Source organism: uncultured Aliiroseovarius sp. (assembly GCF_947497285.1).
Taxonomy (GTDB): Bacteria; Pseudomonadota; Alphaproteobacteria; order Rhodobacterales; family Rhodobacteraceae; genus Aliiroseovarius.
Genome location: NZ_CANMFT010000001.1, coordinates 515,991 through 572,947, shown reverse-complemented (window position 1 = coordinate 572,947; position 56,957 = coordinate 515,991). Strand labels below are relative to the sequence as shown.

Genomic DNA, 56,957 nt, shown 5'->3' with positions numbered 1-56,957 from the left:
AATCCCCAGAAACGCGCACAAGCGTTCGATGGCGGCAGGTGTGAAAAGCCGTTCATAAAATTCGATATGCAGCGCCTCGCGCGGGATCGCGCGGGTCAGCCGGTTCAGCGTCCGGCGATAATTCGAACGGTCAAGGATATTGTCGGCGGTGCCGTTCAACACACCGTCAACCTTCGCATCCAGCGCCGTCTGGCCCCCGGCCCCCGCGACCATGCGGATATTCGACCAGATCCGGTCCACCGGATCGCGCATCAGGTAAACAAAGCGCACTTTGTCTGTCAGTGCGGCCATCGTCGCCAGCGTCTTTTCTTTGAGCAATCCGTAAGCGGGGGTGAAATCGCCGATCACACGGGCCTTTTCCCCACCTTCCTGCACATAGTTCAGATAGGCGGCGTCATCGCGGGTCTTGCCGTCAAAAGTCGCAAGCCAGCGTTCCAGATCAGCGACAAGGCGGTGTTGCCACGCGGTCGGCTTCTCGGCACGGGCGCGATCAAGCCGCGCTTGGGCTTCTTTGCGGTGCCACGCGCCATTGCCCTGCTCCAAAGCGTCGAAATAGTGCAATTCCTTCACCGCCGGGAAATGACACTCCCGGTGACCATAGAGGTAGTCGAACAGCCAGCTTGTGCCAGCTTTCGTTGCCCCAAGGCAGAATATGAAGGTTTGCCCGCTCATCTGCTTCAGCCCTTGGCCTCGTCAGATTTTTCATCACCGGGCAGGATGTAGTTGGCCCCTTCCCACGGCGACATGAAGTCGAACTGGCGATATTCCTGGGTCAGCGACACGGGTTCGTAAACCACGCGCTTTTCAACTTCGTCATAGCGCACTTCGGTGTAACCCGTGGTGGGGAAATCCTTGCGCAGCGGGTGACCCTTAAACCCATAATCGGTCAGGATGCGACGCAGGTCGGGGTGGCCCGAAAACAGGATGCCGAACATGTCGAACACTTCGCGTTCAAACCAGCCGGCCGAGGGGTGAACGTCAGTGATCGACGGCACCATATCATCTTCGCGCACAGCAACCTTCACGCGGATGCGCTGGTTCGTGTACATCGACAGGAAGTGGTAAACCAAGTCGAAACGTTGTTCGCGCGATGGGTAATCCACCGCAGTGATATCCACCAGCGTCGAGAACATGCACGCCCTGTCAGCTTTCAGAAACTCGATGAAGGCCGGAATGGCCGACAGCGGCACATTGACGGTCAACTCGCCAAAGGCGATGTCCCAGCTCAGCACACAGTCGGGGCGTTTTGCTTCCAGCAGACCGCCTAGTTCGTTCAGGGCGTCGCTCATTGCTTACCTCACAATCGTGCCGGTGCGGCGAATTTTGCGTTGCAGTTGCAGGATACCGTAGACCAGTGCTTCGGCGGTCGGCGGGCAGCCGGGGACATAGATGTCCACGGGAACGATCCGGTCACAACCGCGCACGACGGAATAGGAATAGTGGTAATAGCCACCGCCATTCGCGCACGATCCCATCGAGATCACGTAACGCGGATCGGGCATCTGGTCGTAGACCTTGCGCAGTGCCGGAGCCATCTTGTTGGTCAACGTGCCAGCCACGATCATCACGTCCGACTGGCGTGGCGAAGCGCGCGGCGCAATGCCATAACGCTCTAGATCATAGCGCGGCATCGAGGCGTGCATCATTTCAACAGCACAGCAGGCCAGACCAAAGGTCATCCAGTGCAGCGACCCGGTGCGCGCCCAGTTGATGATGTCGTCGGTGGTGGTCAGCAAAAAGCCCTTGTCGGCCAATTGCTCGTTCATCAGGCGCGTGCCGTGTTCGCGGTCGCCTTGTGCCGTGTTGGCTCCAGTCATCACTCCCATTCGAGCGCCCCTTTTTTCCACTCATAGGCAAAGCCGATTGTCAGAACAGCCAGGAACACCATCATCGACCAGAACCCGACCATGCCAACATCCTTGAAGGCCACGGCCCAGGGGAACAGGAATGCGATCTCGAGGTCAAAAATGATGAACAGGATCGCCACCAGATAAAACCGGACATCGAACTTCATCCGCGCGTCGTCAAAGGCGTTGAACCCGCATTCGTAAGCGCTGAGTTTTTCGGGATCAGGATTGCGCACTGCCAGCACAACGGCTGCAAGGATCAGAACAAGTCCGATAACAATGGCTAATCCAAGGAAAATGATAATGGGGAGATATTCTCTGAGAAGGTCTTCCACGTGTGGCTCCTTTGAACGGTTTACCCGCCTGTCGCTAGCTATCAGCGGTTTACCTTTGCGGGTTCGCAGGGTCAACCGAGTGCATATCGCATTCGAGTTTGTGAATGCGAGCGCAAAACCAAGGGCTGACCTCTCAGTATACCGTTGTTTGCAAGGGTTTTAGCCACAGGTTAAGCATTTTGCGTGTGCAGAAATTCGTCACCTGTTAACCAAAAAACCATCATGTTTTGCCGTCGCGCAGCAAATGGCCGGCAAAACCGGCTTGGGAAAAGAGACTCACCTGCTTGAAATCCCGCAGGGCTAACCCCAGGCAAGTCGCAGCCCGCACAGGACCAGAAGAACGGTCACCGGCCCCCAGATCCGCCGCTCGGGTCGCGACGGGGTGGCAAGGTTTGCGACACATGTCATGACAGTCACCCCCAGCGCCGCCCAGAAGGTCCAAACAGGAAGCGTGCCAACAATTCCTGCCCGCGCTGCCATCGCCCAGCCCATCAAGCCAAGTATTGCTCCCTGCCCCACCGCCGCGAACCGCATCGGCACTGGCAACTGTCCCGGCCACCTGCCGCCATTCGCCAAGTGGCCCCATGGTGCACCTGCCGCCATGCACGCCTGAAACAGCATAACGATGGCGATCAACGCGACATAGATGTATCCGGCCCAGATCATTAGCTCTCAGTCAGGTCAAGCATCACGCCCAGCTTGGCTTGCGCTTGTCAAAGAACGCGGCAATGCCTTCTTGCGCTTCGGCGCTTTCCCAACGTGCAACCAGACCCGCGATGGTTTCGTCAATGATCGCCTCGGTGATGGGGGGGCCAAGTCTGCGTGTCAGCGCTTTGGCTTCGGCAACTGCACCGGGGGCAACGGACAGGTAGGGTTTCACCTCTGCCTCGACCGCCGCGTCCAGCTCCTCGGGCGCGACGGCTTTCGCCAGAAGGCCCAGCGTGACCGCTTCCTCGGCATTAAAAATACGCGCCGACATGAACACGCGGCGCGCCATCGCCTCGCCCAGACGGGCCAGCACATAGGGACCGATGGTGGCCGGGATTAGGCCCAGCCGCGTTTCGGTCAGACCGAATTTTGCGCCGGTCACACCGATGGAGACATCGGACACCGACGCCATGCCAACCCCACCACCAAACGCCTGCCCCTGCACCTTGGCAATCAGAGGTTTTGGCATTTCATTAAGCGCGTTCAGCATCATAGCGAGCTTCTTGGCCTCGATCCCCCGTGTTTCCGGGTCGGCTGCCATCTGGTCTTGCATCCAGCGCAGATCCCCGCCCGCGCAAAAACTTTTGCCCGCGCCGGTCAGGATCACCACGCGCACCGCGTCATCAGCGCCCAGCGCGTGGGCGGCGTCAGTCAGTTCCTCGATCATCTTGGCGCTGAGCGCATTGTGCTTGTCCGCACGGTCCAGAAGCAATGTCGCCACGCCACGCTCGTCAGCGCTTATGGAAATCGTTTCGTAAGCCATGATCAGTCCCCTGCCCGCATTTGCCGCGCCATCTGGGCAGCCTTTTCAAGAATGTCCCGGTCCAACCCGGTCGAATAGCCCAGCGCCGTGACGCGGTCATGCACCGCCTCGGTCGCCACGTTACCTTGAGCTCCCGGGGCATAGGGGCAACCGCCAAGGCCACCCACCGCAGCGTCAAACACGCGCAGACCCTTTTTCAACGACGCCTCGATATTGTCGCAAGCCCGGCCCGCCGTGTCGTGGTAATGGCCCGCGAACATATCTGGACCCGCCACGCTCAGCACCGCATCCAGCATCGCGTCGATGCTTGCGGGTGTCGCCTGCCCGATCGTGTCGCCCAGCGAGATTTCATAACACCCCATGGCGATCAGCTGATCGGCCACCCACGCCACCTTGTCGGGCGGGGTCGGCCCGTCGAACGGGCAGTCGGTCACGCACGAGATATAGCCCCGCATCATGATCCCCGCCGCGCGCGCCGCATCCGCCACGGGCTGAAAGCGTTCAAGGCTTTCGGCGATAGTGCAGTTGATATTGGCCTTGGAGAACCCCTCAGACGCCGAGCCGAATATCGCGATCTCGTCCGCCTTGGCCGCCAGCGCGCCTTCGAACCCGCGCAGGTTCGGGGTCAGCGCCGCATAGGACACATCCTTGGCCCGCGTGATCCCTGCCAGCACTTCGGCACTGTCCGCCATTTGCGGCACCCATTTGGGGCTGACGAAGCTCGCGACCTCGATCCGTTTGAAACCCGCACCGGACAGAAGATCAACCAGCGCGATCTTGTCCTCGGTCGGGATCTGGCGTTTCTCGTTTTGCAGCCCGTCGCGCGGGCCGACCTCGAATATTTCGACATAATCCATCGGGGTTACTCCTCTGGAACCGGATAGAAATCCTGGTGATAGAACCGCTGCTCGCCTTCGCGCTCGATCACCCGCTGATAGGACGGCATCGCCTCGACCCGCGCCTTGTAGGCCAGAATGTTCGGGAATTCGTCCAGTTTCACATAGTAAGGCACGGCGAACAGGTTGAAGGCCAACATGATGTCCGCGCCCGAGAACCCCTTGTCCAGCAGCCAGTCGCGACCTTCCAGCCGCGCTTCAAGCCCCACCAACGTGTGCCGCAACCGCGCCACGTTCAGCTTGATCACGATGGGGCTGGGTTTGGCAGGCGGGCGCAGGAATACCATTTGCAGGTTCAACTGCTCGACCAAGCTGGCCATGGTCTCGGAGTAGTGAATCCATTGCAGGTAATCCGTCCGTTCTGCCCCGCCGGGATCGACACCCAGTTCGGGGGCAAACTCCTCGATCAAATACTGAACGATGGCGCCGCTTTCGCTGATCCGTTTATTACCAATCTCCAAGGCAGGCACCCGCGACGCGGTCGAGACTTTGGGCAATTCGCCCTCATACATCTGTTTCGAGCCGATCTGATACTCCACCACCTCAAGCGTGCGGCCCAGCTTATCCTCCAGTCCGATCTCTTCGATCAGCCACAGCACCCGGATCGAGCGGGCATATTGCACGTGATGCAGGCGGAAGGTCATCAACTTTCCTCTTCTTCCTCAAGACGCACAAGCGGCGCGCCCGCTTCGACCTGATCGCCATCGGCAACCAGCACCTCGGCCACGACACCATCGCGCGCGGCGGTCAGGCTGTGTTCCATTTTCATGGCTTCCAGAATGGCCAACCGGTCGCCTTGCTTGACCACCTGCCCTGCTTTGGCAAAGACGGCTTTCACAAGACCCGGCATCGGTGCTTCGACCACACCGGCCCCTGCACCCGCGCCCGCGTCTTGGTCCAACGGATCAACGATGTGGAATTCCAGCCCGGATTGCGCAAAGACGGTCACGACATTGCCCGCCATTGCGACGCGCGGCCCGCGGTCGCCGCCCATCTTCCATTGGCCATTGAGGCACGTGGCCTCGATGCTGTCTTCCCCAACGGTGATCACATGACGGTCAGCACCATAAGAGGTCACAACAACCTCATATGTATCTTCGGCATGGGTCAGTGTCACAAAGTGGTTCAATCCACCCCAGAGCGTAAAGCCCGACCCTTCGCGCTTTAGCAAATCCAGTGCACACAGCGCGGCTGCCCCCACATCAGCCATGCTTGGGCCGGGGTCGGCGGTCAGCGCCTCTAGATCGCGTTCGATCAGTCCGGTATCCACATCGCCTGCCGCAAAGCCCTCGTGTCGGGTCAACGCCCCGAGAAAGGCGAGGTTCGTGACGGAACCCGCCACCTCGGTATGGGTCAGCGCCGACGACAATTGCCGCAGAGCCGCCGCACGTGATCCTGCATGCACGGTGATCTTGGCGATCATCGGGTCATAGAACGGGCTGATCGTGTCGCCCGCCCGCACGCCAGTATCGGCCCGCGCGCCTTCGGGGAATTTCAGATGGGTCAGCGTGCCGGTGGCGGGCAGGAAACCCTTCGGCACGTCCTCGGCATAGAGCCGCGCTTCGAAAGAATGGCCGTTGATGCTCAGTTCGTCCTGCTGCTTGGGCAGCCCCTCGCCTGAGGCCACGCGCAATTGCCATTCGACCAGATCGACGCCGGTGATGGCTTCGGTCACGGGATGTTCCACTTGCAGGCGTGTGTTCATTTCCATGAACCAGAACCCGTCGGTGCGCAGACCGTTTGCGCCGTCGACAATGAATTCCACCGTGCCTGCGCCCTTGTAGCCGATGGCTTCGGCTGCGCGCACGCCCGCCTGCCCCATCGCCTCGCGGACCTCTTCGGTCATGCCCGGCGCTGGCGCTTCTTCGATCACCTTCTGGTGGCGACGTTGCAGCGAGCAGTCGCGTTCGAACAGGTGCACCGCGTGGGTGCCGTCGCCGAAGACCTGAACCTCGATGTGGCGCGGAGACAGGATGTATTTTTCGACCAGCACGTCAGCGTTGCCAAAAGCGGTCTGGGCTTCGCCCTGCGCAGATTTCAGCGCGTCGGCAAAATCCTTGGGATCATCAACCCGGCGCATCCCCTTGCCACCACCGCCTGCCACGGCCTTGATCAACACGGGATAGCCCATCTTGTCAGCCTCTGACGCCAGCAGCGCGGGGTCTTGGTCTGCACCGTGATAGCCGGGCACGACGGGCACACCAGCCTCAACCATCAGTTTCTTGGCGGCATCTTTCAGCCCCATCTTGCGGATCGCGTCTGACGACGGACCGATGAAGACCAACCCGGCTTTTTCAACCGCATCTACAAATTCAGGGTTTTCCGACAGAAACCCATAACCCGGATGGATCGCCTGCGCGCCGGTATCAAGTGCTGCCTGAATGATGACATCACCCTTCAGGTAAGACTGCGCGGGTTGCGACGGGCCGATATGCACGGCTTCGTCCGCCATTTTCACATGGCGCGCGGCCGCGTCGGCGTCGGAATAAACCGCCACCGTGGTCACACCCAGCTTGCGGGCGGTGTCGATCACGCGGCAGGCAATTTCGCCCCGGTTGGCAATCAGGATTTTCGTGAACATCAAGGTTCCTCCTTCGGGTGGGGCCGCATTGCGCCCCGAAATTTCAACGCACCCCCGGTCTGGCGGAGGTGTAAAATCAAGTCAGCCGCCCAAGCGATCACACCAATTGATCCGCGCGCCAGCATTATAGGCAACCGCCAATCCTTCACGGACCAGCGTCTTACCAACATCTTGTCCGTCCGCTGACAACCGCACCAACTCGCGCCCATACTTGTCGTGCCCGTCATGGCGCAACGTAAGGTCTGCACCTTCAACGATCACACGCAAACGGCGCGTGGCCTTGTCGCCCAGTGCCTTCTCAGCAGCGCATCCGGCGTCCTTCGTCTCGGGCGTGTCAAACCCCACCAGCCGGGCAGTGCGCGTGCGGTCGGAGCATTTCAGCTCTACCGTATCCCCGTCATAGACAAAGCCGACCACACAGCCCGCAATCCCACTTTTGCGCGGCACGGGCGCAATCTGCTCGGCCAGCGAATAGAGGATCAACAGCGTCAGTCCGCAGTATATGACGAGGTTCGTGTCCAAGGCTTACATCCGGAACACGCCGAATTTCGTCGGCTCGATCGGGGCATTCAGCGCCGCCAGCAGCGACAGATACAGCACCTCGCGCGATTTACGCGGGTCGATCACGCCGTCATCCCACATCCGCGCCGAGGCATAGAGGGGATGGGACTGTTCCTCGAACATATCGATGGTGGGTTGTTTGAAGGCGGCTTCTTCTTCCGCCGACCATTCACCGCCCTGACGCTCAATGGCGTCGCGCTTTACGGTGGCCAACACGCCCGCCGCCTGCTCGCCCCCCATCACGGAAATCCGCGAGTTCGGCCAGGACCACATGAAACGCGGCTGGTATGCGCGTCCAGCCATGCCGTAGTTGCCAGCCCCGTAAGAGCCGCCCACAACCATCGTCACCTTCGGCACGTTCGTCGTTGCCACAGCCGTCACCATCTTGGCGCCGTGGCGCGCGATACCTTCATTCTCATATTTACGACCCACCATGAACCCGGTGATATTTTGCAGGAAAACCAAGGGTATATTGCGCTGGCTGCACAGTTCCACGAAATGCGCCCCCTTCTGGGCGGCTTCCGAGAAGATCACACCATTGTTGGCGATGATCCCGATGGGGCAGCCCTTCAGATGCGCAAATCCTGTGACCAGAGTGTCGCCAAAGCGCGGCTTGAATTCATCGAAGCGCGAGCCATCGACGATGCGCATGATCACTTCGCGAATGTCGTAAGGCGTCTTGAGGTCGGCAGGCACAACGCCCAGCAACTCCTCCGGATCATAGGCCGGTTCTTCCGATACCTGCCATTTCACCGTCATCGGCTTGATGCGGTTCAGGCTTTCCACCGCGCGCCGCGCCAAGGCCAGCGCGTGGGCGTCATCCTCGGCCAGATAATCTGCTACACCGGACAAGCGCGTGTGCACGTCGCCGCCGCCCAGATCTTCGGCCGTAACGACCTCGCCCGTCGCGGCCTTCACCAAGGGCGGACCGGCAAGGAAGATTGTCCCCTGCTCTTTCACGATGATCGTCACGTCCGACATGGCAGGCACATAAGCGCCCCCGGCGGTGCACGACCCCATCACAACCGCGATCTGCGGGATGCCCTTGGCCGACATCCGCGCCTGGTTATAGAAAATGCGGCCAAAGTGATCGCGATCGGGGAACACCTCGTCCTGATTGGGCAGGTTGGCGCCACCACTATCGACCAGATAGACGCACGGCAGATTGCATTCCTCGGCAATCTCTTGCGCGCGCAGGTGCTTCTTCACCGTCATCGGATAATAGGTGCCGCCTTTGACGGTGGCGTCGTTGCAGACCACCATCACCTCTTGCCCGTGCACCTGACCAATGCCCGCGATGACACCGGCACAAGGCGCAGCCCCGTCATACATGCCATGCGCCGCCGTCGCCCCGACCTCTAGGAACGGCGATCCGGGATCGAGCAGGTTCGACACCCGGTCACGCGGCAACATCTTGCCACGGCTCAGGTGACGATCACGCGATTTCTGCCCGCCACCCATCACGGCGGCCTCGGCGGCGTCCGCCACAACTTGCAGCGCCTCAAGATGGCCTTCGCGGTTGGCTTTATACGCCTCGGAACCGGGCGTGGCTTGGGAATTCAGTTTCATCTCAGCATCCTTCGTGGTTGCAGATTGTGTCGCCGTAGCCGGTTAAGTCAGCCTCCAGCACAAGCGCCTGGCGGGCGGTCAGTTGGAGCATGCAGGCAATGGACGCAGGGCCACCGCCCGTGCCACCACCCCATTTCGACCGCTCATAATCGCACGACGCGTCGCGGAAGGTGATCCACGCGCGTTGCATGTCCAGAAGCGCGGGGGCTTGTTTGGGGGCTGCTGACCCAAGCGTTGCCATTTCTTCATCTTCAGCCTTCAACCGGGTCATCAAAAGCCCATAGGCGCGGTTCAGGCGGCGATCCCAGTCCTCGTATTCCAACCCAAGACAGGACGACATGCCGACCGTGCTTGACCCGCCTTCGGTCGCTTCCATGCAATAATTTGCCGCCGATCCAACGCAGCGCATCGGGTCGCCATCGTCCCCCATGGCGGACAGGCAGTCCGTTGTGGGGTGAAAACTATAGGTCATGTCTTGGGCTGTGGCCGGAGAGGCCAAAGCCACGAGCGCAGCAAAGATAAACCCCCGGATGCCCATCACATCTTGCCCATCAATTCGCGCCCGATCAGCATCCGGCGGATTTCCGAGGTGCCGGCGCCGATCTCCATCAACTTGGCGTCACGGAACATGCGGCTGACGGGGGTTTCGTTCATATAGCCCGAGCCACCCATCGCCTGCACCGCTTGGTGGGCCTGCTTCATCGCCTCCTCAGACGCATAAAGCACACAGGCCGCGGCGTCCTGACGGGTCACCTGACCACGGTCACACGCCTTGGCGACCTCATACACATAAGCGCGGGCCGAGTTCATCGCGGTATACATATCCGCGATCTTGGCCTGCATCAGCTGGAAGTCCCCGATGGGGCGACCAAACTGCTTGCGCTCTTTCATGTAAGGCATGATTTCATCCATGCAGGCGGCCATGATGCCGGTGCCGATGCCCGACAGAACGACGCGTTCATAGTCGAGCCCGGACATCAGAACGTTCACGCCTTTTCCTTCTTCGCCCAGCACATTTTCGAACGGCACTTCGACATCTTCAAAGATCAACTCGGCGGTGTTCGACCCGCGCATCCCCAGCTTGTCGAAATGGGGGCTTGTGCTGAAGCCCTTCATATCCTTCTCGATGATGAAGGTGGTGATGCCCTTGGGACCAGCGTCCGGGTCGGTTTTCGCATAGACGACCAAAGTGTCTGCGTCCGGCCCGTTGGTGATCCAGAACTTGGTGCCGTTCAGCACGTAGTAGCCGTTGCGCTTCTCGGCGCGCAGTTTCATCGAAACGACGTCCGACCCCGCACCCGCCTCGGACATGGCCAAGGCGCCCACATGCTCGCCGGAAATCAGCTTGGGCAGGTATTTCTGTTTCTGTTCTTCGGTCGCATTGCGGCGGATCTGGTTCACACACAGGTTCGAATGCGCCCCGTAGGACAGCGAGACCGAGGCCGAGGCCCGCGCGATCTCTTCCACGATCACAACATGCGCCAGATAGGTCATGCCGGCACCGCCGTATTCTTCGGGCGTGGTCACACCCAAAAGGCCCAGCTCGCCAAACTCTTTCCACAGCTCGTTGGGAAACTCGTTCTTCTGGTCCACTTCACCGGCGATCGGTTTGATCCGGTCTTGTGCAAAGCGGTGCACCATCTCGCGCATTGCATTGACGTCTTCGCCCAGGTCGAAATTCATGGAGTGATTGAACATGTGCTGCCCCTCTTGGTGGTCAGGTTTATTGAACGCTTGTTCAGTTATGCGCGCAAGCGACGATTCGGGTCAATACGCAAGCAATTGCACGCAGCGTCACAAAGGGTCGCAGTCGCCGATGTCAGGCCCCGGATTGGAAGCGCGTCGACACCTCATCACGGATAATCCGGCCAATCATGGCACAGTCTTCAAGGCTGAACGTCAGCGGCAGGCGCAGATCCAACACGGCTTTCAGAACGCGGTCGGTCTGCGGCAATTTTGGCGACTGGGCATAGCGCCAACTGTCATAACGGCTGGTGAAGCCGGTCGGCTCGGCCCCGCCGAACCATTTCAGTTCGACCCCACGGTTTGCGCATTTTTGCACGACCTGCTGCACATCAGCCTCGGCCCAATCCAACAGCAGGAATTGAAACGAGGACATGACATAGGCTTCCGCCTCAGGGCGATTGATCAGTGTCAGGCCGGGCGTGTTTCGCAGCCCCTCCTCGACGACACGATAGCGCGCGTTCCACGCCCCACACTGCTCATCCAACTTCGCCAGTTGCGGGCGCAAGATCGCCGCGCGCAAATTGTCCATCCTACCCGAGATGTTGGGCGTCAGGTATTTTATTCGCTCGAAAGCTTCGGGTGGTGGCCCTGCCAGGTGCCGTTCATACAGCATATAGCTGCCTGACAGCACAATCGCCCGCGCCATCAGGTCGGGATCGTCCGAGATCAGAAGCCCACCTTCACCCGAATTCGCGTGCTTATAGGTTTGGGTCGAATAGGCCGCCATCGCTCCATGACGCCCTGACAGGGTGCCATTCCAGCGCGCGCCCATCGTGTGGGCGCAATCTTCGATCACCGTCACACCAGCCGCATCCGTAATTTCCATCAGCCGGTCCATATCACAGATATGTCCGCGCATATGGCTGAGCAGCAAAACCTTCGGCGCGTCCGGCCCGGCGACTTTTGCGGCCAGATCGTCCAGATCTATTGTCAAAGCCTCGGTGACCTCGACAAATACCGGCGCGCCGCCGACGGAGGCAATGGCACCGGGCACAGGGGCCAGCGTAAAGGCATTGGTCAGCACCTGATCGCCCGGCCCTACCCCAATCGCGCGCAGGGCGGTCGCAATGGCATACCCGCCTGACGCCACCGCCAGCGCGTATTTCGACCCCATCAGGGCGGCGAATTCCTGCTCCAACAAGGCTGTGTGGGACGTCTCGCCCTCGGCCACATTGTAGCGGTGCAAGCGCCCGTGGCGCAGCACCTCCATTGCCGCGGCAATCCCGTCCTCTGGAATCGGTTCTTGCTGGGTGAAGCTGCCAGTGAATCGCTCTGTCATGTGGTGAGCCTGCGCAGGAAGCCGCTCGGCGTCAATGGATCAACCGATCAGACGCGCAACCACTGCATCCAGATCATCGAAATGACCCAGCATCGCCTCGGGTGCCAGCCGCGCGACACCCGGCCCTTCGGGGCCAAAGCCCACAAGGATGCACGGCACACCTGCGGCCCGTGCGGTCAGGCGGTCCGTTTCGGTGTCACCGACCAAGAGCGCGCGGGCCGGATCGCCACCCGCCCCATGCGCCGCCGCAACAAAGGGGGCTGGGTCAGGCTTGCGGGTCGGCAGTGTATCCGCCCCGATCAGCGAGGTGAAACGATCCAGAATCCCCAGACGGGTCAACAACAGCCGCGCCAACCCCTCGGGCTTATTGGTGCAAATCCCCACCGCATAGTCGTTGCCGTGCAGTCGCGCGACCGCCTCCATCGCGCCGGGATACAGGCGTGTGTGGCGGTCGATATCGTCCTCGTAGGCGATCAAAAGATTGGGGAACTCGCGATCCACATCGGCCTCGTCCACGTCGCCACCATTCAGCCGCGAAAAGCCAAGACGCAGCATCGCCCGCCCGCCGTGGAAGGCCGTCAGCTGATCCGCTTGGGGGTCCAGAACCTCGCCATGCCCCAGCGAGATGAAACACGCATTGGCCGCCGCGATCAAATCGCCAGACGTATCTGCCAATGTTCCATCCAGATCGAAGATCACCGTGCGGCGCCCTTGGGTTTGTGGGTTCGTCATGTTGACCTCTGTCTTTGGTGCCTCTGGCAATTCCCCGCCAAGCCTGTAACCTCGCGTAAGGTTAATTGAACAGCTTTCGCTTGCGAGCCGCGCCCCAAGGGGTAAAACGGGCGAAAAGAAATTGGAAGAGCAGATAGATATGGCGACCGCCCTGATTGTCCTTGCCGCTGGCAAGGGAACACGGATGAATTCCGACCTGCCCAAAGTGATGCACGAGATTGCAGGCGCTCCGCTGTTTGCCCATGCGTTGGCATCGGGGGCTGCTTTGTTGCCGGATCGCGCGGTGCTGGTTGTGGGTCACGGCGCCCAGATGGTCGAAGCTGCGGCCAAGGACATCGACCCCGAGATATCCATCACCGTGCAGGAAGAACAGTTGGGCACCGGTCACGCGGTTCAACAGGCGCGGGCCGCGCTGGACGGGTTCACCGGCGACGCGATCGTGCTTTACGGCGACACGCCCTTCATCCGCACCGAGACGCTTGAGGCGATGGCAGCGGCGCGCACGAAGGGCGCAGACGTGGTTGTGCTGGGCTTTGAGGCCGCAGACCCCGGCCGTTATGGGCGCTTGATCGTCAAGGATGGCGGGCTGGATCGCATCGTTGAATTCAAAGATGCATCAGATGAAGAACGCGCCGTAACACTTTGTAACAGCGGCGTTGTTGCAGCAGACGCTAAGCTTCTGTTCGACCTGCTGGACGGGGTTGGAAACGACAACGCAGCGGGCGAATATTACTTGCCCGATATCGTGTCGGTCGCCCGCGCGCGCGGTCTGACCGCCTCGGTGGTAACCTGCGACGAAGCGGAAACCCTCGGCATCAATTCCCGTGCCGAACTGGCCGCCGCCGAACAGGTATTCCAGACCCGCGCCCGCGACGCCGCGCTGGAAGATGGTGTCACGCTGATTGCTCGCGACACGGTCTTTTTTGCCCATGACACCGTCATCGGGCGCGATACGGTGGTGGAACCCAACGTGGTGTTCGGCCCCGGCGTGACCGTTGAAAGCGGCGCATTGATCCGCGCGTTTTCACACCTCGAAGGCTGCCACGTCTCGCGCGGCGCGGTGGTCGGCCCCTATGCCCGCCTGCGCCCCGGTGCCGAACTGGCCAATGACGCCAAGGTGGGCAATTTCGTCGAGATCAAGAACGCCCAGATCGAAGAAGGCGCGAAGGTCAACCACCTGTCCTATGTGGGCGACGCGCGTGTCGGCGAGCACGCCAATATTGGCGCAGGCACCATCACCTGCAACTATGACGGTGTCTCCAAACACCGCACGGACATCGGCGCGCGGACGTTCATCGGGTCAAACACCTGCCTTGTGGCCCCCGTATCCATCGGGGACGAGGCGATGACGGCAACCGGCACCGTGGTCACCAAAGATGTGCCCGCCGGTGCCATGGCGGTCGCCCGCGCCAAGATGGAGGTCAAACCCGGCCTTGCCGTCAAACTGTTTGCAAAGCTAAAGGCCGCCAAGGCCAAGCGCATGAAAGGATCCTGAAATGTGTGGAATTGTAGGGGTCCTGGGCAATCACGAGGCCGCACCCATCTTGGTTGAGGCGCTGAAGCGGCTGGAATATCGCGGTTATGACAGCGCCGGGATTGCGACGATCAACGAGGCGGGGTCTTTGGAACGCCGCCGCGCCGTCGGCAAATTGGTGAACCTGTCGGACATGCTGGTGCATGACCCGTTGGCAGGGAAATCCGGCATCGGTCACACCCGCTGGGCCACCCATGGCGCGCCGACCACCGACAACGCCCACCCGCACCAGGCAGGATCGGTCGCGGTGGTGCATAACGGGATCATCGAAAACTTCCGCGAGCTGCGCGCGCAACTTGCGGCAGAAGGGTTGGAGTTCTCGACCGAGACCGACACCGAAACCGTTGCCCTGCTGGCCCAAAGCCACGTCGCACGCGGCAAAACGCCGAAAGAGGCCGTGGCCGCCACGCTGTCCGAGTTGGAAGGCGCGTTTGCGCTGTGCTTCCTGTTTGACGGTGAACACGACCTGATGATCGCCGCGCGCAAAGGCAGCCCACTGGCCATTGGACATGGTGAGGGCGAGATGTTCGTGGGCTCTGACGCCATCGCGCTGGCCCCGATGACCGACAAGATCACATATCTGGAAGAAGGCGACTGGGCCGTCGTCACCCGCGACGGGGCGGAGATATTCGACGCCGAAGGGCGCCTTGCCAACCGCCCGATGAAACAGGTGCGCCTTGACGCAGCCCGGATCGAAAAAGGCGGCTACAAACACTTCATGGCGAAGGAAATCGCCCAGCAACCGACCGTGGTTGGCGAAGTGCTGAATGCCTATGTGCAAGGCGACCAGATCACCATGGACATGGGCGGTATCAATTTTGCCGATGTCGACCGCCTGTCCATCGTCGCCTGCGGCACGGCCTACTATGCCGGGTTGGTGGCGAAATACTGGTTTGAACACTACGCCCGCCTGCCCATCGACATCGACGTGGCAAGCGAATTTCGCTATCGCGAAGCGCCATTTGCACCCCGCAGCTTGGGCCTGTTCGTCAGCCAGTCGGGCGAAACCGCCGATACGCTGGCCGCGTTGCGCTACTCGGCAGGTAAGGTGGACAAGATCGTCAGCCTGATCAATGTGCCCGAAAGCTCTATCGCGCGCGAAAGCGACGTGGCGGTGGAAATCCATGCAGGGCCGGAAGTGTCGGTCGCCTCAACCAAGGCATTCACTTGCCAGTTGACCTGCTTTGCAATCATGGCACTGAAAGCGGCGCATGATCGCGGTCATCTGGACGACGCCGGCCTGCGGCAGCACCTGTTTGAACTGCGCCAATTGCCCGGCCTGATGAGCCACGCCCTGACCATTGACGCGGCGACCAAAAAGATCGCGGCGCAATTGGCCGAAGCACGCGATGTGCTGTTTTTGGGGCGCGGGCAGATGTTTCCTTTGGCGCTCGAAGGCGCGCTAAAATTAAAAGAAATCAGCTATATACACGCCGAAGGTTATGCGTCAGGTGAACTGAAACACGGACCCATTGCGCTGGTCGACAAGGCCACCCCAACCGTGGTGATGGCGCCCCATGACAAGCTGTTCGACAAGACGGTGTCCAACATGCAAGAGGTCATGGCACGCGGCGGCCGTGTGGTTCTGGTGTCAGACGCACGCGCTGCGAAAGAGGCGGGCGACGGGGTTTGGCAAACACTTGCCCTGCCAGAAGCGCCCGAACTTGTTCAGCCAATCCTTTACGCGATCCCGGCCCAGCTTTTGGCCTATCACACCGCGATTGCCAAAGGCACCGATGTGGACCAGCCCCGCAACCTTGCCAAGTCGGTCACGGTCGAATGACGCTGGATGATGCCCTCGCCGCGCTGAAATCGCATGTGGAAGAAGGTCGCGCCGAAGGCATGGCCGCCTATCACAAGCAGACGCGCGAAGTGCTGGGCATACCAAACCCGGCGCTGAACGACCTGACCAAAAGCTGGCGGCAAACCCTGCCTGTCGAACAGCGTGTAGGGCTGGCCGACCAGCTCTGGCAAAGCGACATCTTTGAAGCGCGCATCGCGGCGGCCAAGCTGCTGACCCAAGCGCGTTTGCGCCCGGACGACGCGGCTTGGGCGTTGATCCAAAGCTGGGTGCCTGACTTCGACAGTTGGGCAATTGCCGATCATGTCTGCATGGCCGGTCAAAAGCGGCTGGTCGCCGACCCCGCGCGCATCGACACCGTTGAGGGTTGGACCAGATCGGACCACATGTGGAGCCGCCGCGCCGCCCTAGTGATCACGCTGCCCTGGACCAAGCAGAACTTCCCGAAACCTGACGAACTTGCGATCCGCGACCGCGTGTTGGGATGGGCCGAGGGGTATGTCGAGGACCACGACTGGTTCATTCAGAAAGCCGTGGCATGGTGGCTGCGCGATCTGTCAAAGCACGACCCCGACCGCACCCGCGCCTTTCTTGTCGCCCATGGAGACAAGATGAAGGCATTTGCCCGCAAAGAGGCCGGTAAGTATCTGCCCTGACCCCACCTGACACCGCTCAGGCTTTGTCCGAGAACGGATCTTTTGCCGTGTGCAGCCTGAGGTGGCGCATGAACGCACGCGCAATGCCGGGTGTGGGGCGGTGGTCGCTGGTCACAAAATAGCTCCGATAGTCGATTTGCGACGCAAAGGGGCGAAACACCACGTCGTCAGAGCGGTATTGCACAATCGGAAACGGGTTCACGATGGTCAGGCCCAAGCCCTCTTTCGCCAGATCGACCGCGGCGAACGAGGTCGAGACCTCGGCAACGATACGCGGTGTGCTTCGGCTGGCGTGCAAGACCTTCTCGAGTTGGGCGCGGCGGGCGTGGCGGTGTGTCAACGCGACCAAGGCCTGTCCGTGCAGGTCTTCGGGGTGGATGATATCACGCCCCGCCAGCGGGTGGTCGTTGGGCATGACGCAAACCGCGCTTGAGTTGCGATAAGGGGTCAGCTTCACGCCACTGCGCGACAGTTCGACCCCGGTGACGCCCAGGTCAAAGCGCCGCTCCAAAACGCCGCGAATGACATCTTCGGACGGCGACACCTCAAGACTGATGAAAAAATGCGGGTTGGTCTTCAGGAAATTAGCGATGTGCTGGACCAGGAACCGGTGGGCATAGGTGGGCGGGGCAATGATGCGCAGGGTTTCCTGTGCTCGCTCGGGTGGGCCATCGATCCGGTCCAGCGCCTCGAAAAGCGGGTCGAGACGGCGGTTCATCTGCACCGCCTCGTTGGTTGGCCGCAGCCGCCCGCCTTCGCGTTCGAACAAGATACGGCCGGTGCGCGCCTCCAAATGTGCGATGGAGCGGCTGACGGCAGATTGCGACCGCCCAAGCCGGATCGCCGCCTTCGAGGTGGTGCCGCTTTCCATCAGGGCGCGCAGGGCTTGGTATTCAGGCAAGCTGTGCCAAGTCTTCGTGGGCATGGGACTCTCTGCGTATTGGTAATGGGGCTATGATCTTTTATCATGCACTTTACACTGGTCCATGAGAAATACTGCAATAAGCTGTTCAGGTGTTTCTTGGGGGAAATCACACGTGACCGATCCAACTGCTCCAGTTGTCTTTGATGGGCATAACGACGTCCTGCTAAAGCTGTATCGCGCCGGCGGCCTTGCTGTGGCGGACAGCTTCCTGACCGGGCGGGTTGGCGCCATCGACGCTGCGCGTGCCAAGGCCGGCGGTTTCGGCGGCGGGTTTTTCGCGGTCTACATCCCCTCGCCCACCGATCTTGATTTCAAGACCGAGCAAATGACCAAGCCAAGCTATGACTTGCCACTGCCCGATCCCATTGATTGGGAAGACGCCTTCCCCGTGGTGATGGCGCAGGCCGCCATTCTGTTTGATCTGGAAAAGCGCGGCGCGCTGACGGTGTGCCGCAGTGCCGCCCAGATCCGCGATGTGCTGAAGGCCGGTCAGATGGCCGCGATCTTCCACATCGAAGGCGCCGAGGCCATCGACGCCGAGTTGAACACGCTGGAGGTCTTGTATCAGGCCGGATTGCGATCGCTTGGCCCGGTTTGGAGCAGATCGACGATCTTTGGCCATGGCGTGCCCTTTCGGTATCCCAGCACCGGCGATATCGGCGACGGGCTGACCGATCACGGGCTAAGGCTGATCAGACGCTGCAACGAGCTTGGCATCATGGTCGATCTGTCGCATTTGAACGAAGCCGGGTTCTGGGACGTGGCGCGCCATTCGACCAAGCCCTTGGTGGCCACGCATTCCAACGCCCACGCCATTTGCTCGCACAGTCGCAACCTGACTGACAAACAACTTGCCGCAATCCGTGAAAGTGATGGTATGGTGGGGCTGAACTTCGCCGTTGCCTTCCTGCGCGACGATGGCCGCATGGTGGCAGATGTCCCGTTGGAACAGATGTTGCGTCATCTTGATCACCTGATCGACCATTTGGGCGAAGACCGTGTGGGGCTTGGATCAGACTATGACGGGGCGATCGTGCCCGAAGACCTGACGTCCTGCGCCGGCTTGCCAAAGCTGAGGCACGCCATGGCGCAGCATGGGTATGGCGAGGCGTTGATCGCCAAGCTTTGCCAAGAAAACTGGTTGCGAGTGTTGGAGAAAACCTGGGGGCAATAACCCCGCCGCGCGCGCAGCCCGAAATGAAACTGAACAGGAGAGGTTCAAAACATGAATGCTATCAATAGATTACTGACAAGTGCTGCGATTGGCGTGGCGATGGGGGTATCCTCCTTTGCGGCTTACGCGGAAACGCCCGCCAACATGCTGGTCATCGCCAACCGTATCGACGATGTGACCACGCTGGACCCGGCGGAAAGCTTTGAGTTCGCGGGCTCGGACATCAGCCGCAACGTCTATAGCCGTCTGGTCTACCTGGACCCGCTTGACCTTGCCGCAGGCTACCAACCCGGCCTTGCCGAAAGCTGGGAGGTCAGCGAGGACGGCAAGACCATCACCTTCACCATGCGTGAAGGCGTCACGTTCCATTCCGGCAACCCGGTTCGCGCCGAAGATGCGGCGTATTCGCTGCAACGCGCGGTGATCCTGAACAAGACGCCTGCGTTCATCCTGACCCAGTTCGGGTTCACCCCTGAAAACGCGACCGAGACCATCAAGGCCGACGGCAACAAGCTGATGATCACGACGGACAAGCAATACGCGACCTCGTTCGTGTTGAACTGTCTGACGGCCACCATTGGCGGGATTGTCGACAAAGAAACCGTCATGGCCAACGAGGTTGACGGCGACATGGGCAACACATGGCTGAAAACCAACTCGGCTGGCTCCGGTCCCTATACGATGGCAGGCTGGAAGCCCAATGAAAGCGTGACGCTTGAAGCTTATCCGGACTATTACGGCGGCGCGCCGACGATGGAGCGGGTGATCGTGCGGCACGTGCTGGAAAGCGCGTCGCAACGTTTGCTGCTGGAGCGTGGTGACATCGACATCGCCCGCAACCTGAACCCGGAAGATATTGCCGGTGTGATGGAAGCTGGTGGCATCAAGGTCGAGGACGAGCTGAAAGGCCGTCTGATGTATCTGTCCCTGAACCAGAAGCACCCTGAACTGTCCAAGCCTGAGGTTCGTCAGGCGATCAAATATCTGATCGACTATGAGGGCATGAAAAACAGCTTCCTGAAGGGGCAGTATACGATCCACCAGAACTTCCTGCCCGCCACCTATCTTGGCGCGTCCGAGGAAAATCCCTTCTCGCTGAACATCGAAAAGGCCAAGGAACTTTTGGCGGCTGCCGGTGTCGAAGGGCTTGAGATCGAAACAGGCGTGCGCGAGGCGCAGGAACGCATGGAGATCGCTCAATCGCTGCAAAACACCTTCGCGCAGGCTGGAATCACGCTGAACATCACCGTGGGTACGGCGAAACAGATCCTTGCTCGCTATCGTGCGCGCGAGTTGGATATGTATCTGGGGGCATGGGGGCCGGACTATCCTGACCCGCAAACCAATGCGGGCACCTTTGCCTATAACCCCGACAACAGCGACGAGGCGAACGCCACCGGCCTTCTGGCCTGGCGGAATGCCTGGGATACAGGCGGGCTGACACCGAAGGTCGAGGCCGCCGTAACCGAGGGCGATCGCGACAAGCGGGTGCAGATGTATCAGGACATTCAGGCCGAGTTCCGCGAGATCTCACCCTTCGCGATCATGTTCCAGCAGATCGAACAATCTGCGCTGCGTGACAACGTGATGAACTGGTCGACCGGACAAGCCGTGACCTCTGCTGCCTATTGGCAGGTCACCAAATAAATGGCCCTGACCGAAGACAATAACGAGAGGCGCCCAACACGGGCGCCTCTTTCAGACACGCTTTGGCCGGCGCTGAAAACGGCTGTCAGAACGCTTAGCTCGATCGCGGTGACGTTGTTGGGCCTGCTGTTTATCACCTTCATTATCGGGCGGGTCATGCCGATTGATCCGGTGCTGTCCATCGTTGGTGAACGCGCCTCGCAATCGACTTATGACGCCGTGTATGAGCAGCTTGGGTTGGACAAGCCCTTGATCGTTCAGTTTCTGTATTACCTCTGGGACGTGCTGCATCTGGATTTCGGCACCTCGCTTCTGAACGCGCGCCCGGTGTCCGAGGATATCGCGCGGGTGTTCCCCGCCACGCTAGAGCTGGCCACGCTGGGCATTCTGTTCGGCGTCATTCTGGGTGTGCCACTTGGCGTGCTGGCCGCAGTGCGTAAGGGATCATGGATCGACCAGGTCGCACGGGTGTTGGCCCTTGTGGGGTATTCCATGCCCATTTTCTGGCTCGGCCTGATGGGGCTTTTGATCTTCTATGGCATTCTTGGATGGGTTGGCGGTCCGGGCCGGGTTGGCATTTTCTATGTCGATGTCGTCCCCAGTGTGACCGGCATGATCCTGATCGACGCGGCATTGGACGGCAATTGGGACGTGTTCAAGGACGCGTTTTCCCACATCATCCTGCCAGCCTCGCTGCTTGGCTATTATTCACTCGCCTATATCAGCCGCATGACGCGGTCGTTCATGCTGGAACAGCTCAGCGCCGAGTATATCACCACAGCCCGCGTGAAGGGCATGTCGGAGTGGGACGTGATCTGGAAACACGCCTTCAAGAACATCCGCGTGCAACTGATCACCGTGATCGCACTCAGCTATGCGGGGCTTTTGGAAGGATCCGTGCTGACCGAGATCATCTTCTCGTGGCCCGGTATCGGCAGCTATATCACCACAGCGCTTCTGTCCGCGGACATGAACGCTGTGCTTGGCGGCACTGTTGTGGTGGGTTTGGTCTTCATCCTGCTCAATATTTTCTCTGACCTGCTCTACAAGGTCTTTGATCCACGCGCGAAATAGGGCGGGACAGTATCAATGACAGAACAAACACTGAAACAGTGGCTTTTGACGGACACGCCGACGTCGCGCCGCCATGCCAAGATATCCGCCTTCTATCAGGGCTGGCTGTCGTTTCGCAGCAATACGATGGCGATGATCGGTTTGGGCATTCTGGTAGCCTTGGTGTTCATAGCGGCCGCCGCGCCGTGGCTGTCGCCGCATAATCCCTTTGTGCAGGATCTGGGCAACCGGCTGGCACCGCTAGGAACCGAGGGTCACATCTTCGGCACCGACAGCCTTGGCCGCGATATCCTGTCGCGGCTGATCTATGGCGCGCGGATCACGCTGTATATCGTGGCGCTGGTGGCGCTGATCGCGCCGGTGGCGGGGCTGCTGGTTGGCACGATCTCGGGCTATGTAGGCGGCTGGACCGATACGATCCTGATGCGGATTACCGATATTTTCCTGGCCTTCCCCCGTCTGGTTCTGGCGCTGGCTTTCGTGGCCGCTCTGGGCGCCGGGATTGAAAACGCGGTTCTGGCGATCTCGCTGACCGCATGGCCACCTTACGCGCGGATTGCGCGGGCCGAGACGCTGACCATCCGCTCCTCGGACTATATCAGCGCGATCAAGCTGCAGGGGGCCGGGCCGCTGCGCATCATTACCAAGCATATCTGGCCCTTGTGCATTTCGTCCCTGATCGTGCGGGTGACGCTGGACATGGCGGGGATCATTCTGGCCGCTGCCGGGCTCGGTTTTCTTGGCCTTGGCGCGCAACCACCCAGCCCGGAATGGGGCGCGATGATTTCCGAAGGGCGCCGGTTCATTCTGGATCACTGGTGGGTCGCCACCATGCCCGGTCTGGCCATCTTCACGGTCTCTTTGGCGTTCAACCTTCTGGGCGACGGTCTGCGTGATGTCCTTGATCCGAAGGCAGGTGAATGATGAGTGTGCTACTTGATGTCGAAAACCTTTGGGTGAAATTCCCGACCCGCCAAGGCGTGTTTGACGCGGTGCGCGGTGTGTCGTTTACACTGGGGCGCGAGCGGTTGGGGATCGTGGGCGAAAGCGGCTCGGGCAAGTCGATGACCGGCCGCGCCATCCTGCGGCTGATCCGGCCGCCGGGGATCGTCGAGGCCGATCATATCAACCTTGAAGGCGTCAACCTGCTGGACAAAACCGAGAAGGAAATGCGCGACGTGCGCGGCCAGCGGATCAGCATGGTGATGCAGGACCCGAAATTCTCTCTCAACCCGGTAATGACCATCGGCGATCAGATCATCGAGGCATACCGGCTGCACAATTCCGTGTCCAAGTCGGCGGCCTATAACAAGTCGCTTGAGATGTTGGAGGCCGTGTCGATCCGTGATTCCGAACGGGTCATGCGCGCTTATCCGCACGAAATGTCGGGCGGGATGGGCCAGCGGATCATGATCGCCATGATGCTGATTCCGAACCCCGAGATCCTGATCGCGGACGAGCCGACCTCGGCGCTGGATGTGTCCGTGCAGCGGCAGGTGCTGGATATCATGGACAAGCTGGTGAAAGAACGCGGCATGGGGCTGATCTTCATCAGTCACGACCTGAACCTTGTGGCCGATTTCTGTGACCGCGTGTTGATCATGTATGCGGGCCGGATCGTCGAGGTTTGCGACGCCGACAAGCTGCATGACGCCAAGCACCCTTATACCCGCGGGCTGCTGAATTCTCTGCCCCGGCTGGACGCGCCGCGTGATCGGCTGGAAGTGTTGCAGCGTGACCCCGCCTGGTCAGACGCCCCAAGTGTGAGTGGACGCGTATGAAGATGTTGGAAGTTCAAAACCTGAACGTCTGGTTCGGCACCCATCGCGACCGGGTGGATGCGGTCAAAGACGCCACATTCGACGTAATGGAAGGCGAAAGCTTTGGGCTGGTGGGCGAAAGCGGATCGGGTAAGTCGACCATTCTGCGCGCGATTACCGGCCTTGCGCCGGACTGGTCTGGCACGATCACGGTCGAAGGCGAACAGATCACCCACAAGCGCCCCAAGGCGTTCTTCAAGACGGTGCAGATGGTGTTCCAAGACCCCTATGCCTCGCTTCACCCGCGCCATTCGGTGGATCAGGTGCTGGGCGAGACGCTGCAACTGCATGGGTTCAAGGATATTGATACCCGCGTGGTGAAGCTGTTGGGTGACGTTGGGTTGGGCCAGAGTTTCCGGTTCCGCTATCCGCACCAACTGTCCGGCGGGCAGCGTCAGCGGGTCGCCATCGCCCGTGCACTGGCGCCCGAACCGGACCTGCTTCTGCTTGATGAACCCACCTCGGCGCTGGATGTGTCGGTGCAGGCGGAAATCCTGAATCTGCTGGCCGACCTGCGCGCCGAACATAAGCTGACCTACCTCATGGTGTCGCATGATCTGTCGGTTGTGAGCCATATGTGCGACCGGCTGGCCGTGATGAAGGATGGCGAGATTGTCGAGATTCTGGACGTCGAGGCGCTCAGGCAGATGAAAGCGACCCATCCCTATTCGCAAGACCTGCTGGAAGCGTCCCAGTAGCCACGGCCACGACACAGCGCGCTGCCGAGACCTTGAGCGGTCCGGCCCTTTACCCGTCGCGCAGCGCGCGTCGCATGATCTTGCCTGTGGCCGTCATCGGCAGATCTGCCACAAATTCCACCTGACGCGGCGCCACATGAGGGCTGACGCGGTCACGCACTAGTTGGATCAGATGGTCGCCAAGATCTGTCAGATCGGCCCCTGTGCGGGGGACGACAATTGCTTTCACCGCTTCGGTGCGTAACGGGTCCGGCACGCCGATCACAGCGGCCATGACCACATCGGGGTGTGTCATCAGGCAGTTTTCGATCTCGGACGGCCCAATGCGGTAGCCTGCCGAAGTGATCACGTCGTCATCGCGACTGGCAAAGGTGAAATAGCCGTCGCCATCGCGCACAGCCAGATCGCCAGTGCGCATCCAGTCGCTCTGAAACTTCTCGGCCGTCTTTTCGGGCAGGTTCCAATAGCGCAAGAACATCACCGGGTCACCGGTTCTGACCGCAATCTCGCCCATTTCACCGGGCGCACATTCGCGACCCTGATCATCAATCACGGCAACCTCATGGCCCGGAATGGCCTGCCCCATACTGCCCGGCTTCACGTCCATCGCCCCCGCGACAGAGGACAGGACAAGATTGCATTCGGTCTGGCCATAGAACTCGTTCACATCGACGCCCAGCACGTCGCGTGCCCACCTCAGAAGGCCGGCGCCAAGGCTTTCGCCCCCCGACCCAATTGACCGAATGTCGACACCCAAGGTTGGGCTTTCGGACTGGCGCAGAAGTTTCAATGCCGTCGGTGGCATGAACAGATTGCGGACTTTATGGGTGGCGATCAGACGATATGCCGTTGGCGCGTCAAACTTGCGCATTCGATGGCTGACGATCGGCACACCGAAATACAGGAACGGAATGGCAAGGTCCATCAACCCACCGATCCACGCCCAATCCGCCGGGGTCCAACCCTTGTCACCCAGCTGCGGAAAATCCTCGTTATAGGTTTCGACGCAGGGCAGATGGCCCAGCAAAAAGCGATGTGCGTGCAGCACACCTTTGGGTGGCCCCGTAGTGCCCGAGGTATAGATCATCACCGCAGGGTCTTCGGCCAGAGTGGAATGGTCAGTGGAATAGGGCGTTGCAGCGTCGATTTCGGCCCAGAAGTCACGCCCGCCGGCTGTGGCGGTGGTTGTGAAGACCTCGGTCAGGTCAGGCAGGCTGACGCGAATTTCATCAATCTTGCCAAGGCTTTCTGCATCCGTCACCACCATGCGCGCGCCGCTGTCGGACAAGCGGTAAGCCAACGCATCGGCGCCGAACAAAGTAAACAACGGCAACACCACGGCGCCCAGTTTGTAGGCGGCGAAATGGGTGATCAGAACCTCTGGCCCCTGCCCGAGCAACACTGCAATCCGGTCGCCCTTGCGCAAGCCGCGCGCCTGCAAGACGGATGCAAGCCTGTCCGAGGCCTCTTTCAGCGTGCCAAATGTCCAGTCCTGCGCGCTGCCATCCTGTGACACATGGGTCAGGGCCACGCGGTCGGGGTCAAGTGCTGCCCAGCTGTCACAGCACCGTTCGGCGATGTTGAAATGCTTGGGAATATCCCAGCGAAACGCGGCGCGCATCTTGCCCCAAGACGCCCATGGGGCGACAAGCTTGCGCGCGCGCCCATGTTCCAGCCACGCCGCGTCCGACAGGCGTGGGCTCACGATCCGTAGACCACCAATTCATGCAGCCCGGACAGATCAAGATCCAGAAGTTGCAGTGCAGACAGAGAGATACGGCTGCCACCGCTGGAAATGGGGCGCAGGGTGACTTTGACCGTGCGACCAGTCACTTTCGATTTCACCCGGCCTTGCGTGTCTGAAGAAACCAAGGGCGTCTCCATCCAAAACCCGGGTGCCGCAGGGTCGCCAAGGCTGGCCACGGTTGTGCCGATGGACCCGGTGTCGACGGGTGCAGTCGCCGCCGCCGCCATCTTGTCTTCATCAGACGCGGTGTCGAAATCGTCGATCGTCGTCGCGTTCATCGGCGGCGCGGGCGGCGTGTTAGGTGTCATCGTCGCACGCGGTTGGTTTTGAAGATGCGGCGGGCGCGGCAGGAGGTTGTCCATATCAAGACCGGAACACCCGGCAAGCCCAACGCAAAAAAGCGGAATAAGAATTGTGTGTTTCATAACTGTAGCGTGGCGCAATTTCGCGTCGCTTTCAACGGCGGATTTGACGCCTGCGTCTCTTGCGCGCCAGACCGCCCGCAACTAGTGTTACAGCATGGAAACGCCGACGCTCATCGACCCGTTCATGCGGGCGGTTACCTACTTGCGCCTGTCTGTCACGGACCGGTGTGATTTTCGCTGCACCTATTGCATGTCCGAGGATATGACCTTTCTGCCAAAGAAGGATCTTCTGACGCTTGAGGAGCTGGACCGCATCTGCACAGCTTTCATCGGGCTTGGGGTGCGCAAGTTGCGTATCACCGGGGGCGAGCCGCTTGTGCGCAAGGGAATCATGGGATTTTTCGGGGCCATGGGCCGCCATCTGGAAAGCGGTGCGCTGGACGAATTGACACTGACGACCAATGGCTCGCAACTGCACCGGTTTGCCGACGACCTATATGCCGCTGGCGTGCGTCGGGTAAATATCTCTCTTGATACGCTGGACGAGTCGAAATTCGCCCGGATTACCCGCTGGGGTCGCCTGCCCCAGGTTCTGCGCGGCGTGGATGCCGCACTTGAGGCCGGTTTGAAGGTCAAGATCAACGCGGTCGCGCTGAAGGGGTTCAACGAAGATGAGTTGTTCTCGTTGGTCGATTGGTGCGCGGCAAAAGGCATGGATCTGACCTTTATCGAGGTCATGCCAATGGGCGATATGGGGGCCGAGGACCGGATTGGGCAGTATTGGGCGCTTTCAGACCTACGCGCCCAATTGGCGGACCGCCTGACGCTGACTGATCTGGATGAAACCACCGGCGGACCAGCCCGGTATATGCGCGTGCAGGAAACCGGCCAGAAAATCGGCCTGATCACCCCGCTCAGCCACAATTTCTGCGAAAGCTGCAACCGCGTGCGGATGAGTTGCACCGGCCAGCTCTACACCTGTCTGGGCCATGACGGCATGTCTGACCTGCGTGCGCCCCTGCGTGCGTCGGAAAATGATGCGGTCTTGATCGACGCCATTCACGCGGCCATCGGGCGAAAGCCCAAAGGGCACGATTTCGATTACTCCCGTCAGGGTGTGCAAGGTCAGACAATCCGCCATATGAACCACACAGGTGGCTGACCGGCAGGTGCGGACTGCGGCGGTGGTGTTTAACGCGCCGGCATCCGCTGCTCGACGATTTCAGCCCACCACGAACAGCCTTGCGGAATCACCTCGTCGTTGAAGTTGTATTCTGGGTGGTGGACCATCGCCGTATCGCCATTGCCCACAAGGATATAGGCGCCGGGCCGCTCTTCCAGCATATAGGCAAAATCCTCGCCGCCCATGACCAAGGGGGCGTCGTCGCATGCCCCGGCCACGGATGTAGCGACTTTGGCGGCAAATTCGGTTTGTTCGTCATGGTTGACCATCACGGGGTAATTGCGATCGTAGCGCACGGTCGCGGTCCCGCCGAACGTGTCGGCAATACCGTTACAGATCGCATGCACCCGTGCCTCGGCCAGATCTCGAACCTCCTGCGAAAGCGTTCGCACCGTTCCCAGAAGATGAACACTCTGCGGTATCACATTGAAAGTCTTGGAACTTGTTTCAACTGACGTGATGGACAAAACCACCTGTTCGGTTGGATCGGCATTGCGTGACGCGATGGTCTGCAAGGCTTGAACCGCCTGAGACGCCATCACCACCGGATCAATCGTGTCATGCGGTTTGGCGGCATGTCCGCCACGCCCTTCGAAACGGATGTCCAAAAGGTCGGTTGCGGCAAAAAACGGGCCGGGGCGGATCGCAAACGTCCCCTGTTCATGGCCCGGCCAGTTGTGCATCCCGTAAACTTCCTGAATACCGAACCGGTCCATCAACCCATCTTCACACATGACACGCGCCCCGCCTCCGCCCTCTTCGGCTGGCTGGAAGATGACGACGCAGGTACCGTCGAAATTGCGCGTTTCAGACAGGTATTTCGCAGCCCCCAACAGCATCGCCGTATGTCCGTCATGCCCGCAGGCGTGCATCTTGCCGGGCTGGGTCGAGGCATAGTCCAGCCCTGTTTCCTCTTCGATCGGCAGCGCGTCCATATCTGCGCGCAGCGCCACCACTTTGCCCGACCCATTGGCCTTGCCACGAATGACCCCGACCACGCCGGTGCGCCCAAGGCCTTCGACCACGTCGTCACAGCCAAACGCGCGTAGCTTTTCGGCAACGATGCCTGCCGTGCGGTGTGTGTCGAACATCAGTTCGGGATGAGCGTGGAAATCACGCCGCCATGCCGTGATTTCGGCTTGCAGCTCGGCAAATCGGTTCTTGATCGGCACGGGTGAACGCTCCTTGTTGCGGCATGTGTGGGTGTGTCTGATTGTGATGTGGGCCTGACCAAACTCTGCGCCGAATTGATCAAGCGTTCAACCATCTTGCGACCGGTGTGCATTGGATCAGCCACGCGGTCTTGGGACGCAAGCTAAAAAAGGACGCAAGGACACAGGTGATGCGATCGGGGTTGGCCCGCGTTCGGTGCAGGCTGGCTTTGGCAAGACGACATTCACCCCGAGAAGCATCGCGCAGGAAAATGTTCTGCTGACACCGCGATGCCACGCCACATAGACCCTTGTAAGGCAGAAACAATCCCGCCAGATGGAACACATTCCCAAAAGCGGAGACGTGAAGATGTTTGAGACCTTTGGCTTTGAGACCCTGACCCCACGCACAGCCTCGATCCTTTTTGGATTGGGACTTGGTGTGGCCTTTGGTGTGCTGGCGGAAATCACACGTTTCTGCCTGCGCCGCGGCCTGATTGGTGGCGGCGGTGACAACCGATCCGCCTTGGCGAATTGGCTGACCGCACTGGCCGTCGCTGTGCTGGGCACACAAGGCATCGTTCAGGCCGGGTGGGTCGAATTCTCTGCCCACCGCTTCCAAGCCGCAAACCTGCCCTTTCTGTCGATCATCATCGGCGGCCTGATCTTCGGTGTTGGCATGGTCATGACGCGCGGCTGCCTGTCACGCCTTGCCGTGCTGGGAGCTTCGGGCAACCTGCGCGCGCTGGTCGTGCTGGGTGTCGCCGCACTGGCCGCGCTTGCCACGTTGAAAGGATTGCTGGCCCCCGCCCGCGTCGCGTTGGAGGCTGTGGTCACCCCTGCCCCAACCCTGCCCATCTGGACAGCTGCGGTGCCGCTGGTGCTTGCAGGCTATCTTGTGATCCAATCGCGCCCACGTGCTGGAATGTTGGTTCTTGCGGCCCTTTTGGGTGCCCTGATCCCGTTGGGGTGGCTGGGCACCGGGCTTGTGCTGCAGGACGAGTTCGATCCGATCACCTTCGAAAGCCTCTCGTTCACCGCGCCGTTGGCCGACACGCTGTTCTGGACGGCTGCATCATCGGCCGTTGGCGGCAATTTCGGCACCGGCCTGATCGGCGGCGTGATCCTTGGCGCGCTGGCATCAGCCCTGATCGCCGGGCGCTTCCAATGGCAGGGCTTTGATGGCCCGGCCCAGATGGGGCGTTACCTCAGCGGCGGCGCTTTGATGGGCTTTGGTGGCGTGCTGGCTGGCGGTTGCACCGTGGGTGCCGGTATTTCCGGCGTAGCCACTTTGTCGGTCGCGGCAGTGTTGGCGCTGCTGGCCATATCGGCGGGCGCATGGGTTGCGGGGCGCGTTGATGCGCGCGTCACTTCTCGATCGAATGACGGATCCGTCGCACGGCCAGCCACACAAGCCCAACCACAGGCAGCGTAAGCACCGCGGTCAGCATCCCTTTCGAGATGCCAAGCACGTCCGTCAGCGGATAGGCCAGATAGCCCGCCAGCGACACGGCGTAGTAGCTGATCGCGACGACGGACAAGCCTTCGACCGTTTCCTGCAACCGCAACTGCATATCGGCGCGTCGGTTCATGCTTTCCAGCAGGGCTTGGTTCTGCTCTGACCGCTGCACATCGACGCGCGTGCGCAACAGATCGCCCGCGCGCATCGACCGCCGCGCCATCGCCGTCAGCTGCTTTTCGGCGCTTTTGACCGTGCGCATGGCCGGGTCATAGCGGCGCATCATGAATTCGCTCAGGGTCTGGCGATCCATGAACCGGGCTTCACGCAGCGAACTGATCCGTTGGTGCACAATCGCCTCATAGGCTTTCGTGGCGCTTAACCGAAACGAGGTCGCCGCCGTCAAATCCTCAAGCTCGGACGAGATTTGAAGCAATTCGTCCAACGTCGCTTCGGCGGGTTCGTCATCGCGTGACATGGCGCTGACCAGATGGGTCAACTCTCCGTCCAGATGACCCAGCTTGGCCTGTAGGTTACGCGCCAACGGCAGGCCCAGCATGGACATGGACTTATAGGTCTCGATCTCGCACAGGCGCTGAACGATCCGCCCGATGCGACTGTCGCCGGCATCCTTGCCGATAAAGGCGGCGAAGCGCATGTGGCCCGCCGGGTCAATGCGGAAATCCCCAGCGATCATCGCTGCGCGTTCCAGAACCCAGGTCGAGGCGACACTTTCCGACACGAACCACTTGCTGATCGCCTCATTCATCTCGTCTTCGGTGTCGGGCATCGTGTCGATACGGATATGGGCCGATGTCACGCGCTTGCCCGGGGCAGTTTGCAGCCAATTATCGGGAAACACGTCGAAGGCGGCGGGATCAAAGGCACGCGAGGCAACGCCATCACCGAATACCGTATAGGTGACGAATTCGGTATGCTGTTCCCATTTCAGATGATAGCGGCCGATTGCCCCGAAATAGTGGTTCGCACCGGGGCTGGGATGGGGGGCGCCGAACCGATCCAGCAGGTCGATCAAATGCGCCCTGTCTGCATCGCGATCCCGACTGGCCGCATTCTCTGGTCGCTTCACCGCCAGATACACCGCCGTCCCCGGCGCTTTCAACGCGGGCGACGGGCGGGCATGTAACTCGTTTGCCAGCTCGTAACGCTGTGGGTGATCGTCCAGTGAAAACATCGCGCGCCCTTCCTTTTGCGACAGAGGTAGCAGAGCAAGGACGCCTTGCAAACCCTTTATAACAAGGGGTTTTCGCGGTGCTTCGTATGCTGCGGGATACCGCCGAGGCTATGGATTGGCGATCAGGGCTGCAACCTGCCCGGAGAAATCCTCGCCGCGCTTTTCGAAATCCGGATATTGGTCGAAACTGGCAGCCGCTGGGGCCAGCAAAACGGTGTCCCCGGGTTGGGCATCAGCCGCCGCCTGCGCCACGGCCTGCGCCATGGTTTCGCAAATCTCGTGCGGCACGTCGCCCAGTTGCAGCGCGAAGTCACGCGCTGAATGGCCGATCAGGTAAGCTTTCGTGACGCCAGACAGATCATCGGCGGACAGGCTTTCGATCCCGCCATCCTTGCCCAGACCACCCGCGATCCAGCGGATATTCCGAAACGCTGACAAGGCCGCCCGCGCGCTGTCCACATTGGTGGCCTTGCTGTCATTGATGAACGCCACGCCGTTGCGTTCCCCCACCAATTGCGAGCGGTGCGGCAGGCCTTTGAACGCGTGAAACGCGGCCTCGATCTGTTTCGGCGCCAGCCCCAGCGTGCGACAGACCGCGTAAGCTGCGCAGGCGTTCTGGTGGTTGTGGGTGCCGGGCAGCCCCTTGATCGCGCGAAGATCAATCGAGCCGACCTGCCGCCCCTTGCGATACTCCGACAGAAAGCCCTTGCGCGCAAAGACCTGCCAGCCGGGACCGGTCAGCTTGCGGTCCACAGACATGCGGATCACCCGGTCATCGGTCGGCCCTTCGGACAGTTGACCCGCCAAAAAGACACCTTCGGGTTCATCTACGCCGATCACCGCACGATCCGGGCCACCTTCTGCAAACAGGCGGCGCTTGGCCGCGAAATAGCCGCCCATGCCGCCGTGGCGGTCCAGATGGTCGGGCGACAGGTTGGTGAACACGGCCACGTCCGGGGTCAGGGCGCGTGCAAGGTCGGTCTGATAGCTCGACAGTTCCAACACCACGACCTCGCCGTCATGGGCGGGGTCAATGTCCAGCACACCGCGCCCGATATTGCCCGCCAACTGCGTGGGGCGTCCTGCCTCTTGCAAAATGTGATGGACCAGCGCCGAGGTGGTGGATTTGCCGTTCGATCCGGTGATCGCCACCACCTTCGGAGACACTTCGAAACTGTCCCAATCGTAGGTGGCAAAGCTGCGAAAGAACAGGCCGATATCGTTGTCGACGGGCACGCCTGCCTCCATCGCGGCGGCGATGATCTTGTTGGGTTCGGGATAAAGATGCGGGATGCCGGGGCTGACGATCAACGCGGCCACATCCTTCCAGGCCTCTGGTTTGGACAGATCATGCAGGATCAGGGCCTGGCCTTCGGCGCGGTCACGGGCTTCAGCGCTGTCGTCCCAGCACAGGGCTTCCGCCCCGCCTTCTTCCAGTGCGTGCGCCGTTGCGAGGCCAGAGCGCCCAAGCCCCAAAACCGCTACCTTTTGGCCGTCATAACCTTTGACCGGGATCATCCGCGCCTCCTGCATTCGTTGCTTCATCGCTACCGGAGTTGACGAAAAAACAAAAGCCCCGCCTGTTAAGAGGCAGGGCTTGAAATCTTGGCGGTGCGGCGTGGTTACCGCACCTTCAGCGTCGCCAGCCCGATCAGCGCGAGGATCAGTGAGATGATCCAGAAGCGGATGACGATCTGCGGCTCTTTCCAGCCCAGATGTTCGAAATGGTGGTGAATCGGAGCCATCAGGAACACGCGGCGCCCGGTGCGTTTGTAATAGAGCACCTGAATGATGACCGACAGCGCCTCGACCACGAAGAGGCCGCCGACGATGGCCAGAACGATCTCGTGCTTGGTGGCGACAGCGATGGCCCCCAAGGCGCCGCCCAAGGCCAGCGACCCGGTGTCGCCCATGAACACCGCCGCAGGGGGGGCGTTATACCAAAGAAAGCCCAACCCGCCGCCAATGAGTGCCGAGGTGAAAATAAACAACTCCCCCGTGCCGGGCACATAATGCACGTCCAGATATTCGGTGAAGTCGACGCGGCCAACGGCGTAAGCAATCACACCCAACGTGCCTGCCGCGATCATCACCGGCATAATCGCCAGCCCGTCCAGACCGTCGGTCAGGTTCACCGCATTGGCAGCCCCGACGATGACGATCATCACGAAGGGGATAAAGAATATCCCCATATTCAACAGCGTGTCCTTGAAGAACGGCAGCGCCAGCTGGAACTGAAGCCCCTCGGGGTGGCTGATCGACGCCAGATAGCCCGCAATCGCGGCAATCGCCAAGCCGAGGCCCATGCGCAGCTTGCCCGAAACGCCCGCCGTGGTGGCCTTGGACACCTTGGCGTAGTCATCGGCAAACCCAATCAAACCAAAGCCATAGGTCACGAACAGCGTGATCCAGATATAGGGATTGTCCAGCCGCGCCCACATCAGGGTCGATACAAGAAGGGCGGACAGGATCAACAGCCCGCCCATCGTCGGCGTGCCCTGCTTTTCTTTATGGCTCTCAGGCCCATCCTCGCGGATGGGCTGCCCTTTGCCCTGCCTGCGACGCAAGATATTGATCAGCGGCTTGCCAAAAATGAACCCGAAGATGAGGGCTGTGAAGAACGCCCCGCCCGATCGAAAGGTGATATAGCGAAACAGGTTGAAAACATCGCCACCGTCCGAAAACTCGGTCAACCAATACAACATATTGTGGGTCCCTTTTTGGAATTATCGAAGCGATTGACCCATTTTGCGGATCGCGTCAACTGTTTGAGACACCAAAGAGCCTTTCGACCCCTTCACCAGCACCACGTCACCTGCGTCGATGAACTTGCGCACCTGCGCGGACATGTCGGCGGCCGTTTCAACCCACAGGCCTTGCTGGTCGCCGTCCAAACGCGCCCAAAGCGCGTGCATGAGGGGACCGACGCAATGCACCTGATCAATGGCTGCGATGAAGGGCAGATCGGCAATCTCTGCATGTAGAGCGACCTCGTCTGGGCCAAGTTCCAGCATGTCGCCAAGGATCGCGATCCGGCGGCCTTTCTGGATGCGCCCAACGCCGTCCACGGGCTCCATCGCGCCCAGCACCTCAAGTGCCGCCGCCATCGAGGTGGGGTTGGCATTGAACGCGTCGTCGATCAAGGTCACGGTCAACCCTTCGGGGGCGTCCAGCGTAATCTCTTCGCGCGTGCCACGCCCGGTGGGGGGCTGCCACGACGTCATGGAACGAGCGGCCAGCGTGGCATCCGCGCCCAAGGCCCGCGCCGCCACCAGTGCTGCCAGAGCATTCATCGCGAAATGCCGCCCCGGTGACGCGATTTTGAACACCTGTTCCTCGCCCGCAATCACCGCTTTGCAGATCGTGGCGTCCGGGGTCAGGGAGACATGGGTCAATCGGTGAACATTTTTTGCGCCTTCGCCGAAACTTTCAGCCTGAAACCCCGTGGCGGCCTCTGCCAGAACGTGCGTGGTGTCGAGGTCGCCGTTGATCACGGCAATCCCGCCCGGCGCTAACCCCTCAAAAATCGCGCCCTTTTCGCGCGCGATGCCGGATAGGTCGTCGAAGGCTTCAAGATGTGCGGCCGCAACGGTCGTGACCAGCGCCACATGGGGCCGCGCCATGCGGGCCAGCGGGCCTATTTCGCCGGGATGGTTCATCCCGATCTCGATCACGGCAAATTCGGCATCCTGAGGCATCCGCGCCAGCGTCAGCGGTACGCCCCAATGGTTGTTATAGCTTGCCTCGGCCGCGTGAGTGCGGCCCTGCGCGGACAGAACCGCGCGCAGCATTTCCTTGGTCGAGGTCTTGCCGACAGACCCCGTCACCGCAACGACCCGCGCATTCGTTCGCGCACGCCCGGCCCGGCCAAGGGCTTCCAACGCAGCCAGCACGTCATCGACGATCAACAGGGGCGCATCAGGGTCGATATCATCAGGGATACGACTAACCATCGCAGCGCCCGCGCCTTTTTCCAACGCCTGCGCCACGAAATCATGCCCGTCGCGCACATCTTTCAGGGCAACGAACAGATCGCCCGGCTGGATCGTGCGCGTGTCGATCGATACGCCATCGACCGCCCAATTACCCTGCGCCTGCCCGCCCGTCGCTTTCGCGGCATCTTCTGCGCGCCACAGGCTCATGCCAAATGTCCGTCAAGTGCGGCAACCGCGACCGAGGCCTGTTCGGCATCATCAAACGGCAGCACATCATCGCCCACTGTCTGGCCAGTTTCGTGCCCCTTGCCTGCAATCAAAAGCGCATCACCGGGACCAAGCGCATCGACGCCGCGCAAGATCGCCTCGGCCCGGTCGCCGACATTGACCGCCTCGGGGCAGCCTGCCATCACCATGGCGCGGATCGCGGCGGGGTCTTCGCTGCGCGGGTTGTCGTCGGTCACGAACACCACGTCCGCGTTTTCTGCCGCCGCCTGCCCCATCAACGCGCGTTTCGAGGTGTCTCGGTCGCCGCCTGCGCCAAACACCACCACAAGGCGGCCCAGCACATGCGGGCGCATCGCGCGCAGCGCAGTTTTCAAAGCGTCTGGCGTGTGGGCATAGTCGACAAACACCGCTGCCTTGTTGTCACGCGTCGCGGCCAGTTGCATGCGGCCGCGAACGGTTTCCAAGTCCTTGAAGGTGTCAAACACATGCTGCGGTTCAGCCCCGCAGCCAATCGCCAAGCCAGCGGCTGCCAAGACGTTTTCGGCTTGAAACCCACCGATTAGGTCCAGCCGTGCGGTATGTGCCGCGCCGTGCCATGCGAACATCAGCTCTTGCCCGGTGGCGTCGAACCGACGGGCTTTGATGCGCAACTCGTTGTCATCACCCTGCCCGACGCGGATCAGGTTTTGACCGCGCGCTTCGGCAATGGTGGCAATCTCGGCGCCTTTCGGGTCATCCATGTTGATGACAGCCGTGCCGCCTTCTGGCAACACGCGGGCGAACAACCCGGCCTTGGCGGCGAAGTATTCTTCGAAGGTTTCGTGGTAGTCCAGATGATCCTGCGTGAAATTCGTGAACGCCGCAGCGGTCAGACGCACGCCATCCAAGCGGCGTTGTGCCAAGCCGTGGCTCGAGGCCTCCATCGCCGCATGAGTGACACCCGCGCCGGCCATTTCGGCCAGCACCTTGTGCAAGGTGATCGGCTCGGGCGTGGTGTGAGCCAGCGGCGCGGTAAAGGCCCCTTCGACCCCGGTGGTGCCCAGATTGGCCGCCTTGATCCCCAGCAAAGTCCAGATTTGTCGGGTGAAATTGGCCACCGATGTCTTGCCGTTGGTGCCGGTTGCTGCAACCATATGTTCGGGCTGTGCGCCAAACCACAGGGCAGCGGCATAGGCCAAAGCCATACGTGGATCTTCGGTGACGACCAAAGCCGCGTCCGAGGCGTCCAGTTCCGCCTTGGCGATCTTTGCCCCTTCCGGGTCGGTCAGGATCGCACCCGCCTTCATGCGCAGGGCAAATTGAATGAATTCGCCGCCATGCACCTTTGATCCCGGCAGGGCCGCAAACAAATGGCCGGGTTTGACACACCGGCTGTCCACCGACAGGCCGGTGACCTGCACCGCTTTGCCACCCCGGGCGCTCAGCCCCAGCTCGGCCAGGGATTTCGTTGTCGTCTCAGCGCCCATGATGTTCGTGCCTGTCCTGATCAGTTCGAGGTGAGTGTTACCCCAGTTGACGCAAAGGATTCAACGACGGGTTCCGCTTCGGGCTTCATTCCCAAAAGAGGCGCCGCGCGGCGAATGATCTCGGCCGCGACGGGCACGGCGGTCCAGCCGGCCGTGCGGCGCGGCTTCGGGCCCGTCGTTTCGACTGGTTCGTCCAAGGTGACCACCAGCACATATTTCGGATTGTCCGCGGGGAACATACTGGCGAAAGTGTTGATCACCTTGTCGTCATAATACCCGCCCTGCGGCCTTGGCTTGTCCGCCGTGCCGGTCTTGCCCGCCACCTTGTAGCCCGCCACCTCGCCAAAGGACGCGGTGCCTTCGGTCACGACCTTGCGCAGCATCGCGCGCGCCGCCGCCGCCGAGGTCGCCGAAATGACACGCGGGCCACGCGCGATCCGGTCCTGTTTCAAAACCGTGGGCTTGACCATGAACCCACCATTGGCGATCGCCGCATATCCGGCCGCAAGGTGCATCGGCGTCGAGGACAGCCCGTGACCATAGGAAATGGTCACCGAGCTAAGCTTGCCCCACTGCTTGGGCAGCAACGGGGTCGAGCCACGCGCTTCGACGATTTCAAACGGGGTGCGATCGAACATGCCGATGGCGCGCAGAAATTCCTGCTGGCGCTCGGGGCCGATCTCCAATGCCATGCGTCCGGTGCCGCGGTTCGAGGATTTCACGATGATGTCCGCGACGCTAAGCTTACCGTAATTCTTGTTCTTAAACTCACCAATCCGGTAGCCTGCGATCCGCATCGGGACATCGGTATCAATCACGGTGTTCGGGTTCACCAACCCAAGATCCATCGCCTGAATGGCGGTGAAAATCTTGAAGGTCGATCCCAATTCATACACGCCCTGAACGGCCCGGTTGAACAATGGGCTGTCAGACTGATCCCCTTTGGTCAGCGCGCGCGGGCGTTTGTTGGGGTCGAAATCGGGCAAAGACACAACCGAGATAACCTCGCCGCTGTGCACATCCATCAAGATCGCTGCTGCCCCCTTGGCGTTCATCAGCTTCATACCGCCATACAGCACCCGCTCGATCGCGGTCTGGATGGTCAGGTCGATGGACAGCTCAAGCGGTTTGCCGCCATTTGCCGGGTTGCGCAGATAGTCGTCGAACTGCTTTTCGACGCCCGCCACACCGATCACCTCGGCCGCACTGACACCTTCGCGACCGAAACTGGCCCCGCCCAGAACATGCGCTGCCAGCTTTCCGTTGGGATAGAGGCGCATCTCGCGCGGGCCGAACAGAAGACCGGGTTCGCCGATATCGAACACGGCCTGCTTCTGCTCAGGGCTGAGTTTCTTCTTGATCCACAAGAACTTGCGCGTGCCTGTGAAGTCCTTGATCAGCCGCTCGCGCTTGAGGTCGGGGAAGATCTTGACCAGCTCGTCCGCGGCGCGTTGCGGGTCCACCATCTGGGGCGGCTGGGCGTAAAGGGCGTGGGTAACAAGGTTGGTGGCCAGAAGGCGTCCCTGCCGATCAACGATGTCGGCGCGCGCGGTCGCGATGGCCGCACCGGGCGCTTGGGCGCGCGGCTCTTTGGGGTCCGTCGCGGACAGGGTGGCCATACGTCCGCCGACCACCAGAAACGCACAAAAGAACATGCCTGCCAGCACCAGCAACCGACCCTCGGACTGAAGTCGGGCACGGTCGCGGATTTCTTCATGGCGGTGACGCAGGTTTTCACGTTCGATCGCGTCGGGGTTTTCACCCTTGGCGCGGGCGTCCAGAATGCGGGCCAGTGGGCGCAGAGGAATACGGGTCATCGATCAAGATCTCCGCTGACATCAAAGGTTTCCGTGATCTCGGGGCCGTCCTCGGACGGATAGGCAATTTGATCGACGCGGCCGAACTGCTCTGGTGCCAGCGGCAACAGGCCAAGGCGCCCGTAGTTCATCTCGGCCAGATCACGCAGGCGGTCGGGGCGGTTCAGATAGGCCCATTCAGCGCGCAGGACGGAAAGCTGCTCTTGCATCTGGCCAATCTCGCTCTGCAATTCTTCGACTCGATCCAGCGAGGCTTGGGTTTTGTAGTTCTCGGAATAGGCCCAATAGGCCAATGCCATGACGACCAAAGCGGATGTGATGTAAAGCAAGCTACGCATTATGATTTGTCCTTGAAAACAAGGGGTGGAAGGCCAAGTTTGCGCCGGTCGGACGGACCAGCGGGGGCATCTGTGCGGGTAGCGACGCGCAGGCGGGACGACCGGGCGCGGGGGTTATGGGCAAGCTCATCGGCATCTGGCGCGATGGCCTTTTTTGGGGTGAGCTTGAACCGCGGCGTTTCCTGCGCTTGCTCGGGCGCATAGCGCGAGCCGCCCCCGCCTTCGGACGCGCGGGCCTGCAAGAACCGCTTCACCACGCGATCTTCCATCGAATGAAAGGTCACGACGGCCAGTTTGCCGCCGGGCTTCAAGGCGCGCTCGGCGGCCTCCAGCCCGTCGATCAGTTGGCCGAATTCGTCATTCACCGCGATGCGGATCGCCTGAAACGACCGTGTGGCCGGGTGGCTCTGACCGGGTTTCGAGCGGGGCAGGCATTTTTCCACGACGCTGGCCAATTGCAGCGTCGTTTCAAACGGCGCCTCAGCACGCGCCCTGACAATGGCCCGCGCAATCCGGCGCGAGGCACGTTCTTCGCCGTAATGATAAAGGATATCGGCCAGCGTTTCTTCGTCGGCATGATTGACGATATCGGCGGCGGTCGGGCCGGATTGGCTCATCCGCATGTCCAGCGGCCCGTCGCGCATGAAGGAAAACCCGCGATCTGCCAGATCCAGTTGCATCGAGCTGACGCCAAGGTCCAACACCACACCATCCAACGGGCGACCTGCCAACTCGTCCAAGTCCGAGAATGTGCCTTCACGCAAGGCCAGCCGGTCGCCATACTCAGCGACCCAGTCGGCGGCCATGTCGAACACCATCGGGTCACGGTCAATGCCGCAAACCCAGTCCGCGCCTGCGTCCAGCAATCCGCGTGTATACCCACCTGCCCCGAACGTGCCATCCGCCCAATCGCCAGAAACAGGCGCGACCGCTTGCAAAAGCGGTCGTAATAGAACTGGGATATGGGGACGTTTTTCGGTGGCAGCCGGGTCGGTCATGTCAGCCATCCCCTCCGGAAACGGACCCGCCACTTAGAAGCGTCAGCGGATCGAAGTCTTCGGGTTGATCATCCAACCAAGCCTCGGCCTTGGCCATTTCGACATTTTCGTAGGTCTCGGGCTTCCAAATCTGGAACGTATCACCGGTGGCGATGAAGAACGCCTCGTTCTCAAGCCCGATTTTGGCGCGCAACTTTGCGGGCAGCACCAGCCGCCCGGTCTCATCCACCGTGGTGGGCAGCGACTGACCGTTGAACAGCCGTTCCAGCATGCGCCGTTCGATCGAACCGCGCGGCAGGTTCGCGATCTTCGTATCGACCTCGTCGATGGCCTCGATCGTATAGCATTCAAGGAAATTGCGGCGGTGGTCGCCGTATACAATGACAATGTTAGGGTTCAGACCATCGGTCCAGTCGGGGTCGCCAGCTTCCAGAACACGGCGAAACAGGGCTGGGATCGAAACCCTGCCCTTCGCGTCCACCTTATGGTGGCTTTCGCCTCTGAACCTACGTGCCACTTTCGCGGCTCCTTCACTGTCCCAACTTCACTGCGCCCCGAATATTTAGGGCTGAAATAGAAACGGCGGATTGAGCTGCTGCCACTGCCCAATCCGCCGCCTGTCCCGTTTCCGGGTGTCCAGCTGCGCGCGCCACCTGGGGGGATGTCTGCTCGCGTTCGCGCCGGATCTCTTTCTTAGGATGAAGCGGGTGCCTGTATGAAACCTGACTTGGGAGTGTCGCGAGGTCTTGTTGCCTCTTATGTCCCGTCCTCATCTTGCATTTAGGGATAGCTTGGGAAATCGTGGGACGCAATAGTTTTTTATGGGAAAAATGGCCCACATCTTGTTTGCACCCCCCGCAAGAATCCACATCTAGTGGCAAAATCCGCAAGGATGGCGCGACACCTAGGGTGACAAAGACAAATTTGCACAACATATGGTGCTGCAAGCGCAGCGAAATTTATTCCCACATTTTCCCGGTTTTTTCTGAATTCCGGCAAATTTTTTGAATTTGGCAGGGGTCACCGCCCAAATCTCGAACGGAGACTCCACCCAAATTGCGTCAATTACAGGTGAATCACCCCATTTCCCACCTTCACAGGAGCAAGCGGGGGCAGACCGCCCCGCACGCGTCCCACGATTTCCCATCGCTCAGCTGGCGTTCACTGTCATTGCAAACGGAAAACTGCCCGGCACCGTCTTGGGACAGCCGGGCAGTGGGGCGCGATCTGGTCGGGTGTGATGCGGTCAGGCGATCCCGCGCGCAATGAGATCCTGCGCCAACTTGGTGTAAGCATCGGCCACTGACCCCTCGCCCGCGGCGGCAGGTGTGCCGCTGTCGCCCGCCAGGCGCACATCCAGCGACAAGGGGATTTCGCCAAGGAAGGGTGCGCCCAGCTCGGTGGCCTCGTCGCGAACACCGCCGTGACCGAACAAATGCGCCTCGTGACCGCATTTGGGGCAGACATAGGTGGACATGTTTTCAACCAACCCCAGGATCGGCACGTTCAGCTTATCGAACATGTCGATCGCTTTGCGCGCGTCCAGCAAGGCCACGTCCTGTGGGGTCGAAACCACAATCGCTCCGGTGATTTGCGATTTCTGCGCCAGTGTCAGTTGCACATCACCCGTGCCCGGCGGCAAGTCGATGATCAGAATATCGAGCGGCGCCCATTCGACCTGAAACAGCATCTGTTGCAGCGCGCCCATCAACATCGGGCCGCGCCACACGACGGCTTCGCGGTCGGATTTCAACATCAGCCCGATCGACATCATCTTGACGCCATGCGCTTCGACGGGGATCAACTGTTCCCCATCTGGTGACGACGGGCGTTGACTGGTGCCCATCATGCGGGGCTGCGAAGGTCCAAGGATATCGGCGTCCAGAAGCCCAACTTTGCGCCCCTGACGGGCCAGTGCGACGGCGAGGTTGGAGCTGAGCGTGGATTTCCCCACGCCCCCCTTGCCCGAGGCAATGGCGATCACATGGGTGACACCGGGCACCGGCAACGGTCCGGCCTGCGGTTTGGGATGGCCACCTACCTTCAGGTTCGGGGCTTTGGGCGCGGATGCTGCTGGGCCGTGCGCGGTCAGGATTACGGACACGCGCTCGACCCCGTCCAGCGCGGCAATTGCCGCTTCAGCGGCGCGGCGCTGTGCTTCCATACCTGCTGCCTTTTCCGGGGTCTCGGCTTCGATCACGAAACTGACCGCCCCGTTTTCGACAGTCAGCGCGCGCACCATATCGCGTGACGCTAGATCCCCACCATCAGGCAAGGCAATGGAGGACAATGTGCCCATAATCTTTTCGCGCATATCCGACATCCAAAACTCCTTTGACTTCGCCCATTACTTGGCAGCTTTGAGCGCAGGCGCAAGGGGGCATCTGTTCATTGGGGCGCGTGACGCCAGCGCAGATTGGCACGGCTGACGGAGGCAGATCGCGGCCCCACCCGCCACAGAGCGCTTTTCTTTACGGTCGATTTTTGGGCACAGCGCCGAAGCACGAGGCGGTGCGCAAATTGACCTAAAGTCACCTTCTCTCAGATCGTTTCTGCATTGCAGAAAATACAGGCAAATTGCTCCGATTGAGGCATTAACCAGTTAAAATCATGGCATTTTTACGTATGCAATTTTTGCATATCGGGATTGCTTGATCGGGGTATTGTGCATCTGCAGCATTCCCCCCATCTTCTGTCTCAAGGCGACAGTGTGAGCGCCAACACGTTTTCAAAGCGGCATCGGCCGCGAGACCCGCAGGCCGCTGTGCCTGACATGTAAGTGAGTAAGTAAGATGACACACGCGACCGAAATCCTTCTGGCCCCCGTCGGCATTGCCGACCGTCTGGCCGCCCGCTTTGCCGAATGGAAAGAGCAGGTGGAAACCCGCGCGCTGTTCCGCAAAACCGTGCGCGAATTGAATGCGCTGAGCAACCGCGAACTGGAAGATCTGGGCATTGCCCGCGCTTCGGTCCGCTTGGTGGCGCGCATGGCCGTTTACGGCAACTAAGTTTTCTGGCCACCACCTCCCTCCTCCCGGGTGGTGGCTTTGATTGGCGGCGGGGTCGACCTCCTCCCCGGCCTCGCCGCTCAATCACCAAAGTTTCGGGCCTTCTTCCTCCTCCCTTAGAAGGTCCGCGGGTCGCGGTGGCGCCGTCCTCCTCCCTGGCGCCACTGCACCCCCAAAGATCCGGTTCGCCCCACCTCCTCCCGGGGTTGAACCGATACGGTGACGGGTCTACCTCCTCCCAGGCCCCAAACCTTCTGACGTCGGGTTCCTACCTCCTCCCAGGGATCCGCATCACATAGAAACGGTGGCGCTCACCTCCTCCCGGGCGTCGCCGTTTTTTTTGTATGTCCGAACGGGATGGAAGCCGGACGCTTGGACGGTGAACTCATCCAATAACGCTGGCTTATTTTCTGCTTAGCGTGCAGGCTTGGGACATGCTGAAAAAAGAAACGCTTCCCATCGCCTCCATCCGTGTGCCGGTCAAGCGCCTGAAGACGTTGGAGGACGACAAAGCCAATGCCTTGGCCGAGGATATTCTGGAGAACGGACAGTTAACGCCCATCCGCGTGCGCGAAGACGCCAAAGGCTATGTGCTGATTGAAGGCTTGCACCGGCTGGAAGCCCTGAAAAAGCTGGGTGAAGGAACGGTTGAAGGCTACAAGGTGCGCGCGCGGTTGCACTGATCCGGGACCCGCTGTTCGCCCACGACTCTGCCGACCCTTGGTGGTCCGGAAAAACGCGTGGTCCGGGATAACGGCATCGCTTTCAAGGCAGGTGCATGGCGGCGCAGATCGGCGCTGATGGCCCGACGCTCTCTTAGAACGGCACGTCGCCCGCCTGCGCTGCAGGGACGATGAACTTGGAAACGACTTTCTTCGCTCCCGCCTTGTCAAACTCGATATCCAGCTTGTCGCCTTCGATGCCCATCACCGTGCCATAGCCGAACTTGGTGTGAAACACGCGGTCGCCTTGGGTGAAGGACGATACTGCCGTTGCGTCGATCACCAACCCGCGCGCCTCGTTCGGGCTGGATTTCGCGCGTATATTCCCCTGCGCCTGCATCCGCTTCCACCCCGGCGAGTTATAGGCATCCGCCCGGCTGGCTTTGTCCTCAAGCGGTGACGCACCGAAATCGCCTGCCGCACCACCATAGCCACCACCGTAAAGGCCCGGCGCGGTCAGCACCTCGACATGGTCTGTGGGCAGTTCATCGACGAAGCGCGAGGGGAGTTGTGACTGCCACTGGCCGTAAACGCGGCGATTGGCGGCAAACGAGATCGTGCAAATCTCCTCGGCCCGTGTGATACCCACATAGGCCAGACGGCGCTCTTCTTCGAGGCCCTTCAGCCCGCTTTCATCCATCGAGCGTTGGGATGGGAACAGCCCATCCTCCCACCCCGGCAGGAAGACCGCAGGAAACTCCAACCCCTTCGCGCCGTGTAGCGTCATGATGGTCACTTTTTCCTCGGCGTCGTCGCTGTCATTGTCCATGATCAGGCTGATATGCTCCAAGAACCCTTGCAGGTTTTCAAAACTTTCCAATGCCTTGACCAGTTCCTTGAGGTTTTCAAGCCGCCCCGGTGCCTCGGGCGTTTTGTCGTTCAGCCACATGTCCGTATAGCCGGATTCTTCCAAGATCACCTCGGCCATTTCGACATGGGTGTCAGCCTCGGCGCGCAACTGGTTGAACCAGCGGTCCAGCCCCAAGACCAGCTCGGCCAGCCCCTTGCCGCCCTTGCCTTTGATGGCACCGCTTTCGACCGCAATCCGCGCGCCTTCGACCAGCGACACGCCGTTTTGGCGCGCAAGCCCCTGAATGGTCTGCACCGCCTTGTCACCCAGCCCGCGGCGCGGCGTGTTGACGATGCGTTCAAACGCCAGATCGTCGTCTTGGCTCACTGCCAGCCGGAAATAGGCCATCGCATCGCGGATTTCCAAACGCTCGTAAAAACGTGGGCCGCCGATCACGCGGTAGGGCAGACCGATGGTCAGGAAACGATCCTCAAACGCGCGCATCTGGTGGGAGGCGCGCACGAGGATAGCCATATCGTCCAAAGACATCGGCGCGCGGCCACGGGTGCCCGATTGCTTCGCCTCGATTTCTTCACCGACCCAACGGGCTTCTTCGTCGCCGTCCCAATGGCCGATCAGGCGGACCTTTTCGCCGCCCTCGGCGTCCGTCCAAAGCTCTTTGCCCAGCCGGTCTTCGTTGCCCGCAATTACGCCGGAGGCGGCCGCCAGAATATGCGCGGTCGACCGGTAGTTTTGTTCCAGCCGGACGACTTTGGCGCCCGGAAAATCCTTTTCAAACCGTAAGATATTTCCCACTTCCGCCCCGCGCCAGCCATAGATCGACTGGTCGTCATCGCCCACACAGCAGATATTCTTGTGACCCGCCGCCAGCAGGCGCAGCCACAGGTATTGGGCCACGTTGGTATCTTGGTATTCGTCGACGAGGATGTAGCGAAACCAGCCTTGGTATTGCTTCAGGATGTCGTCGTGTTTCTGAAAAATTGTGACCATGTGCAAAAGCAGGTCGCCGAAGTCGCAGGCGTTCAGCGTCTTCAGCCGCGCCTGATACTGCGCATAAAGCTCGGGGCCGCGTCCATTGAACGCGTTGGCCTCACCCGCCGGCAGCACCTCGGGCGTCCAAGCCCTGTTCTTCCAGTTGTCGATCACGCCAGCGAGCAGCCGCGCGGGCCAGCGCTTTTCGTCGATATTGTTGGCGGCAATCAGCTGCTTCATCAGCCTGATCTGGTCGTCCGTGTCCAGAATAGTGAAGTTCGTTTTCAGCCCCACAAGCTCGGCATGACGGCGCAGAAGCTTCACACAGATTGAGTGGAACGTGCCCATCCAGGGCATCCCCTCAACCGTTTGCCCCAGCAGGCTGGCGACACGCTCTTTCATCTCGCGCGCGGCCTTGTTGGTGAAGGTTACGGCAAGGATCTCGTTCGTCCGCGCCTGCCCGGTGTTCAAAAGATGCGCAATCCGCGTCGTCAGAGCCTTGGTCTTCCCCGTCCCCGCACCCGCCAGCATCAGGACGGGGCCGTTCAACACCTCGACCGCCTCGCGTTGCGCGGGGTTCAGCCCATCAAGGTAAGGCATCGGGCGCGCGGCCATCGCCTGTTGCGACAGGCTGGGGCGGGCGGCGGCCTCGAATGCGTCGTTTTCGTCGAATTCGCTCATGGGTGTTCTTTATCAACGGGGGATGCGGGTGGGAAGAGTGTTCCACGAATGTTCTTTGCGCGCAAACCGATTGTCGCCTGCGGGCTGAAATTCTCCGCCCCCTAAAGGGGGCGTGGCGCACCCTGCCCCTATATATAATGACACGCCATTGACAACCTGCCCCTTCCCGACCCATCTAACGCCCCGTGATGAGGGGCCAGTATTGCGTGGCCTGACTGAGTCGAGAGGAAGTTCATGCCAGTTGTCGTCGTTGAAAGCCCGGCCAAAGCCAAGACCATCAACAAGTATCTTGGGTCGGACTACACCGTTCTTGCCTCTTACGGTCACGTGCGTGATTTGCCGCCCAAGGATGGATCGGTCGACACAGACGCCGATTTCGCCATGACATGGGAAATTGGTCGCGACAGCGCCAAGCACGTGCGCGCCATTGCGGATGCGTTGAAAGACGACAACAACCTGATCCTCGCAACCGACCCCGATCGTGAAGGCGAAGCGATTTCGTGGCACCTTGAGGAAGCCCTGCGCAAGCGGCGGGCGATCAAGAAGGACACACCGGTCAGCCGTGTTGTGTTCAACGCGATCACCAAATCCGCAGTGACCGAGGCGATGGAGCATCCCCGCGACGTCGACACCGATCTGGTCGAGGCCTATCTGGCCCGTCGCGCACTGGATTATCTGGTGGGCTTCAACCTCAGCCCCGTTCTGTGGCGCAAACTGCCCGGCGCGCGCTCTGCGGGCCGTGTGCAGTCGGTCTGCCTGCGCCTGATCGTTGAGCGTGAGGAAGAGATCGAGGCGTTCAAGGCCCGCGAATACTGGTCTGTGAAAGCCCTGCTCTCCACCCCGCGCGGGCAGGAGTTTGAGGCGCGTTTGACGGTTCTTGGCGGCCAGAAACTTGACCGTTACGACCTTGAGAATGAGACCGCGGCCGAAATGGCCGTGCAGGCGATTTCCTCGCGCGATCTGACCGTGCAATCGGTGGAAGCCAAGCCTGCCACCCGCAACCCCTCGCCGCCCTTCATGACGTCGACCCTGCAACAGGACGCCAGCCGTAAGTTCGGCTTTGGCGCGCGCCAGACCATGTCGACGGCCCAGCGCCTGTATGAAGCTGGTTACATCACCTACATGCGGACCGACGGGATCGACATGGCGCCGGAAGCCGTGGCCGCCGCGCGTGACGCGATTTCGGATCGCTATGGCAAGGAGTTCATCCCGGCCAAGCCCCGGATTTACAAGAACAAGGCCAAGAACGCCCAAGAGGCACACGAATGTATCCGCCCGACCGATATGACCGTATCCGCGAGCGATCTGGCGCGGTTGGAACCCGATCAGCGCAAGCTTTACGACCTGATCTGGAAGCGCACGCTGGCCAGCCAGATGGAAAGCGCGAAGTTCGAACGCACCACGGTTGATGTGGGCTCATCCGACGGTCAGGTCGTGCTGCGCGCCACCGGACAGGTTGTCGTGTTCGAGGGCTTTCTGAAGGTCTATGAAGAAGGTCGCGACGATCAGGTGGTGGATGACGACGACAAGCGCCTGCCCCAGATCATGGAAGGCGAAAAGGCCGAGAAAAAGGGTGTCACGCCCGAACAGCATTTCACCCAGCCCCCGCCCCGTTACACCGAAGCCACGTTGGTCAAGCGGATGGAAGAACTGGGCATCGGTCGCCCCTCGACCTACGCATCCGTTATCACCACGATCCAGGACCGCGAGTATGTTCGCAAGGACAAGAACCGTCTGTTCCCCGAGGATAAGGGACGGATCGTCACGATCTTTCTGATGAACTTCTTCCGCAAGTATGTGGGATACGAGTTCACCGCGAATTTGGAAGAAGAGCTGGACGAAATCTCGGCCGGCGATATGGATTACAAAGAGGTGCTTGCGCGCTTCTGGCGTGATTTCTCGGCGGCAATTGCCGAGACATCAGAATTGCGCATTTCGGAAGTGCTCGACAAGCTCGACGCCGCCCTTGCGCCGCAACTGTATCCGCCCCGCGAAGATGGATCAGACCCGCGCATCTGCCCGAAATGCGGCAACGGTCAGCTGCACCTGAAAACCTCGCGCACTGGTGGGTTTGTCGGTTGTGGCAACTATCCTGAATGCACCTATACCCGCCCCATCGCGGGCGAAGGCGCCGAGGGGGATGAACGTCTGCTGGGCGAAGATCAGGGCGACGAGATCTGGTTGAAATCTGGTCGTTTCGGCCCCTACGTGCAGCGCGGTGAACCGACGCCTGAAAACAAAAAACCACCACGTGCCAGCCTGCCCAAAGGGTGGGACAAGGACGCGATGGACCTAGAGAAGGCTCTGGTGCTGCTGTCCTTGCCCCGCGAAATTGGCGAACACCCCGAAGGCGGCATGATCAGCGCGAATTTCGGGCGCTTTGGCCCTTATGTCATGCACAAACTGCCCGACGACGCCAAACCGACCTATGCCAATCTGAAAGACCCCGATGACGTGTTCGAGATCGGCATGAACCGCGCGGTCGAGATGCTGGCGGAAAAACGCGCCAACCCCGGTGGGCGCGGACGCGCAGCGGCCAAGCCGTTGAAAGAACTGGGCGAACATCCCGAAAACGGCGGGCCGGTCAATGTCATGGACGGGCGCTATGGGCCTTATGTGAAATGGGAAAAGGTCAACGCGACCATTCCCAAGGATGTCGAAGCCGCTGACGTGACCATGGAGATGGCGGTCGCCCTGATCACGGAAAAAGCCGGGAAGAAGAAACCTGCGAAAAAGAAAGCAGCACCGAAGAAGAAAGCGGCAGCAAAGAAACCCGCCGCAAAGAAAAAGCCCGCCGCCAGCAAGGGCTGACGGCGGCTTTGACACCTTGATCCGGGCCAGAAATGCGACACTGCGGGTGCCACATTCAAACTCGCGCATTCGTGAGTTGAAACCTGCGCGCGCGTTGGATTGATTGCGGCCAAACGCAATCGAACAGTGAGCCTCACCATGTCACGTATTCTTTCGCGCCGCGCGGTCATCGCGGGCGCAACAGCCTCTTTCGTGCTGCCCGCTGCCGGGCTTGCCACACCCATCATCGAAACCGCTAAGCGCAACGTGTCGAGCTTTGCCAGTCAGGACTGGCGTGATCATTTCGACAAGCTGGACCGGGTCACGATCGTCTGTGACACGGTTTCGCGCGCCTTGCATTACTGGAGCGCGGATGGCCGCGATTATCGCATTTATCCTTCCTCGGTTCCGATGACGGATGAACTGACCAAGACCGGATACACAAAGATTGTGCGCAAGAAGGTCGGACCAGACTGGACGCCGACCCCCAGTATGATGGAACGTAATCCAGACCTGAAATACACCCCGCCCGGCCCGGACAATCCGCTGGGCACGCACGCCATGTATCTGGATTGGCCCGCTTATCTGATCCACGGCACCCATGACACGCGCAAGATCGGGCGGCGCAGTTCGGATGGCTGTATCGGGCTATACAACAGCGCCATCGCCGAGCTGTTCTCGATCACGCCAATTGGCGCACAAGTGCGGGTCATCTAAGGGGGGCAGCAAGAAGGGCGCGGCCTAAGCGGCATCCTTTCTTTTCTGGTCGTCCGGCCCTTCAAGCAGGTCCGCAACAACCGCGCCGACTACTTGCGTGCGGTCCTTTACCCCAGCCTTGCGGTAGATCGCGTTGCTTTGCGATTTGACCGTGCCTCGACTGGTGTTGCGTGCCTCGGCGATCTCGGCCACGGTCATGCCATTGACGGTCAACAGCGCGATGTCCTGCTTGGCTTCGGTCAACGACCATTGCGCGAACATGGCTTGCAACATTGCGGTGAAAAAGCCAGCGGCTGCGCAACATAGTCCTGGCCGAGGTGAGGGTTTGGTTGCGCTGGCTTTAACTTCATTCATGGTGCGATTGCGTAGCGGTCTTAAATTTGCCTAATTCGTCGGGCAAACCGTTGGGGCAAAAAAACAGATTTGAGCAATCGCATGAATGATAACAGGGATTATATCACCGAGGCAAAAGCCAAAGCGCACGATGAGAAACGCGACGTTGATCGCGCGATCCAAACCGACAGAACGCACAGCTTTTTCCGCAAACGCACTGTGTCAATTGCCGGCGTGTTTGAAGGCATGTTTCTGACCGCGCTCATGGCTCTTGTGCCTTTTCTGGTTTTTGCGGGGTTGGCCATGTGGTCGTTCAACGCCACCGAAGATGGCGTCACGATGTCTTGGGTCTTTGTCCTGCTTGCCGTGGCCATTCCGCTTTTCGTGCTGTATCGCGCCCTGACCTCCAAAACAGACGAACCCGCCGAAATGCTCACCGATTTGATTGGCGGCTTTTGGGTTGGCGTTTTTCCGTATCTATTGGTTGGCGGCCTGGTTGTGCTTGCCATCGCAACTTGGCTCGGGGTTTCTGTGCTGTTGGTGCTGGGCATATTGTGTGTTGGCGGCGTAATTCTGGCGGGACTCACAAATCAGTAGGCATTTAGCCCCGTCTCAGACACCTGTGCGTTAGCATGCGCATCGGTGCATTATCCTTAGGTGTCGCGAGCACATGAACTCGGACCTAAGTAGAAATACCTGCGCGCGCCTCAAACGCTCACGTTTCGTTGACTCCCTCCCCCCCACGCGTCAGAACAGGTGCGAAACTGACGAGAGGTAACTTTCATGAAAAAGGTATATGGCAGCGCCGGCGAAGCCCTTGATGGGCTGCTGAGCGACGGCATGCTGATTGCCGCCGGGGGCTTTGGTCTGTGCGGCATTCCCGAGCTTCTGATCGACGCGCTGGTCGAAAGCGGCGTCAAAGACATCACGATCGCATCAAACAACTGCGGTGTTGATGGCTTCGGGCTTGGCAAATTGCTGGACACCAAGCAGATCAAGAAAATGATGTCGTCCTATGTGGGCGAAAACGCCGAGTTCATGCGCCAATACCTGTCGGGCGAGTTGGAGCTTGAGTTCAACCCGCAAGGCACATTGGCCGAGCGCATGCGCGCTGCCGGTCACGGCATCCCCGGTTTTTATACCAAAACTGGCGTGGGCACCGTCATCGCTGAAGGCAAAGAAGTGAAGGTCTTCAATGGCGAGGAATATATCCTTGAGGAAGGCATCTTCGCCGACCTGTCCATCGTGAAAGCGTGGAAAGCCGATGAAACCGGCAACCTTGTGTTCCGCAAGACCGCCCGCAACTTCAACCCGCCCGCCGCCATGTGTGGCAAGGTTTGCGTGGCCGAAGTCGAGGAGATTGTGCCGACAGGGTCGCTTGACCCCGATGCGATCCACCTGCCGGGCATCTATGTGCATCGCATCATTCAGGGCGATCACGAAAAGCGTATCGAACAACGCACCATTCGGGAGGGCTGAGATCATGGCATGGGACCGCAATCAAATGGCCGCCCGCGCGGCACAGGAACTGCAAGACGGTTGGTATGTGAACCTTGGCATCGGCATCCCGACGCTGGTATCGAACTTCATCCCCGACGGGGTCGAGGTCACACTGCAATCGGAAAACGGCATGCTGGGCATGGGCCCCTTCCCGACCGAGGCCGAGATCGACGCCGACCTGATCAACGCCGGCAAGCAGACCATCACCGAACTGCCCCAGACCTCGTATTTCGACAGCTCGATGAGCTTTGGGATGATCCGGGGCGGCAAGATCGCCATGGCGATCCTTGGCGCGATGGAAGTGGCCGAAAACGGCGACCTGGCGAACTGGATGATCCCCGGCAAGCTGGTCAAAGGCATGGGCGGCGCGATGGACCTTGTGGCCGGTGTTGGCCGCGTGGTGGTCGTGATGGATCACACCAACAAGCATGGCGACAGCAAAGTGCTGAAGGAATGCACCCTGCCGCTGACCGGCAAGGCTGTGGTCGACCGTATCATCACCAACCTTGGGGTTCTGGATGTGGTCGAGGGGGGCTTGAAAATCGTCGAGACCGCCGATGGCGTGACCGAGGACGAATTGCGCGCCGCGACCGAGGCGACGATCGTCAACTAGAACCAGCGCGAACACGATATCAAGGGGCTCCCGTTCGGGGGCCCTTTGTTGTTTCACGTGGGGCTGATGCGTGCGGGTGAAGGCTTCTCGCCGTATTTCCCCTCGCAATTGCGCGGAAGCTTTCATAATCTCGCCTCAATCCCCCGCCATAAGCCGGGCAATGACAATGAGCAGCACAAACCCCATATCATCCACTGCAGAGAAACAATCTGCACCGGACGCCGCCCCCCGGCGGCTGCGTGATACGCTTGTGCTGTTTGGGTTGTTCGGGCTGGTTCTGGTCGGGCTGATCGGGCTGGCGGCTGCAACCGGGTGGGACGAAACCCGCGCCCAGCTTGCCAAGCTGACGGGCTTGCAATTTGTTGCCCTGCTTGCACTCAGCCTTGTGAATTACCTGTTTCGTGGGCTGCGCTGGCATATCTTTGCGCGCAAACTGGGACTGCCCACGGGTCTTGTCCAAGACCTGCGCCACTTCCTTGGCGGCTTTGCTATGTCGGTCACACCCGGCCGCGTGGGCGAGCTGGTGCGGATGCGCTGGCTGAAGCGCGAAACCGGTTGGGCGTTTGAACGCACGGCCCCCCTTGTGTTGGTTGATCGCGCATCGGACCTGTCAGCCATGGCCCTGATCCTTGGGCTTGCGCTGGCCTTTTCGGCCACCGGGATCGCGGGCGGGCTGCCCGTCACCATCCTTGCCCTGATCGCCGCCTTCGCCGCGACCCGACCGCGCCTGCTGGGCTGGTTTGCCACGATGGGGCACAGGATCACCGGGCGGTTTGCGCGGCTTTGGGCCAAGATCCGCCGTGCCTCCCTTTCGCTGTCGGCGTTCACTTCGCCCACATTGATGGCGCTTGCCGCTCTGATCGGGGTCATTGGCTGGATTGCCGAAGGCTATGCCTTTCACCTTCTTCTGATGTGGATGGGGGCCGATATCGGCTTTGCCAAGGCGGTCGCCATCTTCGTCTTCTCAACCCTTGCCGGTGGCCTGACCGGTGCACCCGGCGGCGTCGGCGGGGCTGAAGCCGCCATGATCGCCCTGCTTGCGATGGAAGGCGTGCCGCTTGAGGTCAGCGTCCCCGCCACCGCCATCATCCGCGTAACAACCCTTTGGTTCGCCATCGGGATCGGCCTTCTGGTCTTTCCCGTCGCCGAACGCAACTCTTTGAGACATACACATGGTTTGGAAAAATAACGAGTATTCCGGCTGGGGCCGCGTTCTGAAAGCCTCTGCCGAACTGGCGCGTCCCGAACGCGCCCGGAGCCTGAAGGCCGCGGTGGCGCAGCATCCCTGCCCGGCCATCGGCAATTGCCGATCCTATGGTGATGCGCCGCTAAACGACGGTGGTCGCGCCATCGACATGACGCGGATGAATCGCATCATCGACTTTGACGCAGACACCGGCGTTGTCACGGTCGAGGCCGGCATCACCATCGGTGATCTGGCCCACGTCTTCGCCCCGCGCGGATGGCTGCCCGCCGTCATGCCCGGCACCGGCTTTGCCACCGTGGGCGGCTGCATCGCACAAGACGTGCACGGCAAGAACCACCATAACGAAGGCAGTTTTGGCCAGCATGTGCTCTCTGTCACCCTGTTCAATGGCGACAAACGCACCGTTGCCACACCCACCCGCAACGCAAACCTGTTCCGCGCCACCATGGGCGGGATCGGCCAGACCGGCGTGATTGCTGAGGCGAAATTGCAACTCAAACCTTGCCCCGGCGACGTGATGATGGTCACAGAACGCCGGGCCGAGGATTGGGACGACCACCTTGCCCTGCTCGATGGCAGTCAGGCGACCTATACGGTCGGCTGGATCGACACGACCGCCAAGGGTGCAGCCCTTGGGCGCGGTGTCATTGAAGAGGCCGAGTTGGCCGCAGGGCTTCTGCCCAAGGCAAAGCCGTCCAAGAAGATCCCGCTGGACGCGCCGAATTTCGCACTGGCGGGTCCGGTCGTCCGGGCCTTCAACAACGCTTACTACCGACGGGTGCCAAGCTCGGGGCGCTCGTCCGTCAAACGGATCGACGACTTCTTCTTCCCGCTCGACAAAATCCACGACTGGAACCGCCTTTACGGAAAACGCGGCTTTTACCAGTTTCAAAACGTGGTGCCGCTGGACCAGGCAGGTGCCTTGAAAGCGATGCTGGAGCTGATCGCGGGCGCAGGCCTTTCGTCGCCTCTGGCCGTGCTCAAACGCATGGGACCGGGACGTGCCGGGCATATGAGCTTCCCGATGGAAGGCTACACGCTCGCCGTCGATTTCCCCGCCCGTGACGCGGCTGTCGACCTGATCGCGATGCTTGAGGACATGACCATGGACGCTGGCGGGCGGCTTTATCTTGCCAAGGACGCATTGGCCACTGGACCCGCAATCAAGGCGATGTATCCCGAACATGGCGACTGGGTGAAACAGGTCAACAAGGCCGACCCGGATCACGCGCTGGAAACCGATATGGTGCGCCGTCTGAACCTGCGCGAGGCGGAGTAAGAACATGACAAAGACCAAACAAAACCAGTGCTGGATCATCCTAGGTGCAACCTCATCCATGGCGCGCGCCTTTGCGCAGGCCGTGGCCGATCAAGGCGCAAGTGTCATTCTGGCCGGGCGCGATATGGACGACCTGAAACGATCCGCAACAGACCTGTCCGCGCGCGGTGTGACCGCTGAGGCGGTGAAGTTCGACGCCCGCGACATCGCAACCTTCCAGCCGATCATCGACCGCGCCGGGCGCGAGGAGGGCGTGATCAACGCCGCAGTCTTTGTTGGCTCGATGCCCGCTCAAGAAGACATCGACGCCAACCCCGCCCTGATCGAAGGCGTGGTGAAAGACAGCCACACCGGCCCTGCGGCATTCCTGACCATGCTCGCCCCAATCATCGAAGACCGGGGTGCGGGCACAATTGTCGGCGTTTGTTCGGTTGCAGGCGATCGGGGTCGAATCGGCAACTATGTCTATGGCTCGGCCAAGGCAGGATTTGCCACCTATCTGTCGGGCCTGCGCAACCGCCTGACCCGCGCGGGCGGCCATGTGGTAACGGTAAAGCCCGGCTTCGTGGACACCGCGATGACATGGGGGATCGAAGGGATGTTCCTTGTCGCCTCACCCCAGAAGGTGGCGGCTGACATCCTGAAAGCGGTCGAGAAGCAGCGCAACGTAATCTACACACCGTTCTTCTGGCGCTATATCATGCTGATCATCCGACACATCCCGGAGTTTGTCTTTAAGAAAATGTCGATCTGAGGACCGGTTTGACTAGGCGGCGCGTTAGCCGACCCCGAACCATTCCTGCCACAAGCCTGCGGCATAGAACATGATCGACATGGCCATCAACATCAGGCCAATGCCGCGCTTGTCCTTCATCGCAAAGACGATCGGGTCGTAATCCTGCTTGCCGTGCCAGCCCAGACGCACCATGCGGATCATCCACCACGCCAGCGGGATCTCGGCCACCCAGATCAGCCATTGCGTCTTGTAAAGCGAGATGGCTTGATCGGTGAAGGAATAGAGGAAAAACGCGACCAGCGCGGCCACCACACCCAGCGACGCCACGTTCAACAGGTCAGGCCGGTCAGGGCGGCCATAGCCGCGCCCCGGCAGACGGGCATCGGATGTGGCCAACGTAAGCTCGGTCAGCCGCTTCACGCAGCCCAGTGCCAGAAACACCGGGAAGATGAAGACAAGCAGGTAGCCCGACACATAGATGCCTGTCGCCGCCGCGCCCGCAACCACCCTGAGTGTGTAGAGCGAGGCCAGCACCGCGATATCGACCCAGCGCATCCGCTTGAGCTTAAGGGAATAGGCCAGCGACAACAGCATATAGAAGCTGACGACACCGACAAAAGCCCAGCCAAGGGCCGCGGCAACGCCCAACGCGATCGCTGCCAACACCAGAAACGACACCATCCCCACCTGTATCGGCACCGCGCCCGAGGCAAAGGGACGTTTGCATTTCTTCACATGCAGCCGATCGGCCTCAAGGTCCAGAAGATCATTGACCAGATAGATGGACGACGCCGCTGCCGAAAAGCTGATCACCCCAAGGATCGCCATCATAAGGGTGTTCAGGTCAAACGCGTGCCCCGCAATCAACGGCACAAACAAAAGCACGTTCTTGACCCATTGATGGGGGCGGAAGCTTCTCAGCACATCTTTCATGCGCCAGCCCGCATTGATGCGGGTTACGGGTTTGCCGCGTGCCTCCATCACCTTGGCCGAGCGTTCGTCCCCCACCACCAATGCGCCATCTGCATGGTCCCAGATCGCGCGATCCACTGCGGCGTTGCCACCATAATCGAACCCTTCTTCACCATAGGCGGCGATCAAGGCGTCGGCCTTGCGTTCGCCCTTGAGGTTGGTCACCCCGTCAGAGGCGAAGACGCGCTCTGACAGGCCGTGATCAGCTGCCAAACGTGTCACCAGCGACTGGTCCGACGCCGAGGCCAAAATGACCTCGTAGTCTTGGCTTTGCGCGGTGCGTGCCATCGCCAGAACCTCGGGTTCGACGGGCAGAAGGTCGGTGCGCAGCTGGGCAATCTGAGCCAGTTCAGCCTTCAGGCGTGCCGGGTTTTTGAAATGCGCAAAG

At 60.6% G+C, this 56,957-nt stretch carries 53 protein-coding genes (2 of these 53 cut by a window edge); 21 read left to right on the top strand and 32 right to left on the bottom strand.

The annotated features are described in order from the left end of the window. The 15 genes from Q0864_RS02705 to Q0864_RS02635 form a co-directional block, all read right to left on the bottom strand. Positions 1-672, bottom strand: the 5' portion of a protein-coding gene (locus Q0864_RS02705; RefSeq protein WP_298565930.1) for a sulfotransferase. Its footprint begins 171 nt before the window's first position; the window shows 672 of its 843 coding nt (coding positions 1-672); the start codon lies at positions 670-672; its stop codon lies beyond the left edge, outside the window. Between the two features lie 5 nt (positions 673-677). Then, entirely contained in the window at positions 678-1,289 is a 612-nt protein-coding gene (locus tag Q0864_RS02700) for an NADH-quinone oxidoreductase subunit C (RefSeq protein ID WP_298565927.1), read from the bottom strand. Positions 1,290-1,292: 3 nt separating this feature from the next. Continuing rightward, positions 1,293-1,826 (bottom strand): NADH-quinone oxidoreductase subunit B, encoded by a 534-nt coding sequence (locus Q0864_RS02695; RefSeq protein ID WP_248370287.1) that lies wholly within the window; start codon positions 1,824-1,826, stop codon positions 1,293-1,295. Beyond that, positions 1,817-2,182 (bottom strand): NADH-quinone oxidoreductase subunit A, encoded by a 366-nt coding sequence (locus Q0864_RS02690; protein WP_298565925.1) that lies wholly within the window; start codon positions 2,180-2,182, stop codon positions 1,817-1,819. The genes Q0864_RS02695 and Q0864_RS02690 overlap by 10 nt, the downstream gene beginning before the upstream one ends. Positions 2,183-2,482: 300 nt before the next feature. After that, the gene (locus Q0864_RS02685) at positions 2,483-2,848 is read right to left on the bottom strand and encodes a hypothetical protein (protein ID WP_298565922.1); all 366 of its coding nucleotides are present in this window, start codon (positions 2,846-2,848) and stop codon (positions 2,483-2,485) included. Between the two features lie 22 nt (positions 2,849-2,870). Further along, on the bottom strand, positions 2,871-3,653 hold the full coding sequence (locus Q0864_RS02680; protein WP_298565920.1) for a crotonase/enoyl-CoA hydratase family protein: 783 nt from the start codon (positions 3,651-3,653) through the stop codon (positions 2,871-2,873). Between the two features lie 2 nt (positions 3,654-3,655). After that, a complete protein-coding gene (locus Q0864_RS02675) occupies positions 3,656-4,510 on the bottom strand; it encodes a hydroxymethylglutaryl-CoA lyase (RefSeq protein WP_298565917.1) in 855 nt (284 codons plus the stop codon). A gap of 5 nt (positions 4,511-4,515) precedes the next feature. Beyond that, complete coding sequence (locus tag Q0864_RS02670; RefSeq protein ID WP_247035124.1) at positions 4,516-5,193, bottom strand: glutathione S-transferase family protein; 678 nt, start codon at positions 5,191-5,193, stop codon at positions 4,516-4,518. Further along, on the bottom strand, positions 5,193-7,130 hold the full coding sequence (locus Q0864_RS02665; protein ID WP_298565911.1) for an acetyl/propionyl/methylcrotonyl-CoA carboxylase subunit alpha: 1,938 nt from the start codon (positions 7,128-7,130) through the stop codon (positions 5,193-5,195). The genes Q0864_RS02670 and Q0864_RS02665 overlap by 1 nt, the downstream gene beginning before the upstream one ends. 81 nt (positions 7,131-7,211) lie before the next feature. Beyond that, a complete protein-coding gene (locus Q0864_RS02660) occupies positions 7,212-7,652 on the bottom strand; it encodes a thermonuclease family protein (protein ID WP_298565908.1) in 441 nt (146 codons plus the stop codon). Between the two features lie 3 nt (positions 7,653-7,655). Beyond that, positions 7,656-9,260 carry a carboxyl transferase domain-containing protein gene (locus Q0864_RS02655; RefSeq protein ID WP_298565905.1) on the bottom strand — a complete coding sequence of 535 codons (1,605 nt, stop codon included), beginning with the start codon at positions 9,258-9,260 and terminating at the stop codon, positions 7,656-7,658. Position 9,261: 1 nt separating this feature from the next. Next, positions 9,262-9,798, bottom strand: a complete 537-nt coding sequence (locus Q0864_RS02650) for a lysozyme inhibitor LprI family protein (protein ID WP_298566176.1) — start codon at positions 9,796-9,798, stop codon at positions 9,262-9,264. Next, positions 9,798-10,958: an isovaleryl-CoA dehydrogenase gene (locus Q0864_RS02645; protein ID WP_248370296.1), complete on the bottom strand. Its 1,161-nt coding sequence runs from the start codon at positions 10,956-10,958 to the stop codon at positions 9,798-9,800. The genes Q0864_RS02650 and Q0864_RS02645 overlap by 1 nt, the downstream gene beginning before the upstream one ends. A gap of 121 nt (positions 10,959-11,079) precedes the next feature. After that, positions 11,080-12,285, bottom strand: a complete 1,206-nt coding sequence (locus Q0864_RS02640; RefSeq protein WP_298565900.1) for an aminotransferase class I/II-fold pyridoxal phosphate-dependent enzyme — start codon at positions 12,283-12,285, stop codon at positions 11,080-11,082. A gap of 39 nt (positions 12,286-12,324) precedes the next feature. Further along, entirely contained in the window at positions 12,325-13,017 is a 693-nt protein-coding gene (locus Q0864_RS02635) for an HAD-IA family hydrolase (RefSeq protein WP_298565897.1), read from the bottom strand. A 139-nt stretch (positions 13,018-13,156) separates the two neighbouring features. On the opposite strand from Q0864_RS02635, the gene glmU reads away from it, so the two are divergent. From glmU to Q0864_RS02620, 3 genes are read left to right on the top strand one after another with little or no spacing between them, the layout of a single operon-like run. Beyond that, positions 13,157-14,512: a bifunctional UDP-N-acetylglucosamine diphosphorylase/glucosamine-1-phosphate N-acetyltransferase GlmU gene (gene glmU / locus Q0864_RS02630; RefSeq protein ID WP_298565894.1), complete on the top strand. Its 1,356-nt coding sequence runs from the start codon at positions 13,157-13,159 to the stop codon at positions 14,510-14,512. A gap of 1 nt (position 14,513) precedes the next feature. After that, a complete protein-coding gene (gene glmS, locus Q0864_RS02625) occupies positions 14,514-16,334 on the top strand; it encodes a glutamine--fructose-6-phosphate transaminase (isomerizing) (protein WP_298565892.1) in 1,821 nt (606 codons plus the stop codon). Beyond that, positions 16,331-17,008, top strand: coding sequence for a DNA alkylation repair protein (locus tag Q0864_RS02620; RefSeq protein WP_298565890.1), 678 nt, complete (start codon positions 16,331-16,333; stop codon positions 17,006-17,008). Before glmS ends, Q0864_RS02620 begins: the two co-directional genes overlap by 4 nt. A 16-nt stretch (positions 17,009-17,024) precedes the next feature. Here the strand turns inward: Q0864_RS02620 and Q0864_RS02615 are convergent, their stop codons facing one another. Beyond that, a complete protein-coding gene (locus tag Q0864_RS02615) occupies positions 17,025-17,933 on the bottom strand; it encodes a LysR substrate-binding domain-containing protein (RefSeq protein WP_298565887.1) in 909 nt (302 codons plus the stop codon). A gap of 112 nt (positions 17,934-18,045) precedes the next feature. Between Q0864_RS02615 and Q0864_RS02610 the strand changes: the two genes are divergently transcribed. The 6 genes from Q0864_RS02610 to Q0864_RS02585 are packed head-to-tail and all read left to right on the top strand — an operon-like array spanning position 18,046 to position 24,346. Continuing rightward, on the top strand, positions 18,046-19,107 hold the full coding sequence (locus Q0864_RS02610; protein WP_298565885.1) for a dipeptidase: 1,062 nt from the start codon (positions 18,046-18,048) through the stop codon (positions 19,105-19,107). A gap of 51 nt (positions 19,108-19,158) precedes the next feature. Then, a complete protein-coding gene (locus Q0864_RS02605) occupies positions 19,159-20,754 on the top strand; it encodes an ABC transporter substrate-binding protein (RefSeq protein WP_298565882.1) in 1,596 nt (531 codons plus the stop codon). Then, positions 20,755-21,828: an ABC transporter permease gene (locus Q0864_RS02600; RefSeq protein WP_248363775.1), complete on the top strand. Its 1,074-nt coding sequence runs from the start codon at positions 20,755-20,757 to the stop codon at positions 21,826-21,828. Between the two features lie 15 nt (positions 21,829-21,843). Further along, positions 21,844-22,752 carry an ABC transporter permease gene (locus Q0864_RS02595; protein WP_248363774.1) on the top strand — a complete coding sequence of 303 codons (909 nt, stop codon included), beginning with the start codon at positions 21,844-21,846 and terminating at the stop codon, positions 22,750-22,752. Continuing rightward, positions 22,752-23,609: an ABC transporter ATP-binding protein gene (locus Q0864_RS02590; protein ID WP_298565876.1), complete on the top strand. Its 858-nt coding sequence runs from the start codon at positions 22,752-22,754 to the stop codon at positions 23,607-23,609. Before Q0864_RS02595 ends, Q0864_RS02590 begins: the two co-directional genes overlap by 1 nt. Continuing rightward, on the top strand, positions 23,606-24,346 hold the full coding sequence (locus tag Q0864_RS02585; RefSeq protein ID WP_298565874.1) for an ABC transporter ATP-binding protein: 741 nt from the start codon (positions 23,606-23,608) through the stop codon (positions 24,344-24,346). Before Q0864_RS02590 ends, Q0864_RS02585 begins: the two co-directional genes overlap by 4 nt. A 49-nt stretch (positions 24,347-24,395) precedes the next feature. Here the strand turns inward: Q0864_RS02585 and Q0864_RS02580 are convergent, their stop codons facing one another. Continuing rightward, positions 24,396-25,967: an AMP-binding protein gene (locus tag Q0864_RS02580; RefSeq protein ID WP_298566175.1), complete on the bottom strand. Its 1,572-nt coding sequence runs from the start codon at positions 25,965-25,967 to the stop codon at positions 24,396-24,398. 80 nt (positions 25,968-26,047) lie between these two features. Continuing rightward, the gene (locus Q0864_RS02575; protein WP_298565871.1) at positions 26,048-26,518 is read right to left on the bottom strand and encodes a D-galactarate dehydratase; all 471 of its coding nucleotides are present in this window, start codon (positions 26,516-26,518) and stop codon (positions 26,048-26,050) included. A 94-nt stretch (positions 26,519-26,612) separates the two neighbouring features. Here Q0864_RS02575 and moaA point away from each other — a divergent pair, with 94 nt between their 5' ends. Continuing rightward, on the top strand, positions 26,613-27,620 hold the full coding sequence (moaA, locus tag Q0864_RS02570; RefSeq protein WP_298565868.1) for a GTP 3',8-cyclase MoaA: 1,008 nt from the start codon (positions 26,613-26,615) through the stop codon (positions 27,618-27,620). A 29-nt stretch (positions 27,621-27,649) separates the two neighbouring features. Here moaA and Q0864_RS02565 read toward each other — a convergent pair whose 3' ends face one another. Beyond that, positions 27,650-28,813: a M20 aminoacylase family protein gene (locus Q0864_RS02565; RefSeq protein ID WP_298565865.1), complete on the bottom strand. Its 1,164-nt coding sequence runs from the start codon at positions 28,811-28,813 to the stop codon at positions 27,650-27,652. A 349-nt stretch (positions 28,814-29,162) separates the two neighbouring features. On the opposite strand from Q0864_RS02565, the gene Q0864_RS02560 reads away from it, so the two are divergent. Beyond that, positions 29,163-30,227 carry a YeeE/YedE family protein gene (locus tag Q0864_RS02560; protein WP_298565863.1) on the top strand — a complete coding sequence of 355 codons (1,065 nt, stop codon included), beginning with the start codon at positions 29,163-29,165 and terminating at the stop codon, positions 30,225-30,227. Here the strand turns inward: Q0864_RS02560 and Q0864_RS02555 are convergent. From Q0864_RS02555 to Q0864_RS02510, 10 genes are all read right to left on the bottom strand, one after another. Continuing rightward, a complete protein-coding gene (locus Q0864_RS02555) occupies positions 30,160-31,446 on the bottom strand; it encodes a DUF3422 domain-containing protein (protein ID WP_298565860.1) in 1,287 nt (428 codons plus the stop codon). The two genes, Q0864_RS02560 and Q0864_RS02555, sit on opposite strands and share 68 nt — an antisense overlap. A 108-nt stretch (positions 31,447-31,554) precedes the next feature. Further along, positions 31,555-32,964 (bottom strand): UDP-N-acetylmuramoyl-L-alanine--D-glutamate ligase, encoded by a 1,410-nt coding sequence (murD, locus tag Q0864_RS02550; protein WP_298565858.1) that lies wholly within the window; start codon positions 32,962-32,964, stop codon positions 31,555-31,557. Positions 32,965-33,068: 104 nt separating this feature from the next. Beyond that, entirely contained in the window at positions 33,069-34,151 is a 1,083-nt protein-coding gene (mraY, locus tag Q0864_RS02545) for a phospho-N-acetylmuramoyl-pentapeptide-transferase (RefSeq protein WP_298565856.1), read from the bottom strand. A gap of 21 nt (positions 34,152-34,172) precedes the next feature. Next, positions 34,173-35,588 (bottom strand): UDP-N-acetylmuramoyl-tripeptide--D-alanyl-D-alanine ligase, encoded by a 1,416-nt coding sequence (gene murF / locus Q0864_RS02540; protein WP_298565853.1) that lies wholly within the window; start codon positions 35,586-35,588, stop codon positions 34,173-34,175. After that, positions 35,585-37,075 (bottom strand): UDP-N-acetylmuramoyl-L-alanyl-D-glutamate--2,6-diaminopimelate ligase, encoded by a 1,491-nt coding sequence (locus Q0864_RS02535; protein ID WP_298565850.1) that lies wholly within the window; start codon positions 37,073-37,075, stop codon positions 35,585-35,587. Before Q0864_RS02535 ends, murF begins: the two co-directional genes overlap by 4 nt. Before the next feature lie 20 nt (positions 37,076-37,095). Further along, the gene (locus Q0864_RS02530) at positions 37,096-38,892 is read right to left on the bottom strand and encodes a penicillin-binding protein 2 (RefSeq protein ID WP_298565847.1); all 1,797 of its coding nucleotides are present in this window, start codon (positions 38,890-38,892) and stop codon (positions 37,096-37,098) included. Then, complete coding sequence (locus Q0864_RS02525; protein WP_298565843.1) at positions 38,889-39,230, bottom strand: cell division protein FtsL; 342 nt, start codon at positions 39,228-39,230, stop codon at positions 38,889-38,891. The genes Q0864_RS02530 and Q0864_RS02525 overlap by 4 nt, the downstream gene beginning before the upstream one ends. Further along, positions 39,230-40,237, bottom strand: coding sequence for a 16S rRNA (cytosine(1402)-N(4))-methyltransferase RsmH (gene rsmH / locus Q0864_RS02520; protein ID WP_298565837.1), 1,008 nt, complete (start codon positions 40,235-40,237; stop codon positions 39,230-39,232). The genes Q0864_RS02525 and rsmH overlap by 1 nt, the downstream gene beginning before the upstream one ends. Next, the gene (mraZ, locus tag Q0864_RS02515; RefSeq protein WP_298565835.1) at positions 40,230-40,745 is read right to left on the bottom strand and encodes a division/cell wall cluster transcriptional repressor MraZ; all 516 of its coding nucleotides are present in this window, start codon (positions 40,743-40,745) and stop codon (positions 40,230-40,232) included. The genes rsmH and mraZ overlap by 8 nt, the downstream gene beginning before the upstream one ends. 729 nt (positions 40,746-41,474) lie before the next feature. Further along, the gene (locus tag Q0864_RS02510) at positions 41,475-42,551 is read right to left on the bottom strand and encodes an Mrp/NBP35 family ATP-binding protein (protein WP_298565832.1); all 1,077 of its coding nucleotides are present in this window, start codon (positions 42,549-42,551) and stop codon (positions 41,475-41,477) included. 469 nt (positions 42,552-43,020) lie between these two features. Here Q0864_RS02510 and Q0864_RS02505 point away from each other — a divergent pair, with 469 nt between their 5' ends. Beyond that, a complete protein-coding gene (locus Q0864_RS02505; protein ID WP_298565829.1) occupies positions 43,021-43,236 on the top strand; it encodes a DUF1127 domain-containing protein in 216 nt (71 codons plus the stop codon). A 434-nt stretch (positions 43,237-43,670) separates the two neighbouring features. Next, positions 43,671-43,919, top strand: a complete 249-nt coding sequence (locus Q0864_RS02500; RefSeq protein ID WP_298565826.1) for a ParB N-terminal domain-containing protein — start codon at positions 43,671-43,673, stop codon at positions 43,917-43,919. 133 nt (positions 43,920-44,052) lie between these two features. On the opposite strand, the gene Q0864_RS02495 is transcribed toward Q0864_RS02500, so the two are convergent. Continuing rightward, positions 44,053-46,422: a UvrD-helicase domain-containing protein gene (locus Q0864_RS02495; protein WP_298565823.1), complete on the bottom strand. Its 2,370-nt coding sequence runs from the start codon at positions 46,420-46,422 to the stop codon at positions 44,053-44,055. Between the two features lie 234 nt (positions 46,423-46,656). Here Q0864_RS02495 and topA point away from each other — a divergent pair, with 234 nt between their 5' ends. Both topA and Q0864_RS02485 read left to right on the top strand, forming a co-directional pair. Then, positions 46,657-49,233: a type I DNA topoisomerase gene (topA, locus tag Q0864_RS02490; RefSeq protein ID WP_298565820.1), complete on the top strand. Its 2,577-nt coding sequence runs from the start codon at positions 46,657-46,659 to the stop codon at positions 49,231-49,233. Positions 49,234-49,371: 138 nt separating this feature from the next. Beyond that, positions 49,372-49,929: a L,D-transpeptidase gene (locus Q0864_RS02485; RefSeq protein ID WP_298565817.1), complete on the top strand. Its 558-nt coding sequence runs from the start codon at positions 49,372-49,374 to the stop codon at positions 49,927-49,929. A gap of 24 nt (positions 49,930-49,953) precedes the next feature. On the opposite strand, the gene Q0864_RS02480 is transcribed toward Q0864_RS02485, so the two are convergent. Further along, positions 49,954-50,190, bottom strand: coding sequence for a helix-turn-helix transcriptional regulator (locus Q0864_RS02480; RefSeq protein ID WP_298565814.1), 237 nt, complete (start codon positions 50,188-50,190; stop codon positions 49,954-49,956). Between the two features lie 174 nt (positions 50,191-50,364). On the opposite strand from Q0864_RS02480, the gene Q0864_RS02475 reads away from it, so the two are divergent. The 6 genes from Q0864_RS02475 to Q0864_RS02450 all read left to right on the top strand — a co-directional run bounded on the left by Q0864_RS02475 (position 50,365) and on the right by Q0864_RS02450 (position 55,615). After that, a complete protein-coding gene (locus tag Q0864_RS02475) occupies positions 50,365-50,859 on the top strand; it encodes a hypothetical protein (RefSeq protein ID WP_298565811.1) in 495 nt (164 codons plus the stop codon). A gap of 186 nt (positions 50,860-51,045) precedes the next feature. Then, entirely contained in the window at positions 51,046-51,741 is a 696-nt protein-coding gene (locus Q0864_RS02470; RefSeq protein ID WP_298565808.1) for a CoA transferase subunit A, read from the top strand. A gap of 4 nt (positions 51,742-51,745) precedes the next feature. After that, entirely contained in the window at positions 51,746-52,375 is a 630-nt protein-coding gene (locus Q0864_RS02465; RefSeq protein ID WP_298565805.1) for a 3-oxoacid CoA-transferase subunit B, read from the top strand. A 166-nt stretch (positions 52,376-52,541) separates the two neighbouring features. After that, complete coding sequence (locus Q0864_RS02460) at positions 52,542-53,564, top strand: lysylphosphatidylglycerol synthase transmembrane domain-containing protein (protein ID WP_363317594.1); 1,023 nt, start codon at positions 52,542-52,544, stop codon at positions 53,562-53,564. Beyond that, positions 53,548-54,861 carry an FAD-binding oxidoreductase gene (locus Q0864_RS02455; RefSeq protein WP_298565801.1) on the top strand — a complete coding sequence of 438 codons (1,314 nt, stop codon included), beginning with the start codon at positions 53,548-53,550 and terminating at the stop codon, positions 54,859-54,861. The genes Q0864_RS02460 and Q0864_RS02455 overlap by 17 nt, the downstream gene beginning before the upstream one ends. A 4-nt stretch (positions 54,862-54,865) precedes the next feature. Next, a complete protein-coding gene (locus tag Q0864_RS02450) occupies positions 54,866-55,615 on the top strand; it encodes an SDR family oxidoreductase (RefSeq protein WP_298565798.1) in 750 nt (249 codons plus the stop codon). A gap of 24 nt (positions 55,616-55,639) precedes the next feature. On the opposite strand, the gene Q0864_RS02445 is transcribed toward Q0864_RS02450, so the two are convergent. Further along, on the bottom strand, positions 55,640-56,957 hold the 3' portion of the coding sequence (locus Q0864_RS02445; protein WP_298565795.1) for a UbiA family prenyltransferase. The gene runs 140 nt beyond the window's last position; only the last 1,318 of its 1,458 coding nucleotides appear in the window; its start codon lies off the right edge, out of view; the stop codon is at positions 55,640-55,642.

Excerpts from the sequence above, each read along its gene's own strand:
- Q0864_RS02665 (WP_298565911.1), bottom strand. The coding sequence starts at position 7,130 with ATGTTCACGAAAATCCTGATTGCCAACCGGGGCGAAATTGCCTGCCGC.
- topA (WP_298565820.1), top strand. The coding sequence starts at position 46,657 with ATGCCAGTTGTCGTCGTTGAAAGCCCGGCCAAAGCCAAGACCATCAAC.
- Q0864_RS02495 (WP_298565823.1), bottom strand. The coding sequence starts at position 46,422 with ATGAGCGAATTCGACGAAAACGACGCATTCGAGGCCGCCGCCCGCCCC.
- Q0864_RS02650 (WP_298566176.1), bottom strand. The coding sequence starts at position 9,798 with ATGGGCATCCGGGGGTTTATCTTTGCTGCGCTCGTGGCTTTGGCCTCT.
- Q0864_RS02600 (WP_248363775.1), top strand. The coding sequence starts at position 20,755 with ATGGCCCTGACCGAAGACAATAACGAGAGGCGCCCAACACGGGCGCCT.
- Q0864_RS02530 (WP_298565847.1), bottom strand. The coding sequence starts at position 38,892 with ATGACCCGTATTCCTCTGCGCCCACTGGCCCGCATTCTGGACGCCCGC.
- Q0864_RS02585 (WP_298565874.1), top strand. The coding sequence starts at position 23,606 with ATGAAGATGTTGGAAGTTCAAAACCTGAACGTCTGGTTCGGCACCCAT.
- Q0864_RS02460 (WP_363317594.1), top strand. The coding sequence starts at position 52,542 with ATGAGCAGCACAAACCCCATATCATCCACTGCAGAGAAACAATCTGCA.
- murF (WP_298565853.1), bottom strand. The coding sequence starts at position 35,588 with ATGAGCCTGTGGCGCGCAGAAGATGCCGCGAAAGCGACGGGCGGGCAG.
- Q0864_RS02455 (WP_298565801.1), top strand. The coding sequence starts at position 53,548 with ATGGTTTGGAAAAATAACGAGTATTCCGGCTGGGGCCGCGTTCTGAAA.
- Q0864_RS02700 (WP_298565927.1), bottom strand. The coding sequence starts at position 1,289 with ATGAGCGACGCCCTGAACGAACTAGGCGGTCTGCTGGAAGCAAAACGC.
- Q0864_RS02695 (WP_248370287.1), bottom strand. The coding sequence starts at position 1,826 with ATGGGAGTGATGACTGGAGCCAACACGGCACAAGGCGACCGCGAACAC.
- moaA (WP_298565868.1), top strand. The coding sequence starts at position 26,613 with ATGGAAACGCCGACGCTCATCGACCCGTTCATGCGGGCGGTTACCTAC.
- Q0864_RS02640 (WP_298565900.1), bottom strand. The coding sequence starts at position 12,285 with ATGACAGAGCGATTCACTGGCAGCTTCACCCAGCAAGAACCGATTCCA.
- Q0864_RS02645 (WP_248370296.1), bottom strand. The coding sequence starts at position 10,958 with ATGTTCAATCACTCCATGAATTTCGACCTGGGCGAAGACGTCAATGCA.
- Q0864_RS02560 (WP_298565863.1), top strand. The coding sequence starts at position 29,163 with ATGTTTGAGACCTTTGGCTTTGAGACCCTGACCCCACGCACAGCCTCG.
- glmS (WP_298565892.1), top strand. The coding sequence starts at position 14,514 with ATGTGTGGAATTGTAGGGGTCCTGGGCAATCACGAGGCCGCACCCATC.
- Q0864_RS02510 (WP_298565832.1), bottom strand. The coding sequence starts at position 42,551 with ATGTCGGATATGCGCGAAAAGATTATGGGCACATTGTCCTCCATTGCC.
- Q0864_RS02525 (WP_298565843.1), bottom strand. The coding sequence starts at position 39,230 with ATGCGTAGCTTGCTTTACATCACATCCGCTTTGGTCGTCATGGCATTG.
- murD (WP_298565858.1), bottom strand. The coding sequence starts at position 32,964 with ATGATCCCGGTCAAAGGTTATGACGGCCAAAAGGTAGCGGTTTTGGGG.
- Q0864_RS02505 (WP_298565829.1), top strand. The coding sequence starts at position 43,021 with ATGACACACGCGACCGAAATCCTTCTGGCCCCCGTCGGCATTGCCGAC.
- Q0864_RS02620 (WP_298565890.1), top strand. The coding sequence starts at position 16,331 with ATGACGCTGGATGATGCCCTCGCCGCGCTGAAATCGCATGTGGAAGAA.
- Q0864_RS02480 (WP_298565814.1), bottom strand. The coding sequence starts at position 50,190 with ATGTTCGCGCAATGGTCGTTGACCGAAGCCAAGCAGGACATCGCGCTG.
- rsmH (WP_298565837.1), bottom strand. The coding sequence starts at position 40,237 with ATGGCTGACATGACCGACCCGGCTGCCACCGAAAAACGTCCCCATATC.
- Q0864_RS02615 (WP_298565887.1), bottom strand. The coding sequence starts at position 17,933 with ATGCCCACGAAGACTTGGCACAGCTTGCCTGAATACCAAGCCCTGCGC.
- Q0864_RS02580 (WP_298566175.1), bottom strand. The coding sequence starts at position 25,967 with ATGCGCGCCGCGTTTCGCTGGGATATTCCCAAGCATTTCAACATCGCC.
- Q0864_RS02465 (WP_298565805.1), top strand. The coding sequence starts at position 51,746 with ATGGCATGGGACCGCAATCAAATGGCCGCCCGCGCGGCACAGGAACTG.
- Q0864_RS02685 (WP_298565922.1), bottom strand. The coding sequence starts at position 2,848 with ATGATCTGGGCCGGATACATCTATGTCGCGTTGATCGCCATCGTTATG.
- Q0864_RS02500 (WP_298565826.1), top strand. The coding sequence starts at position 43,671 with ATGCTGAAAAAAGAAACGCTTCCCATCGCCTCCATCCGTGTGCCGGTC.
- mraY (WP_298565856.1), bottom strand. The coding sequence starts at position 34,151 with ATGTTGTATTGGTTGACCGAGTTTTCGGACGGTGGCGATGTTTTCAAC.
- Q0864_RS02475 (WP_298565811.1), top strand. The coding sequence starts at position 50,365 with ATGAATGATAACAGGGATTATATCACCGAGGCAAAAGCCAAAGCGCAC.
- Q0864_RS02670 (WP_247035124.1), bottom strand. The coding sequence starts at position 5,193 with ATGACCTTCCGCCTGCATCACGTGCAATATGCCCGCTCGATCCGGGTG.
- Q0864_RS02605 (WP_298565882.1), top strand. The coding sequence starts at position 19,159 with ATGAATGCTATCAATAGATTACTGACAAGTGCTGCGATTGGCGTGGCG.
- Q0864_RS02450 (WP_298565798.1), top strand. The coding sequence starts at position 54,866 with ATGACAAAGACCAAACAAAACCAGTGCTGGATCATCCTAGGTGCAACC.
- Q0864_RS02675 (WP_298565917.1), bottom strand. The coding sequence starts at position 4,510 with ATGGATTATGTCGAAATATTCGAGGTCGGCCCGCGCGACGGGCTGCAA.
- Q0864_RS02485 (WP_298565817.1), top strand. The coding sequence starts at position 49,372 with ATGTCACGTATTCTTTCGCGCCGCGCGGTCATCGCGGGCGCAACAGCC.
- Q0864_RS02680 (WP_298565920.1), bottom strand. The coding sequence starts at position 3,653 with ATGGCTTACGAAACGATTTCCATAAGCGCTGACGAGCGTGGCGTGGCG.
- Q0864_RS02555 (WP_298565860.1), bottom strand. The coding sequence starts at position 31,446 with ATGTTTTCACTGGACGATCACCCACAGCGTTACGAGCTGGCAAACGAG.
- Q0864_RS02535 (WP_298565850.1), bottom strand. The coding sequence starts at position 37,075 with ATGGGCGCTGAGACGACAACGAAATCCCTGGCCGAGCTGGGGCTGAGC.
- Q0864_RS02575 (WP_298565871.1), bottom strand. The coding sequence starts at position 26,518 with ATGAAACACACAATTCTTATTCCGCTTTTTTGCGTTGGGCTTGCCGGG.
- Q0864_RS02590 (WP_298565876.1), top strand. The coding sequence starts at position 22,752 with ATGAGTGTGCTACTTGATGTCGAAAACCTTTGGGTGAAATTCCCGACC.
- Q0864_RS02635 (WP_298565897.1), bottom strand. The coding sequence starts at position 13,017 with ATGACGAACCCACAAACCCAAGGGCGCCGCACGGTGATCTTCGATCTG.
- Q0864_RS02595 (WP_248363774.1), top strand. The coding sequence starts at position 21,844 with ATGACAGAACAAACACTGAAACAGTGGCTTTTGACGGACACGCCGACG.
- Q0864_RS02470 (WP_298565808.1), top strand. The coding sequence starts at position 51,046 with ATGAAAAAGGTATATGGCAGCGCCGGCGAAGCCCTTGATGGGCTGCTG.
- Q0864_RS02655 (WP_298565905.1), bottom strand. The coding sequence starts at position 9,260 with ATGAAACTGAATTCCCAAGCCACGCCCGGTTCCGAGGCGTATAAAGCC.
- glmU (WP_298565894.1), top strand. The coding sequence starts at position 13,157 with ATGGCGACCGCCCTGATTGTCCTTGCCGCTGGCAAGGGAACACGGATG.